At 73.1% G+C, this 57,671-nt stretch carries 47 protein-coding genes (2 of these 47 cut by a window edge); 30 read left to right on the top strand and 17 right to left on the bottom strand.

Features of this window, described 5'->3' with window-relative positions; translation table 11 throughout:
- The 15 genes from MXD59_RS10000 to cutA form a co-directional block, all read left to right on the top strand.
- Positions 1-259 carry the final stretch of a glycosyltransferase family 4 protein gene (locus tag MXD59_RS10000; RefSeq protein ID WP_248824438.1) on the top strand. The gene continues 869 nt to the left of window position 1, outside the view, so the window shows 259 of its 1,128 coding nt (coding positions 870-1,128); its start codon lies off the left edge, out of view; the stop codon is at positions 257-259.
- Positions 260-302: 43 nt separating this feature from the next.
- The gene (locus MXD59_RS09995; RefSeq protein WP_163548651.1) at positions 303-839 is read left to right on the top strand and encodes a hypothetical protein; all 537 of its coding nucleotides are present in this window, start codon (positions 303-305) and stop codon (positions 837-839) included.
- A gap of 204 nt (positions 840-1,043) precedes the next feature.
- On the top strand, positions 1,044-1,994 hold the full coding sequence (gene pdxS / locus MXD59_RS09990; protein WP_283096617.1) for a pyridoxal 5'-phosphate synthase lyase subunit PdxS: 951 nt from the start codon (positions 1,044-1,046) through the stop codon (positions 1,992-1,994).
- Positions 1,991-2,590 carry a pyridoxal 5'-phosphate synthase glutaminase subunit PdxT gene (gene pdxT, locus MXD59_RS09985; RefSeq protein WP_163548649.1) on the top strand — a complete coding sequence of 200 codons (600 nt, stop codon included), beginning with the start codon at positions 1,991-1,993 and terminating at the stop codon, positions 2,588-2,590. Before pdxS ends, pdxT begins: the two co-directional genes overlap by 4 nt.
- 22 nt (positions 2,591-2,612) lie before the next feature.
- Complete coding sequence (locus MXD59_RS09980; protein ID WP_163548648.1) at positions 2,613-3,368, top strand: YebC/PmpR family DNA-binding transcriptional regulator; 756 nt, start codon at positions 2,613-2,615, stop codon at positions 3,366-3,368.
- A gap of 196 nt (positions 3,369-3,564) precedes the next feature.
- Complete coding sequence (gene ruvC, locus MXD59_RS09975; protein ID WP_163548647.1) at positions 3,565-4,083, top strand: crossover junction endodeoxyribonuclease RuvC; 519 nt, start codon at positions 3,565-3,567, stop codon at positions 4,081-4,083.
- A complete protein-coding gene (ruvA, locus tag MXD59_RS09970) occupies positions 4,080-4,802 on the top strand; it encodes a Holliday junction branch migration protein RuvA (RefSeq protein WP_248824437.1) in 723 nt (240 codons plus the stop codon). Before ruvC ends, ruvA begins: the two co-directional genes overlap by 4 nt.
- Before the next feature lie 54 nt (positions 4,803-4,856).
- A complete protein-coding gene (ruvB, locus tag MXD59_RS09965; protein WP_248824436.1) occupies positions 4,857-5,903 on the top strand; it encodes a Holliday junction branch migration DNA helicase RuvB in 1,047 nt (348 codons plus the stop codon).
- Between the two features lie 119 nt (positions 5,904-6,022).
- The gene (yajC, locus tag MXD59_RS09960) at positions 6,023-6,613 is read left to right on the top strand and encodes a preprotein translocase subunit YajC (protein WP_308301684.1); all 591 of its coding nucleotides are present in this window, start codon (positions 6,023-6,025) and stop codon (positions 6,611-6,613) included.
- A 165-nt stretch (positions 6,614-6,778) separates the two neighbouring features.
- Positions 6,779-8,704 carry a protein translocase subunit SecD gene (gene secD, locus MXD59_RS09955; RefSeq protein WP_248824435.1) on the top strand — a complete coding sequence of 642 codons (1,926 nt, stop codon included), beginning with the start codon at positions 6,779-6,781 and terminating at the stop codon, positions 8,702-8,704.
- A 4-nt stretch (positions 8,705-8,708) separates the two neighbouring features.
- Positions 8,709-9,980, top strand: a complete 1,272-nt coding sequence (gene secF, locus MXD59_RS09950; RefSeq protein ID WP_248824434.1) for a protein translocase subunit SecF — start codon at positions 8,709-8,711, stop codon at positions 9,978-9,980.
- A 118-nt stretch (positions 9,981-10,098) separates the two neighbouring features.
- A complete protein-coding gene (locus MXD59_RS09945; RefSeq protein WP_248815206.1) occupies positions 10,099-10,668 on the top strand; it encodes an adenine phosphoribosyltransferase in 570 nt (189 codons plus the stop codon).
- Between the two features lie 83 nt (positions 10,669-10,751).
- Positions 10,752-13,382, top strand: a complete 2,631-nt coding sequence (locus tag MXD59_RS09940) for a RelA/SpoT family protein (protein WP_308301683.1) — start codon at positions 10,752-10,754, stop codon at positions 13,380-13,382.
- A 51-nt stretch (positions 13,383-13,433) separates the two neighbouring features.
- Positions 13,434-16,097 carry a RelA/SpoT family protein gene (locus MXD59_RS09935; protein ID WP_248824433.1) on the top strand — a complete coding sequence of 888 codons (2,664 nt, stop codon included), beginning with the start codon at positions 13,434-13,436 and terminating at the stop codon, positions 16,095-16,097.
- Between the two features lie 769 nt (positions 16,098-16,866).
- Complete coding sequence (gene cutA, locus MXD59_RS09930) at positions 16,867-17,193, top strand: divalent-cation tolerance protein CutA (protein WP_175084650.1); 327 nt, start codon at positions 16,867-16,869, stop codon at positions 17,191-17,193.
- Positions 17,194-17,421: 228 nt separating this feature from the next.
- Here the strand turns inward: cutA and MXD59_RS09925 are convergent, their stop codons facing one another.
- Complete coding sequence (locus tag MXD59_RS09925; RefSeq protein WP_248824432.1) at positions 17,422-18,921, bottom strand: helix-turn-helix domain-containing protein; 1,500 nt, start codon at positions 18,919-18,921, stop codon at positions 17,422-17,424.
- 284 nt (positions 18,922-19,205) lie between these two features.
- Between MXD59_RS09925 and MXD59_RS09920 the strand changes: the two genes are divergently transcribed.
- Positions 19,206-21,041, top strand: a complete 1,836-nt coding sequence (locus MXD59_RS09920) for a DEAD/DEAH box helicase (RefSeq protein ID WP_248824431.1) — start codon at positions 19,206-19,208, stop codon at positions 21,039-21,041.
- 151 nt (positions 21,042-21,192) lie between these two features.
- Here MXD59_RS09920 and MXD59_RS09915 read toward each other — a convergent pair whose 3' ends face one another.
- Positions 21,193-22,044 (bottom strand): peptidylprolyl isomerase, encoded by an 852-nt coding sequence (locus tag MXD59_RS09915; RefSeq protein ID WP_248824430.1) that lies wholly within the window; start codon positions 22,042-22,044, stop codon positions 21,193-21,195.
- Positions 22,045-22,365: 321 nt separating this feature from the next.
- Between MXD59_RS09915 and serS the strand changes: the two genes are divergently transcribed.
- The gene (gene serS / locus MXD59_RS09910) at positions 22,366-23,628 is read left to right on the top strand and encodes a serine--tRNA ligase (RefSeq protein WP_248824429.1); all 1,263 of its coding nucleotides are present in this window, start codon (positions 22,366-22,368) and stop codon (positions 23,626-23,628) included.
- Here the strand turns inward: serS and MXD59_RS09905 are convergent.
- From MXD59_RS09905 to MXD59_RS09880, 6 genes are all read right to left on the bottom strand, one after another.
- Positions 23,593-24,690, bottom strand: coding sequence for a phytoene/squalene synthase family protein (locus MXD59_RS09905; RefSeq protein ID WP_248824428.1), 1,098 nt, complete (start codon positions 24,688-24,690; stop codon positions 23,593-23,595). The two genes, serS and MXD59_RS09905, sit on opposite strands and share 36 nt — an antisense overlap.
- Positions 24,687-25,646, bottom strand: a complete 960-nt coding sequence (locus MXD59_RS09900; protein WP_248815213.1) for a VWA domain-containing protein — start codon at positions 25,644-25,646, stop codon at positions 24,687-24,689. The genes MXD59_RS09905 and MXD59_RS09900 overlap by 4 nt, the downstream gene beginning before the upstream one ends.
- The gene (locus tag MXD59_RS09895; protein WP_248824427.1) at positions 25,643-26,728 is read right to left on the bottom strand and encodes a DUF58 domain-containing protein; all 1,086 of its coding nucleotides are present in this window, start codon (positions 26,726-26,728) and stop codon (positions 25,643-25,645) included. Before MXD59_RS09895 ends, MXD59_RS09900 begins: the two co-directional genes overlap by 4 nt.
- The gene (locus tag MXD59_RS09890; protein ID WP_248824426.1) at positions 26,725-27,855 is read right to left on the bottom strand and encodes an AAA family ATPase; all 1,131 of its coding nucleotides are present in this window, start codon (positions 27,853-27,855) and stop codon (positions 26,725-26,727) included. The genes MXD59_RS09895 and MXD59_RS09890 overlap by 4 nt, the downstream gene beginning before the upstream one ends.
- Positions 27,856-27,953: 98 nt before the next feature.
- Positions 27,954-29,465, bottom strand: a complete 1,512-nt coding sequence (crtI, locus tag MXD59_RS09885; protein WP_248824425.1) for a phytoene desaturase family protein — start codon at positions 29,463-29,465, stop codon at positions 27,954-27,956.
- 170 nt (positions 29,466-29,635) lie between these two features.
- Positions 29,636-30,739 (bottom strand): polyprenyl synthetase family protein, encoded by a 1,104-nt coding sequence (locus tag MXD59_RS09880; protein WP_248824424.1) that lies wholly within the window; start codon positions 30,737-30,739, stop codon positions 29,636-29,638.
- 23 nt (positions 30,740-30,762) lie between these two features.
- Here MXD59_RS09880 and MXD59_RS09875 point away from each other — a divergent pair, with 23 nt between their 5' ends.
- A complete protein-coding gene (locus MXD59_RS09875; protein ID WP_248815218.1) occupies positions 30,763-31,455 on the top strand; it encodes a DUF4097 family beta strand repeat-containing protein in 693 nt (230 codons plus the stop codon).
- Positions 31,456-31,577: 122 nt separating this feature from the next.
- Positions 31,578-32,474: a methylenetetrahydrofolate reductase [NAD(P)H] gene (gene metF, locus MXD59_RS09870; RefSeq protein WP_248815219.1), complete on the top strand. Its 897-nt coding sequence runs from the start codon at positions 31,578-31,580 to the stop codon at positions 32,472-32,474.
- A gap of 7 nt (positions 32,475-32,481) precedes the next feature.
- On the opposite strand, the gene MXD59_RS09865 is transcribed toward metF, so the two are convergent.
- A complete protein-coding gene (locus tag MXD59_RS09865) occupies positions 32,482-32,772 on the bottom strand; it encodes a hypothetical protein (RefSeq protein WP_248824423.1) in 291 nt (96 codons plus the stop codon).
- Between the two features lie 63 nt (positions 32,773-32,835).
- Between MXD59_RS09865 and MXD59_RS09860 the strand changes: the two genes are divergently transcribed.
- A complete protein-coding gene (locus tag MXD59_RS09860) occupies positions 32,836-33,657 on the top strand; it encodes a CDP-alcohol phosphatidyltransferase family protein (protein ID WP_308301682.1) in 822 nt (273 codons plus the stop codon).
- Between the two features lie 387 nt (positions 33,658-34,044).
- Entirely contained in the window at positions 34,045-34,656 is a 612-nt protein-coding gene (locus tag MXD59_RS09855; protein ID WP_248824422.1) for a hypothetical protein, read from the top strand.
- A 35-nt stretch (positions 34,657-34,691) separates the two neighbouring features.
- Here MXD59_RS09855 and MXD59_RS09850 read toward each other — a convergent pair whose 3' ends face one another.
- From MXD59_RS09850 to MXD59_RS09820, 7 genes are all read right to left on the bottom strand, one after another.
- Entirely contained in the window at positions 34,692-36,194 is a 1,503-nt protein-coding gene (locus MXD59_RS09850) for a phytoene desaturase family protein (protein WP_248824421.1), read from the bottom strand.
- Positions 36,195-36,285: 91 nt separating this feature from the next.
- Positions 36,286-37,431, bottom strand: a complete 1,146-nt coding sequence (locus MXD59_RS09845; RefSeq protein ID WP_248824420.1) for a glycosyltransferase family 2 protein — start codon at positions 37,429-37,431, stop codon at positions 36,286-36,288.
- A 173-nt stretch (positions 37,432-37,604) separates the two neighbouring features.
- Positions 37,605-38,426: a bisanhydrobacterioruberin hydratase CruF gene (cruF, locus tag MXD59_RS09840; protein ID WP_248824419.1), complete on the bottom strand. Its 822-nt coding sequence runs from the start codon at positions 38,424-38,426 to the stop codon at positions 37,605-37,607.
- On the bottom strand, positions 38,426-39,088 hold the full coding sequence (locus tag MXD59_RS09835; protein ID WP_248824450.1) for a GNAT family N-acetyltransferase: 663 nt from the start codon (positions 39,086-39,088) through the stop codon (positions 38,426-38,428). The genes cruF and MXD59_RS09835 overlap by 1 nt, the downstream gene beginning before the upstream one ends.
- A gap of 218 nt (positions 39,089-39,306) precedes the next feature.
- Positions 39,307-41,880 carry an FAD-binding oxidoreductase gene (locus tag MXD59_RS09830; protein ID WP_248824418.1) on the bottom strand — a complete coding sequence of 858 codons (2,574 nt, stop codon included), beginning with the start codon at positions 41,878-41,880 and terminating at the stop codon, positions 39,307-39,309.
- A 193-nt stretch (positions 41,881-42,073) separates the two neighbouring features.
- Positions 42,074-42,847 carry a spheroidene monooxygenase gene (locus tag MXD59_RS09825; RefSeq protein ID WP_248824417.1) on the bottom strand — a complete coding sequence of 258 codons (774 nt, stop codon included), beginning with the start codon at positions 42,845-42,847 and terminating at the stop codon, positions 42,074-42,076.
- A 42-nt stretch (positions 42,848-42,889) separates the two neighbouring features.
- Positions 42,890-46,834, bottom strand: coding sequence for an AfsR/SARP family transcriptional regulator (locus MXD59_RS09820; protein WP_248824416.1), 3,945 nt, complete (start codon positions 46,832-46,834; stop codon positions 42,890-42,892).
- Between the two features lie 430 nt (positions 46,835-47,264).
- On the opposite strand from MXD59_RS09820, the gene MXD59_RS09815 reads away from it, so the two are divergent.
- The 9 genes from MXD59_RS09815 to MXD59_RS09775 all read left to right on the top strand — a co-directional run bounded on the left by MXD59_RS09815 (position 47,265) and on the right by MXD59_RS09775 (position 56,283).
- Entirely contained in the window at positions 47,265-47,921 is a 657-nt protein-coding gene (locus tag MXD59_RS09815; RefSeq protein WP_248824415.1) for a hypothetical protein, read from the top strand.
- A gap of 66 nt (positions 47,922-47,987) precedes the next feature.
- Positions 47,988-48,563, top strand: a complete 576-nt coding sequence (locus tag MXD59_RS09810) for an SAV_6107 family HEPN domain-containing protein (protein WP_248824414.1) — start codon at positions 47,988-47,990, stop codon at positions 48,561-48,563.
- Between the two features lie 6 nt (positions 48,564-48,569).
- The gene (gene imuA', locus MXD59_RS09805; RefSeq protein WP_248824413.1) at positions 48,570-49,268 is read left to right on the top strand and encodes a DnaE2-dependent mutagenesis accessory factor ImuA'; all 699 of its coding nucleotides are present in this window, start codon (positions 48,570-48,572) and stop codon (positions 49,266-49,268) included.
- A complete protein-coding gene (locus MXD59_RS09800) occupies positions 49,268-50,890 on the top strand; it encodes a DNA polymerase Y family protein (protein WP_248824412.1) in 1,623 nt (540 codons plus the stop codon). The genes imuA' and MXD59_RS09800 overlap by 1 nt, the downstream gene beginning before the upstream one ends.
- The gene (locus tag MXD59_RS09795) at positions 50,883-54,200 is read left to right on the top strand and encodes an error-prone DNA polymerase (RefSeq protein ID WP_248824411.1); all 3,318 of its coding nucleotides are present in this window, start codon (positions 50,883-50,885) and stop codon (positions 54,198-54,200) included. The genes MXD59_RS09800 and MXD59_RS09795 overlap by 8 nt, the downstream gene beginning before the upstream one ends.
- A gap of 91 nt (positions 54,201-54,291) precedes the next feature.
- Positions 54,292-54,453 carry a hypothetical protein gene (locus MXD59_RS09790; RefSeq protein WP_163547339.1) on the top strand — a complete coding sequence of 54 codons (162 nt, stop codon included), beginning with the start codon at positions 54,292-54,294 and terminating at the stop codon, positions 54,451-54,453.
- A gap of 69 nt (positions 54,454-54,522) precedes the next feature.
- Positions 54,523-55,311, top strand: a complete 789-nt coding sequence (locus MXD59_RS09785; RefSeq protein ID WP_248824410.1) for a methyltransferase domain-containing protein — start codon at positions 54,523-54,525, stop codon at positions 55,309-55,311.
- On the top strand, positions 55,308-55,724 hold the full coding sequence (locus MXD59_RS09780) for a DinB/UmuC family translesion DNA polymerase (protein ID WP_283096615.1): 417 nt from the start codon (positions 55,308-55,310) through the stop codon (positions 55,722-55,724). Before MXD59_RS09785 ends, MXD59_RS09780 begins: the two co-directional genes overlap by 4 nt.
- 148 nt (positions 55,725-55,872) lie before the next feature.
- Positions 55,873-56,283, top strand: a complete 411-nt coding sequence (locus MXD59_RS09775) for an SCO2097 family morphological protein (RefSeq protein WP_248824408.1) — start codon at positions 55,873-55,875, stop codon at positions 56,281-56,283.
- Positions 56,284-56,472: 189 nt separating this feature from the next.
- Here the strand turns inward: MXD59_RS09775 and MXD59_RS09770 are convergent, their stop codons facing one another.
- On the bottom strand, positions 56,473-57,671 hold the end of the coding sequence (locus MXD59_RS09770; protein WP_248824407.1) for a transglutaminase TgpA family protein. The gene runs 1,402 nt beyond the window's last position; 1,199 of the gene's 2,601 nt are visible here — the last part of the coding sequence; its start codon lies beyond the right edge, outside the window; its stop codon occupies positions 56,473-56,475.

Genomic DNA, 57,671 nt, shown 5'->3' with positions numbered 1-57,671 from the left:
GGTGGTCGCCAGCGACCTGGACGCGTTTCGCCGCGTCCTGGACGACGGGCGGGCCGGGCGGCTGTTCGAGGTGGGTGACCCGGCGCGGCTGGCCGAGGTCCTCGCCGAGGTGCTCACCGACCCGGGCGGCGTCACCGATCTGGTGCGCCACGCCCACACGGTCGCGCAGGCCTACGACTGGCGCACGATCGCCGAACGCATCGTCGGGGTCTACCGGATGGTCTCCGGTGACGGGCGGGTGTCGGTCGCTTCCAGCTGACCGGGACCCCGGTCACACCGCGGCGTTGGCTACGCTGCGCGAGATGGATGCCCTCGTGGTGGTGGTTGCTCTGGTGGTGGCGATCGCGACCTATCTGACCTGGCTGGCGTTGCGCCTTGATCGGCTGGCCGCCCGGGTCGCCGACGCCCGCGGGGGACTGGTCACCCAGCTCGTCGCCCGGGCCGACGCCGCCGACGCGCTCGCCACGCGGTGCGCGCTGCCCGAGCTCGCCGACAGCGTCCGGCGGGCGCGGGCCGCCCATCCGGCGCTGCTGGCCGGCGGCCCGCTGGACGGCGGGGTCGAACTGGCCGAGAACCTGCTGAGCCGGTCCCTGCGCTCCGGTGAGGTCGCGGCGGCCGGACAGCTCTTTCCCACCGAGCTGCACGCGGTCGACAGCGAGGCCGCCCGGGTCGCGCTCGCCCGCCAGTTCCACAACGACGCCGTGCGCGACCTGCGGGCCCTGGCCGGGCGCCGGCTGATCCGGCTGCTGCACCTGGTCGGACGTCGGCCGAGCCCCACCTACTTCGAGATCGACGACGCGCTGCCGGTCCGGGGGGATCTGCCGGGCCTCGCCTCCTGAGCGTCGGCCCTGACCGGGCTGCCCCGCCCACGGCACCGATGGCCGACCGGACCGCGCCGTACGATGGGATACCGACCCACCCACACGGGAATCACCGGGCCGGGCAGCCGACCTCTCCCGCAGTGTCCGATCGGGCGCGGCGCGGACGACGGCGGTGCCGGCCCGTGTGTGGTGCCCGACTGGAAGCGAAAGCGACGGCACATCATGTCCGAGGCCCAGAGCGCCCCCAGCAGCGGCTTGGCGGCCGACTCCCCCCGTGACGGCGACGCGGCTCGCCACGCCGGCACTGCCCGCGTCAAGCGCGGCATGGCGGAGATGCTCAAGGGCGGCGTGATCATGGACGTGGTCAACGCGGAGCAGGCGCGCATCGCCGAGGACGCCGGCGCCGTCGCCGTCATGGCCCTGGAGCGGGTGCCCGCCGACATCCGCGCCCAGGGCGGCGTCGCGCGGATGAGCGACCCGGACATGATCTCCGAGATCGTGGCCGCGGTGTCGATCCCGGTGATGGCCAAGGCGCGCATCGGGCACTTCGTCGAGGCCCAGGTGCTGCAGGCGCTCGGCGTCGACTACGTCGACGAGTCCGAGGTGCTCACCCCGGCCGACCCGCATCACCACATCGACAAGTGGAAGTTCACCGTCCCGTTCGTCTGCGGTGCGACGAACCTCGGCGAGGCGCTGCGCCGGCTCGCCGAGGGCGCGGCGATGATCCGTTCCAAGGGTGAGGCGGGCACCGGCGAGGTGTCCAACGCCGTGGTGCACATGCGCACCATCCGCGCGGAGATCGCCCGGCTCTCGGCCCTGCCGGCCGAGGAGCTGTACGCCGCGGCCAAGGAGCTGCGCGCCCCGGTCGACCTGGTCACCGAGGTGGCCCGGCTCGGGCGGCTGCCGGTCGTGCTGTTCACCGCCGGCGGCATCGCGACCCCGGCGGACGCGGCGCTGATGATGCAGCTCGGCGCCGACGGTGTGTTCGTCGGCTCCGGCATCTTCAAGTCCGGCGACCCGGCCCGTCGGGCCCGGGCGATCGTCGAGGCCACGACCATGTACAACGACCCGGATGTCCTGGTGAAGGTCTCCCGCGGCCTCGGCGAGGCGATGGTCGGCATCAACGTCTCCGAGCTGCCGCCGGCCGCCCGCTATGCCGATCGTGGCTGGTGAGCGGCCCGCGGATCGGCGTCCTCGCGCTGCAGGGAGATGTCCGCGAGCACGCGCGCGCGCTCGCGGCGGCCGGGGCCCGGCCGGTGGAGGTCCGCCGGGTCGCGGAGCTCGACGAGGTCGACGGCCTGGTGCTGCCCGGTGGGGAGTCCACCACCATCGGGCGGCTGCTGCGGGTGTTCGCGTTGCTGGAACCGCTGCGGGAGAGGGTGCTGGCGGGCCTGCCCGTGTTCGGCTCGTGTGCTGGCATGATCCTGCTTGCACGGGACGTCGTGGACGGCCGACCCGACCAGCCTCTGGTCGGCGGGCTGGACATGGTGGTCCGGCGCAACGCGTTCGGCCGGCAGGTCGACTCGTTCGAGGCGGACCTCGACGTCGTCGGTGTGCCGGGACCGCCGGTGCATGCGGTCTTCATCCGGGCACCATGGGTGGAAAAGGCAGGCGACACGGTCGAGGTACTGGCCCGCGTCGCCGAGGCGCCGGTGGCGGTCCGTCAGGGGTCGCTGCTGGCAACGGCGTTCCATCCCGAGCTCACCGGTGACTTCCGGGTACACCGGCTTTTCGTCGACATCGTGCGATCATCCGGATCAGGTCGGTGATTGCCAGTAAGAGGGGCAGGACATGAGCGGTCACTCCAAGTGGGCGACCACGAAGCACAAGAAGGCGGTCATCGACGCCCGGCGCGGCAAGCTGTTCGCCAAGCTGATCAAGACGGTCGAGGTCGCGGCCAAGACCGGCGGGGGAGACCCGGCCGGCAATCCGACGCTCGCGGACGCCATCGCCAAGGCGAAGTCCCAGTCGGTGCCGAACGACAACATCGACCGGGCGGTCAAGCGCGGCTCCGGTGAACTCGGCGGCGGCGTGAACTACGAGAGCATCACCTACGAGGCCTACGGGCCGGCCGGGGTGGCGGTGCTCGTCGAGTGCCTGACCGACAACCGCAACCGGGCCGCGTCCGACGTGCGGGTGGCGATCACCCGCAACGGTGGGACGGTGGCCGACCCGGGTTCGGTGTCGTACCTGTTCAACCGCAAGGGCGTCGTGCTGCTGGCCAAGCGGGACGGGCTGACCGAGGATGACGTGCTGCTGGCCGTCCTCGACGCCGGCGCGGAGGAGGTCAACGACCTCGGCGACGACTTCGAGGTCATCTCCGAGGCGACCGATCTGCACGCGGTGCGGGTCGCGGCGACCGACGCCGGGCTCGAGGTCAGCTCGGCTGACATCTCCTGGCTGCCGAGCGTGAGCGTGCAGCTGGACGCCGAGCCCGCCGCCAAGGTGCTCAAGCTGGTCGAGGCGGTCGAGGACCTGGACGACGTGCAGAACGTCTGGTTCAACGGTGACATCTCCGACGATGTCATGGAGCTGGTCACCAGCTGAGTGCGCCCGAACGCCGGGGCACACTGCCGGGGGCGTCCGATGGCCGCGGTCGGCGTGTCGTGGATGTCGTGGTTGCGCCGCACGCCGTAGTATCGAACGAGTGTTCTCGCCGCGGTGCGCGTCCTCCTGCGGCGGGTTCCCTGCGGCGGGTTCTTCAGCGGTGGGTTCCCAGCGGCGTGTGTACTCGGGAGGATGGATGCGGGTGCTCGGAGTCGATCCGGGGCTGACCCGGTGTGGCGTGGGAGTGGTCGACGGTGGCGTCGGCACCCGGGCCACCCTGGTCGAGGTCGGGGTGCTGCGCACCTCGGCCGGGGCGGATGTGGCCGATCGGCTGCGCGCCATCGCCGACGGGATCGACGCCTGGCTGGACCGCACCAGGCCGCAGGCCGTGGCAGTGGAGCGGGTGTTCAGCCAGGCCAACGTGCGCACGGTGATGGGCACCGCCCAGGCCGGCGCGGTGGCCATCATGCTGGCGGCCCGGCGGGATCTGCCGGTGGTGCTGTACACGCCCAGTGAGGTCAAGGCGGCCGTCACCGGCAGCGGCCGGGCCGACAAGGCACAGGTCGGTTTTATGATCACCAAGCTGCTCGGGTTGGCCGAGGTGCCGCGGCCCGCCGACTCCGCCGACGCGCTGGCACTGGCGCTGTGCCACCTGTGGCGCGGCCCGGCCCTGGCTCGGATGCGGGCGGCCGCCGGCCCCGGGGGCACGCGGTGATCGCCTCGGTGTCGGGCACGGTCACCGCGCTGGGGCCGCTGTCCGCCGTCGTCGAGGTCGGCGGGGTGGGGCTGCTGGTCCAGTGCACCCCGGCGACGCTTGCGTCCCTGCGGGTGGGGGAGCCGGCCTCGTTGGCCACCACCCTGGTCGTGCGCGAGACGGAACTGACCCTGTACGGCTTCGCCATGCCCGACGAGCGGGACGTCTTCGAGGTCCTGCAGTCCGCGGCCGGCGTCGGCCCGAAACTGGCCCAGGCCGTCCTGGGCGTGCACGATCCCGACACGGTCCGGCGCGCCGTCGCCGAGGAGGACCTCAACGCCCTCACCCGGGTACCCGGCATCGGCCGCAAGGGAGCCCAGCGCATCGTGCTGGACCTGCGCGACCGCCTCGGCCCCCCGCGCGGTCCCGCGGCTGTGCCCGGCCCGCGGGCGGGTGCGCAGGCCCGGGCGGGCAGCCCCGGCGAGCATGGTCCCGGTGGCACGGTCGCGGCCTCGGTGCGGGAGGCCCTTGGCGGGCTCGGCTACTCCGCCCGCGAAGCCGAGGACGCCGTCGCCCGGGCGCTGGCCGCGCTCGCCGACCCTCCGCTCGCCGATCCCGCGGGCGACACCCCCGCGGGCGACACCCCCGCGGGCGACGCAGTCTCCGAGGCCGCCATCCCCGTCGCCGAGCCTGACGCGGCGACGCTGCTGCGTGGGTCCCTCGCCGTGCTGCGCCGATGACGGCCCGCCGCGGGCCGTGCCGACAGTGGCCAAGCGCCTGCCCCGGCGGCGCGGATGGGTGAGCAGGGCCTGGTCTCGGCGGTCGCCAACGCCGAGGAACGGGCGTTCGAGGCGGGTCTGCGGCCGCACACCCTGAGCGAGTTCGTCGGCCAGGGCAAGGTCCGCGAACAGTTGACCATCATGCTCGAGGGCGCCCAGGCCCGCGGCACACCGCCGGATCACGTGCTGCTGTCCGGTCCGCCCGGCCTGGGCAAGACCAGCCTCGCCATGATCATGGCCGAGGAGCTCGGGGTTCCCCTGCGGATGACCAGCGGCCCGGCGATCGAGCGCGCCGGTGATCTCGTCGCGATCCTGACCGCGCTCTCCCCGGGCGAGGTGCTGTTCCTCGACGAGATCCACCGCATCGCCCGGCCGGCCGAGGAGCTGCTCTACTCGGCGATGGAGGACTTCCGGGTCGACGTGATCCTCGGCAAGGGCCCCGGGGCGACGGCGATCCCGCTGGCGCTCGCCCCGTTCACGCTGGTGGGCGCGACGACCCGCTCCGGGCTGCTCACCGGACCGCTGCGCGACCGGTTCGGCTTCACCGCCCACCTGGACTTCTACCATCCCGACGAGCTCACCCAGGTGCTCACCCGCTCCGCCGGGCTGCTCGGCGTGCGGCTCACCCCCGAGGGCGCCGACGAGGTCTCCGGTCGCTCGCGGGGCACCCCACGGATCGCGAACCGGCTGCTGCGCCGGGTCCGCGACTACGCCGAGGTGCGTGCCGACGGCACGGTCACCCGTGAGGTCGCCGCCGCCGCGCTGCGGGTCTACGACGTCGACGGGCTCGGGCTTGACCGGCTCGACCGGGCCGTCCTGGAAGCCCTGGTCACCCGGTTCGGTGGCGGTCCGGTCGGCCTTTCGACGCTCGCGGTGTCGGTCGGCGAGGAGACCGAGACCGTCGAGGACGTGGCCGAGCCGTTCCTGCTGCGGGCCGGCCTGCTGATCCGCACCGCCCGCGGCCGGGTGGCCACGCCGGCCGCCTTCGAGCATCTGGGTGTCGAACCGGTCAGTGACCCGCTTGGGCGCAGTCAGGCGGCGCTGTTCCCCGACGCTGGCTGACCTGCCGCGGCAGCCTGGCGACGACGCGCGCAGCGGTACAAACCGGACTCCCGGGCCCTGCCCACCGAACGCACCCGTTCGATACGTACGATCGCCGCAACAGTTCAGGAGGACGGGATGTGGGCGCGTACATGACGACGGCGGCGGGCAACAGCGAAGGTGGATCGATCGGCGGGTTTCTGCTCCCGCTGCTCCTCGTCCTCGTCGTGGTCTACATCTTCTCGATGCAGCGCCGCCGGGCCAAGGCCCAGCAGCAGGAGGCGTCGCGGATCGAACCGGGCACCCTGGTGGTGACCACCGCCGGTCTCTATGCCACCGTCGTCGAGCTGGACGAGGGCGACATCCTGCTCGAGATCGCCCCGGACGTCGTCTGCCGCTTCAGTCGTAGCGCGGTCGCCCGCGTGCTGAGTTCCCCGGGCGACCAGGACGACCACGACCACGGCGATCACGACCACGACCACGGCGATCACGACCACGACCACGGCGATCACGATCACCATGATCACGGTGATGGTGTCGGCGCACACGGTGCCGGCTCGACCGGCGAGGGCGTCGGCGACACACCTGCCGCCGACACACCTGCCGCCGACGGAGCGGCGTCCGGCGAGACGCCAGCTGGTGGTACGTCAGCTGGTGGTACGTCGGCCGGTGGCGAGACGACCGGTAACGGCGACGCGGGGACGCCCGACCGGCTACGCAAGGAGCTGTGACCGCGGGTCATCGTAGAACCGGGCGACGCACAGTCGCCGCGTCACCGCCGGGGGCTCGGAACGTACCCTCGGTGACATTCGTTCGGGTACGTTGAGCAACGCCGCTCCGGGCACGGCGAGGCGAACCAGCGCCGGTCAGCCGGTGCATGAGGAAGGGGCTCGCACGTGGCACGCCGCTCGGCACGGGTTTCCGCGGGAACCTCCGCATGGACCCGGCTGGGGATCCTCGGAGGGCTGTTCGCCCTGCTCTACGGCCTTATGGCCGTCACCGGCACCTGGACCCCCCGGCTCGGTCTCGATCTCCAAGGTGGCACGAGTGTCATCCTGACCCCTCGGGCCACGGGTGGCCAGTCGGTGAACTCCGGCGCCATCAACCAGGCTGTCGACATCATCCGCCAACGCGTCGACGGGCTCGGGGTCGCCGAGTCCGAGGTCCACCGCACGGGCAACCAGATCGAGATCTCGGTGCCCGGCCGTGGCCGCAGCGATGTCGTCGACCTCGTCGGTCAGACCGCCGAACTGCGCTTCCGTCAGGTCTACCAGGCCGATACGGCCGCCGCGGCGGCGCCGACACCGGCGACGCCGGCCCCCGGCGCGACCCCCGCCCCCGCGGGCAGCGCGACCCCCGCTCCGTCGGTGGCACCGACACCCAGCGTGGCGCCGGGTGCGGCCACCCAGCCGAGCCCGGCCGCGACCCAGCGGCCCGCGGCCCTCGGTCTGCCGGGGGAGGGTTCGGGCCTCGCGGTGCAGGCGGTGTCCTTCTCCGCACGGTCCGGTTCGACCGTGCTCGCCGCGCCCGCCGCCACCACCGCGCCCGCCGCCACCATCGCCCCCGCCGCCAGCACCGCCCCCGCCGCCAGCACCGCCCCGTCGGCGGCGCCCGCGGCCTCGGCCTCCCCCGCTCCGTCGACGACGGCCTCCCCGGCGCCCACGCAGGCCACCGATCCAGCCGCCGCCGCGGCCGCGCCGCCGGCCAGTGTCGTGGCCCAGTACACCGCGTTGACCTGCGCGCCCAGCGACGTGCGCCGCTCGGCGGCGAGCACCGACAAGGCGCAGGACTGGATCGCGGCCTGTGACCGCGACGGCACCACCAAGTACCTGCTGATGCCGGCGTCGGTCGTCGGCACGGACGTGAAGACCGCGTCCGCCGGTCTGCAGGGCGGTGGCGGCACCACGTCCATCAACACCGGACAGTGGGTGGTGAACGTCGAGTTCACCGGTTCCGGTCAGGGCAAGTTCACCCGCCTCACCGAGCAGACGATCGGCAAGCAGGTCGCGATCGTGCTTGACGGCGTCGTCCAGTCGGCGCCGCAGACCAACGAGCGCATCGCCGGCACGGCCCAGATCTCCGGCTCCTTCAACCAGTCCGACGCCGATGATCTGTCCAACGTGCTGCGCTACGGTGCGCTGCCGCTGGCGTTCGAGCGGTCCCAGGCGGAGTCGATCTCGCCGACCCTGGGTCGCGACTCCCTGCACGGTGGCCTGCTCGCCGGCGGGATCGGTCTGCTGCTCGTCATCGCCTACTCGTTCCTGTACTACCGGGCGATGGGCATCGTCGTGGTGGCCTCTCTGGTGGTCAGCGGCGGGATCATCTACGCGTCGGTGGTACTGCTGGGCAGCGCGATCGGCTTCACGCTGACCCTCGCCGGCATCGCCGGTCTGATCGTGTCGATCGGTGTCACCGCCGACTCGTTCGTCGTCTACTTCGAACGAATAAAGGACGAGGTGCAGGCCGGTCGGACGGTGCGGGTCGCCGCCGACCGGGCCTGGCCCGCCGCGCGGCGCACAATGCTTGCCGCCGACACCGTGTCGTTCCTCGCCGCCGCGGTGCTCTACATCCTGTCGATCGGCTCGGTGCGCGGGTTCGCCTTCACACTGGGTCTGTCCACCCTGAGCGACGTACTGATCATGTTCATCTTCACCCGGCCGCTGGTAGCGCTGCTGGTGCGGCGCAGGCTGTTCTCCGTCAGTCGTTTCTCGGGACTGAGCCCGAAGATGATCGGCGGACGGGCCGCCGCAGTCCCGGTGGCCACCACCAGGGCGCGTCTGGCCAAGCGGCCGACGCCGGCCGGGCAGAAGCGGGAGAGCTGAGACGATGGCACTGCTCGCGCGGATCTACCGCAGCGATTTCCACGCGGACTTCGTCGGCCGCCGCCGGGCCTGGTACACGGTGTCCGGTGTCGTCGTCGCGATCTGCATCATCAGCATGATCGTGCGGGGTTTCAGTCTCGGCATCGAGTTCTCCGGCGGCGCGGTGTTCCAGTTGCCGAGCAACGGCGGCACCGTGGAGCAGGTGGAGGACACGCTGGCGAACGCGGGGATCGACCCGTCCGACAGCGTGATCCAGCAGCTCGAGACGTCCCACCAGTTCCGGGTGCAGACCCGCACGCTCACCGATCAGCAGACCGAGCAGGTCACCAACACGTTGGCGAAGCAGTTCTCGATCTCCGATCCGGACCGCAACATCGCCGTGTCGACGGTGGGCTCCTCCTGGGGTTCGACGATCACCAAGAAGGCGATCCAGGGTCTGATCGTCTTTCTCATCCTGGTCGTCATCTACCTGTCGGTGCGTTTCGAGTGGAAGATGGCGATGGCCGCGATGGCCGCGCTGGTGCACGACCTGATTGTCACGATGGGTGTGTACTCGCTGGTCGGGTTCGAGGTGAGCCCGTCCACGGTGATCGCAGTCCTGACCATTCTCGGTTTCTCGTTGTACGACACGGTGGTGGTGTTCGACCGGGTGCGGGAGAACACCGCGGGAATCGCGACGTCCACCCGGCGCACCTACGCCGAGTCGACGAACGACGCCCTCAACGAGACGTTGGTCCGTTCGCTGAACACCTCGCTGATCGCGCTGATCCCGGTCGCGTCGCTGCTGTTCGTCGGCGCCGGGCTGCTGGGCGCCGGCACGCTGAAGGACCTGGCGCTCGCCCAGTTCGTCGGTATCGCGTCGGGTACCTACTCGTCGTTGTTCTTCGCGACGCCGCTGCTGGTCGACCTCAAGCGCTCCGATCCCGCGGTGGTGGCCCTCGACGCGCGGGTCGCCCGTGATCGGGCCCGCCGGGCCCGCTCCGGCGAGGGCCTCGCCGCGGACACCTCCGGTGCCCAGGCGGCGCGGGTGGTCGGCCGTGGCCCGCGGGGCCTCGGCGACGGTGACGACGGTTCGGACCACCTGGACGGGCCCGGTGGTTCGGGGGCCGCGGGCCCGGGGGAGGGCCGAGACGGCGGGGCGTGGGGGGAGCCGGTGACCGCGGGCGTAAACATCGGCGGTGCGGCCCGTCGGCCGCAGCCAGGTGCCGCTCCGCGACGCGCCGGGCAGCGCAAGCCCGGGCGTCGAGGGCGTCCAAGCGGTAAGAAGCGACGGTAGGAAACGTCTGCCGGACGTGACACGAACAAGCCGGGCGGGTCCCGCGTACGGCGCCGGCTGTGCCGGACCGTATGGAACACAGGCAGCGGACTAACCCGAAAGTGGGCGGAACGAAACGATGACAGGCATCGGCGAGGTAGTACCCCAGCGGTCCGCCACGAACGACGCGGCCGCCGACGTGCTGCGTAGCCACGTCCGGGACATCCCGGACTGGCCGCAGCCCGGCGTCGTGTTCAAGGACATCACCCCGCTGCTGTCGTCACCCACCGCGTTCGGAGTGGTGATCGGCGCCATCGCGGACATCGCGCGGGAGCGGGGTGCCACCACTATCGCGGGCATCGAGGCGCGCGGCTTTCTGCTGGCCGCACCGGTGGCCGACCGGATCGGTGCCGCCCTGGTGCCGATCCGCAAGAAGGGCAAACTGCCCGGACCGATCCGCAGCGCCACCTACGACCTGGAGTACGGCAGCGCCACCATCGAGATCCACGCGGACGCGGTACCCGCGGGTGAGAGGGTGCTGCTGGTGGACGACGTGCTCGCCACCGGGGGCACCGCCGCGGCCGCACACGGCCTGCTCGTGGAGTGCGGCGCCGAGGTGGTCGCACTGACGGTGCTCATGGAACTGTCGTTCCTGCCCGGCCGCTCGCGGCTTGGAACACTGGATATTGTCCCACTTCTGGCGATTTGACCTAAATCGGCACTGGTCTGCGGAAGGCGGGGGCCGGTCCCGGGGTTACGCTCGTCAGAGCAGTCCCCAGTCTGGAGCGGCCCGTGCCTGAGGCAGCGCCGGTGACCACCGGAGCGTCGTCGTCCGCCTCGGCCCCCACCAGGGAGCCGAGGTCGGCGGCGACGCCCGCGCGCCCGGCGTCCGGCCGCGAGCCGGCGGCTCGTGAGCTCACGGGCCGTCAGCCGGCGGCCGTCGAGCCGGCGGCTCGCCCGTCGCTGGGCCCGGAGTCGGTGGGCCCGGAGTCGGGTGGCCTGCATCCGGTGCCCGAGCGGGCACCGGATGGTCCGTCCGAGGCGGCGACGCCCGGCAGTGGCCTCTCGGCCGGTGGCGCGCCTGGCGGTGGCGCGTCCGGAGGGTCGCAGAGCGCTCCGGTCATCCCGCGGCTTGGGCACGAGTCGCCGCCGTTGCCGCGCCGGGTACGTGGTCGGCTCTCGCGGCTGTCCACCCACCGGGCCACGCCGTCGTCCACGCTGGACCCGGTGCTGCGGGGGTTGCTCGCCAGCCATCCGCGGGCCGACATCGACCAGGTGCTGCGGGCCTTCGAGGTCGCTGACGCGGCGCACGCCGGTCAGGTGCGCTTCTCCGGCCATCCCTACATCAGTCATCCCATCGCGGTCGCGGGCATCCTCGCCGATCTCGGGATGGACACTCCGACGCTGTCCGCGGCCCTGCTGCACGACACGCTGGAAGAGACATCACTGACCGTCGACGTGATTCGGGAGACCTTCGGGGACCAGATCGCACTGATCGTGGACGCGGTCAGCAAACTCAACCGCGTGAAGGTCGGGGAGGCGGCGCAGGCGGAGACGATCCGCCGGATGGTCGTGGCCATGGCCCGCGACCCCCGGGCGCTGGTGGTCAAGCTCGCCGACCGGCTGCACAACATGCGTACCCTGCGGTTCCTGCCCGAACACAAGCAGGAGCGCAAGGCCCGCGAGACGCTCGAGGTCTATGCCCCGCTGGCCCATCGCCTCGGCATGAACTCGCTGAAGTGGGAGCTGGAGGACCTCTCCTTCGCCGCGCTGTACCCGAAGCGGTACGACGAGATCGTCCGGCTGGTCGCCGACCGCGCGCCGAGCCGCGACGTCTACCTCGCCGACGTGATCGGCCAGGTGCAGACCGGTCTGCGCGACTCGCGGATCAAGGCGGTCGTGTCCGGCCGGCCGAAGCACTACTACTCGATCTACCAGAAGATGGTGGTGCGCGGCCGGTCGTTCGACGACATATACGACCTGGTCGGTATCCGCGTCCTGGTGGACTCCGTCCGCGACTGCTACGCCACGCTCGGCAACGTCCACGCGAACTGGAAGCCGATCCCGGGCCGGTTCAAGGACTACATCGCGATGCCGAAGTTCAACATGTACCAGTCGCTGCACACGACGGTGATCGGCCCGGAGGGCAAACCCGTCGAGTTGCAGATCCGCACCCATGCCATGCACAACCGGGCCGAGTACGGTATCGCCGCGCACTGGAAGTACAAGGAGGACGGGGTCGCCGTGCGTACCTCGGTCACCCCACGTCCCGGGCGGCGCCGCGGCGGCGCGGAGCCGGACCTGATGAGCTGGCTGCGCCAGGTGCTGGACTGGCAGCGCGAGAGCGCGGACCCCGGCGAGTTCCTCGACAGCCTGCGGTTCGCGGCGGAGACCGACGAGGTGTTCGTGTTCACCCCGAAGGGTGACGTCATCCCGCTTCCGGTCGGGTCGACCTCGGTCGACTTCGCCTACGCGGTGCACACCGATGTCGGCCACCACTGCGTCGGCGCGCGCATCAACGGCCGGATCGCCACGCTGGACACCCAGCTCGACAACGGCGACACGGTCGAGGTCTTCACCTCGCGAGCCCCGTCCGCGGGTCCCAGCGAGGACTGGCTGATGTTCGTCCGCTCGTCCCGGGCCAGGTCGAAGATCCGCCAGTGGCATGCCCGGGAGCGCCGCGAGGACGCGATCGTCGCCGGCCGTGACGCGATCGGTCGGGCGATGCGCCGCCATGGTCTGCCGCTGTCCCGGCTGATGAGCGGCGACGCCCTGCTGGGCCTGGCCAAGGACATGCGCTACCAGGATGTCGCCGCGCTGTACGCGGCGGTGGGGGAGAACCACCTGAGCGCGGCGTCCGTGGTCAGCCGGCTGCTGACGGCCCTGGGCGGCCCGGAGGGCGCCGAGGAGGACGTCGGCGAGACCGAACTGCCGATCCGCACGCTGCGCCGTTCCGCCGCGGAACCCAGCGTGCTGGTCACCGGCGCGCCCGACGTGTGGACGAAACTCGCCCGCTGCTGCGCGCCGATGCCCGGCGACGACATCGCCGGCTTCGTCACCCGCGGTAAGGGGGTGTCGGTGCACCGCAGCGACTGCGTCAACCTCACCGGGCTGCGCGGCGGCCCACACGACCGGTTGGTCGAGGTCGCGTGGGCGGCCTCGTCCGGCTCGGTGTTCCTCGCCGTGATCCAGGTCGAGGCGCAGGACCGCACCAAACTGCTCTCCGACGTGACCCGGGTGCTGTCCAACCGGCACGTCAACATACTGTCCGCATCGGTCACCACGACCCGTGATCGTGTGGCGGTCAGTCGCTTCACCTTCGAGATGGGCGACGCGAAGCACCTCGGGAACATCCTGAGCGCGGTCCGATCCCTGGATGGGGTCTACGACTGTTTCCGCGTCACCTCGGGCGTACAGGCCTAGCCGAGAACCAGGCCTGGCAGTCCCGGGCCTGGCCAGACCCAAGGGGGCGCCGTGGATGCAGAGACGGTAGGTGCGGGCTTTCCGGCCGGCGGCGGGCTGTCCCCCGCGCTGGCCAGATCGGACGCGGCCGACGACGCCTCCCGGGCGATGTCGGCCGCCCGCCAGGCAAGCGTGCGGCTTGCGTACCTGGCCCGGCGGATGGCCGCGCCGCGGATGTCGCAGGTGCCCCCCGAGCTGCGCGACATCGTCGAGGCCCATCGGGATTACCATCCCCGCGCCGACATCGCGGCCCTCGTGCACGCCTTCGGCGTCGCCGAGCAGCTGCACGCCGGACAGATGCGCCGCAGCGGCGACCCCTACATCAGCCATCCGCTGGCCGTCACCGCCGAACTCGCCGAACTCGGCGTCGACACGACCACCCTCATCGCGGCCCTGCTGCACGACACCGTCGAGGACACCGGCTACACCCTCGCCTCGGTGACCGCCGAGTTCGGGCCGGAGGTCGCCAACCTCGTCGATGGCGTCACCAAACTGGACAAGATGCGTTTCGGGGAGGCCGCAGAGGCCGAGACGCTGCGCAAGCTCATCGTCGCGCTGGCCCGGGACTACCGGGTGCTGGTCATCAAGATCGCCGACCGGCTGCACAACATGCGCACGCTCAACTTCATGTCCCCGGCCAAACAGCAGAAGATCTCCCGGGTGACGCTGGAGATCCTGGCGCCGCTGGCCCACCGGCTCGGCGTGAGCGTGATCAAACGCGAGCTCGAGGACCGGGCGTTCGCCGTGCTGCATCCCGCCGAACACGCCAGCATCGCCGCCGTCGTCGACGAGTTCACCGCCGCCGAGCAGAACAGCGGCGCCGTGCGGGACATGGTGTCGCGACTGCAGTCCGGTCTCGCCAGCGCCCGGATCGACGGCGAGGTGGCCATCCGGGCCAGTCACCTGTTCTCCATCTACAAGCGGGCCCAGGAACGGGCGCGGGCACCGCGGGACTACACCGACATCGTCCGGGTGCTCGTTCTCGTCGACGAGATCACCGACTGCTATGCCGCGCTCGGCGTGATCCACGCCCTGTGGCGCCCGGTGCCGGGCCGGCTGCGTGACTTCGTCGCGACCCCGAAGTTCAACATGTACCAGTCGCTGCACACCACCGTCGTCGACGATGACGGCCGCAGCATCGACATCCAGATCCGCACCGCCTCCATGCACCAGCTGGCCGAGACCGGCATCATCGCCCGTCCCGTCGGGGCCGGGGCCGACGGCGCCCGGCTGGAGGGCCTGTCCTGGCTGCACAGCCTGCTGGACTGGCAGGAGGACACCGTCGACTCGGACGAGTTCCTCGAGTCGCTGTCGTCGGACCTGGAATCCGACGAGGTGCTCGCCTTCACCCCGAAGGGCCGCATGATCGCGCTGCCGGCCCGGTCCTCCCCGGTGGACGTCGCCTACGCGGTGCACACCGACATCGGCCACCGGGCGATCGGCGCCCGGGTCAACGGCCGGCTCGTCCCGTTGCACACCCGGCTGCGTAACGGTGACGTGGTCGAGATCCTCACCTCCAACCTCCCCGGCGCCGGCCCCTCGGAGGACTGGCTCCGCTTCGTACGGACCTCCCGGGCTCGCGTCCGCATCCGTCGCCACCTGGCCCGGGCCCGGCGCACCTCCCCGTCCGGGTCCTCGTCGTCGTTCTCGTCCCCGACGGCTGGTGTGACCTCGTCCACCGGTGTCGGTACGTCCGGTGGTGTCGGTACGCCCAGGGTCGGTTCCTCCGTGGGTAGGGCTTCGTCCTCGCCTTCGGCCGGGACGAGCCCGACGGCACGACCGCTCGGGTCCGGCGGGGCGATGTGGCCGGCGATCGGCGCCGGGAAGCCACCGACAGCCGGGACCGCTCCCCGTGCCCTCGACGGCGGCGAGACCGATGGGACCGTGGCGACCGGTGCGACGGTGCCGACCAGGGCGAGCGTGGTGGCTGGTGCGACGGTGGCGGCTGGTGCGACGGTGGCGGCTGGTGCGACGGTGGTGGCTGGCGAGCTCGGGGCGGCCGTCACCGGGCCGGGACGTCGTGGGAGCGCTGGCAGCCAGTCCGCCGTCGCCGACGACGGGACCGGCGTGCGGACGCCGATCCGGCTGGCGCGATGTTGCCTTCCGCTGCCTGGCGACGCCGTCGTCGGCCTCACCACCCATGGGAACGCCGCAGCCCTGCATCGACAGGAATGCGCGAACGTGACCGATGTATCGGCGGAGCGTGAGCGGGTGCCGGTGGCGAGCTGGTCCATGCCGCAGGTCACGATCTTCCCGGCGGAGATCGCCGTCGAGGCGTTCGACCGCTACGGGCTCCTGGCCGACATCACCGAGATTCTCTCCGAGACCTCGGTCTCGGTACGGGCGGCCTCCACCACCACGTCGGACGACCGGGTCGCCCACGCCCGTTTCACCATCGAGGTCACCGGCCTGGAGCAGCTCGGCCGTATCCTCGCCGCGGTCCGTCACGTCGGCGGCGTGTACGACTGCTATCGCGCCTGCCAGACCCAGCCCCCGCCGCGCACCCCCCGGCCAGGCACGACCAGCCCGGTCGGCCCCGGCGATCCCACCACCACCACCAGCGGCTCCGCGTCGGCGTCCTCCCGTTCCTCCCGCCCGCCCCGAACCTCCCGGTCGCTGCCCGGATCGGTGCCGATGGCCACCGCCCCGCGGGAACCCGAATCGACGGTGGGCTAGCCGCCTCGCCCGGCCCTCGCCGCCGACGGCCCGCTCCGCGGACGGATGCCGAGGGTTGTGCGGTCGCATGCCGAGGGTTGTTCGGTGTGGGGAGGCCGAATCCTTGAACAACCCTCGGCATGTCGCGATGTCTGTCGTGATCCAGAGGCGCTGGAGCACCTGACCCCACCGCTTGGACCCGGCGAACGCACACCCCGCTTCCCGGGCGGGACGGCCGGCGGCGAAACCATGATCCGATCTCGGGCGTGAACCTCGGGGGTGGTGGGATGGTGATGGTGGGGCGAGCCGGGCAGGACGGTGGGCGGCGGTCTGGGCTCGGCGGGACAACTCCATTCGGGGGAGAAGATCACCCGAATGGAGGGGTTCGGATGGGCTGGTCCATTACGTACGGTGATGTTTCTGCTGAGGTCGAACGGGGTGGATGACCGTCCGCCCGGACCGGAGTCCGTGAGGCGTATCGCGGCCGCGCCGAGGCCGGAAGGGCGTCGGGGCGGGCTGCGGGAAGAGGTCCGGGAAGGAGTCTGGCGAAGGGGGTCCACGGAGTGAGCCGTGGCGGGCCCGGGAAGCCGGGTGATTCCAGTGCGGAAGGTGCCTTCCGTATGGACCGGATGTAACCGGCACGTATCCAATGTCATCCACGCCGGCAGATTGCGGGCGAATGACGGTGAGTGGAATGCGGTAGCCCACTCGGGGCGCCGAAAATTCAACGGCCGTGGCGGCCCATCGATGTAGAGTATCCTGCGTATCCCCGTTTCCAGAGGGAGTGCGCATGAGTCATCTGCAGGTCGTCGTCAGTATCGACTCCCTGGACGGCGCCGAGCGTATCGGCCGGGCGCTGGTGGAGGCCCGACTGGTCGCCTGTTTCCAGGTCCTCGGCCCGATGCGCAGCATCTATCGGTGGAAGGGCGAGATCGAGCAGGCGGACGAATGGCTCTGCCTGGCGAAAACGACCACCGCGCGATTCGACGAGATGCGCGAGCGACTCGTCGTCCTGCATCCGTACGACAATCCCGAGATCATTGCGACGCCGATAGTCGCTGGGCACGGCGACTATCTGGACTGGATCAGCGAGCAGACCAGACCGCTCGCACAGTGATCCGGAGCCTGCCGGCGCCCCGGCTGCCCACCTCAGTGCCCCCTGCCCACCTCAGTGCCCCCTGACGGGCTCAGTGCCCCCTGACGGGCTCAGTGCCCCCTGACGGGCTCCAGCCCCCGCCCGCTGGCGGCTCCCAGCGCGCACTGACAGGCTCCAGCGCCCGTCCGCGGTGATCCCGAGTCTGCCGGTTGTGCCAGGGACCGGCCGCGGTGACCGCCGCGGGAGGAATCAGACCAGGGCCCGCAACTGGTCGTCGAGATCCCGCACGACCTGGGTGTGCTGCCAGGGGCGCAGGTGTTCGCGGGCGCGGCGGACGCGGGCGAGTCCCAGCGAGAAGTCGGTTTGCGCGACGATTGCGAGGGATTCGGCGGCGAAGTGGCAGGCCGCGTCGATCTCACGGCGCTGGATATGCACCTCGGCGATGTCGCTGAGAAGCAGGGAGCGCTTCTTGGTGGCCCCCGGTCCGGCCACTCGCAGTGCTTCGGTCGCCGCGGCGTAGGCGGCCGCGGGACGACGCAGCCTGGTGTATGTGGTGACTTTCAGGCCGTCGAGCCGGCCCCGGTCAAAGAAATGCGTCCAGACCCGGCTGCCATCGCTCTCGCCGCGGTCGAAGGCATCCTGGGCGCGGTCGAGGGCGGTCAGTGCGGCCCGGCCCTCACCGCGGGCGGCCTGCTCCTCGGCCTCGCGTGCGGCCAGCCAGGCACGGGTCATCGCGGTGCTGCCGGCCGCGGCCCGTCGCTGCGCCTCACCGAGCAGCGCGCAGGCCTGGTCGTGGCGGCCCTGGCTGGCGGTCTGGTAGCTCTCGTAGCCCAGCACGCAGGCCCAGAGCCCGTGGTCCTCGGCGTCCCGGGCGGCCTCGATGGCGACCCGGTAGTAGGCCGTTGCCGCCGGCAGGTCGTTGCTGTCGAAGGCCAGCCAGCCCGCCAGCGCCGCGGTCTCGCCGGCCGTCGAGGTCAGCGAGCGGCGCAGGGGGGAACGGCCGGTGGACTCCAGCAGCTGGATGAGGCGCCCCAGATGCTCGGTGACGCGTGGCATCAGCGTCCGGGCGGGAACACGCTCCTCCAGGCCGTACAGGCCCGCGGTGCGCTGGCCCAGCTCCTCGACGAGCTCGGGGGTGACGCTGGCGCGTCGCCGCAGCGCCGCGGACAGCCGCTCCCAGGGGGGGCCGTCGGCGCCGGCGCCCAGCGGGACGACCGCCACACCGCCCGCGGCGGCCAGCAGACGCAGCACGTCGCGGCGCTCCACCGGCGGGCCGTTGGGGTCGATCACACTGCCGGTGCCGTGCAGGGCCGCCACCGGACCCGCGGTGACGGTCGCCCCGCCGACCGTCACGCCCGCGACATCCGCTGGTCGGCCGGGTTCCGGTCGACCAGCGCCGCCTATGGGCGCGAGTGCCTCGTCGTCGACGAATCCGAGTTCCACCGATGACCGACCGAACAGCGCGCGCAGCAACCGCTGATAGCGGAGACTGGGCTTTTTATCGCCCTTCTCCCACTTGCAGATCATGTTTCCGGTGACGCCGGCCTCGCGGCCGTCGTGCACCATGGAGAAACGGCGGATCTCGGTCGCGAGCCGTTCCTGCGACCAGCCCCGCTCCTCCCGGCTCAGCCGCAGCCGGGAGTTCGGTGTGCGTGGCGCCGGGCCGTGTCCGGATGGCGCGCCATCGTCGACGGAAGCACCGGTGGGGGATGTCCGGGACGCCCCCGAGGGAGCGGTCGTGAGCTGCATCGGGGCCTCCGAAGTCAATCGGTTGACTCCTGGAGCTTAACCCTCAGTGAGATATGCCGGGCATGCCGTCCGTGGTCCTTCCGGGACCAGAAGCGGAAAAGGTGTGGTCCCTGTGGTCTTTGTCATTCGTGGACGGTGTGATTCGTGGACAGTCGGTGTGCCGCTGCGGAGGGTGGCGCACCCTGGGGCGCGGATGGTGGCGCAGCCGGTGGCCGTCCGTCGCGGACCGTTGGGCCCCGGGCGTCGCCTTCGCCCGCCCGGGTCCGGCCTTCTACAGTGTGGGGGTGAGAGCCGGACCCCTCGACCGCCGACCTCGACCGACCGGATCCGGCGCCCCTGCCCGTCCACTGCGGGCGTGGCAGCAGGCGGCTCTGGAGATCTACCGTGCGCGTTCGGCGTCGGGCGCGCGGGACTTCCTCGCGGTCGCGACGCCGGGCGCGGGCAAGACGACCTTCGCCCTGCAGATCGCCGCCGACCTGCTCGCCGCCGGCGAGATCAGCCGGATCACCGTGGTCGCACCCACCGAGCACCTCAAGCGGCAGTGGGCGGCAGCCGCATCCGAGGTCGGCATCGACCTGGACCCGGACTTCCGCAACGCGGCCGGCGCCACGTCCTCGGACTACACCGGCGTCGCCGTGACCTACGCGCAGGTCGCGGCCCATCCGGCCCTGCACCGGGTCCGCACCGGGGCGCGGCGCACCCTGGTCATCCTGGACGAGATCCATCACGCGGGCGACGCGTTGTCGTGGGGAGAGGCGGTGCGGGAGGCGTTCGCCCCGGCGACCCGCCGGCTCGCCCTGACCGGAACGCCCTTTCGCTCCGACGTCAACCCCATCCCGTTCGTCACCTACCTGCCCGGGACGGACGGCGTGCTGCGCAGCATCGCCGACTCCTCCTACGGTTACGCCGACGCGCTGCGCGACGGGGTCGTCCGTCCGGTGCTGTTCCTGGCGTACTCGGGGGAGATGTCCTGGCGCACGAGCGCGGGGGCGGAGCTGTCGGCGCGCCTGGGCGAACCGTTGACCAGCGACCAGACCGCCGCCGCCTGGCGCACCGCGCTCGACCCCCGCGGCGACTGGATGCCGGCTGTGCTCGCCGCCGCCGACACCCGGCTCTCGCAGGTCCGGGCCGGTGGCATGCCGGACGCGGGTGGCCTGGTCATCGCCACCGATCATGCGACCGCCCGGGCCTACGCCGGGATGCTCGCCCGGCTCACCGGCTCGTCGCCGTCGGTCATCCTCTCCGACGACCCCACCGCGTCCTCGAAGATCGAGAACTTCCGGCGTTCCACCGACCGGTGGATGGTCGCCGTGCGGATGGTCAGCGAGGGCGTGGACGTGCCACGGCTGGCCGTCGGGGTCTACGCCACCTCGGCGTCCACCCCGCTGTTCTTCGCCCAGGCGGTCGGGCGGTTCGTGCGTGGACGCGGCCGGGGCGAGACCGCTTCGGTGTTCCTGCCCAGCGTGCCGTCCCTGCTGGGGCTCGCCGGCGAGATGGAGGTCCAGCGCGACCACGCGCTGGAGAAGTCCCCGCGCGACCCCGACGCCTTCGACGACGACGCGCTGCGCGAGGCCAACCGCCGCCGCGACGCCCCCGACCAGCCCGACACCCTGTTCACCGCGCTCGGCTCGTCCGCCCACCTGGACCGGGTCATCTTCGACGGCGGCGAGTTCGGCACCCCGGCCGCGAGCGGCTCGGTCGAGGAGGAGGACTTCCTCGGCCTGCCCGGCCTGCTCGAACCCGACCAGGTCGCCACGCTGCTGCGGCAGCGGCAGGCCGCCCAGCAGGCCGCGGCGCGCAGGGAGGCGGCGAAGTCTCCCGGGCAGCCGCAGCCGGTGGTACCCACCGCCCGCACCGGCACCGGCGCCGCCGGAGTCGCCGGTGCCGGTGCCAGCGCGGGTATGGACGAGGACGGCGCCACCCGGCCCAAACACGAGATCATCGCCGAGCTGCGCCGCGAGCTCAACCGCCTCGTCGGCATGCACTTCCACCGCACCGGCAAACCGCACGGGATGATCCACGCGGAGCTGCGCCGCAGCTGCGGCGGGCCGCCGAGCGGCCAGGCCACGGCCGCCCAGTTGCAGGCCCGTATCGACACCGTCCGGCGCTGGGCGAGCTGACCCGACCGACACCGACCCACGTCATCAGCTGACCGCCGACCACTGACCGCCACCGCCGACCACTGACCGCCACCGCTGACCGGTGGATCGGATGCTGACCGCCGGTCTGCGGGGCGGGGTGGGGCACGGCGGGGCTGGCGACGCGGCGGGGTCAGCCGCCCTGGGAGACGGTGATCGAGGTGATCTTGGCCTTGCTGGCTGGCGCGCCGTCCGAGCCGCCACCCTCGACCCCGGGCTTGGTGAGCTTGTCCAGCACGTCCAGACCCTGGGTGATCCTGCCGAAGACGGTGTAGCCACCGGCGAGCGCGGCCGCGCCCTGCGTCGTCGGGTTGGCGTAGTTGATGAAGAACTGGCTGCCGTTACTGTCAGGCTGCGAGCTGTGGGCCATCGCGAGGACACCGCGGTCGTAGGTGACACCCTCGGTGTTCTCGTTGGCGTAGCCGTAGCCGGGGCTGCCGGCACCGGTGCCGGTCGGATCCCCGCACTGCAGGACGAAGATGCCGGCCTCGGTGCCGGCCGTCTCACGGTGGCAGGCGGTGTCGTCGAAGTACTTCGTGTCGGCGAGGGTGAGCAGCGCGTGCACGGTGCAGGGGGCCTTGTCGGCGTCCAGGGTCGCGGTCATCGTCCCGGCACTGGTGTTGATCACCATGGTGGCGGGGGAGGTGTCGACCTTGGCGGCGGCCTTGGGCAGCGTCGCGTTGCGGGCCGGGGTCTCGCCGTTGGACGTGTAGACGCAGTCCCCGACCTTGCTGGTCGGCGCGGCGGCCGCGGCGGAGGGGGTCGTCGCCGGGTTCGCCGTGGCGGTGGCGTTGTCGTCGTGGTCCTTGCCGGTGAGCAGGATGGCGGCGATCGACGACGCGGCGACGACGACCACGATGAAGCCGGCCACGATGGCCAGCCGCTGCTGGCGGCGGCGCTGGGTTTGGCGGCGGCGCTCGGCCTGCCGGGTGGCCCGGGCCTCGGCGAGCTCGCGTTGGCGTCGATCCCTCGAACTGGTGGCCACCGTCGCCGGCCCTCCTCATGTATCGACTGACGGTTGTGGACGCCCTACGCCTGCCGGAGTCGGTCCGCACCAGGGGCGGTACGCACCGATGGGCACCGGGACGTGGGCACCGTCACCGTAACCGTTCCACACGGTAACTGTTGTTCCAGGTCGACCGTGGGGGGCGCTCCGACCCACGATGCCGCTTCCAGGATGCCCGGGCTGCCTGTGCGGGGGCTGTCCGTGGCCGGGGAAGGGACGCAGGGGTGGCTGGTAGCGTGGCCGTGGGGGTGCGATGCGGCACCACCACGAGGCGTGATCATTCAGGGGTTGACGCGACGCATGCTCGACAAGCGATTCATCCGGGACAACCCGCAGGCCGTCCGGGACGCGGTCGCCGCCAAGGGCATCGACCTGGATGTCGACGAACTGCTCCAGCTTGACCAGGAGAACCGCAAGCTGCAGTTCGAGGTCGACGAGGCGCAGGCGCAGCGACGCAGCCGCTCGAAGCAGTTCGCGAAGGCCGACGAGGCCCGCCGCGCCGAGCTGCGCGCCGAGCAGGAGGCGTTCGACCGACAGCTCAGGGACAACCGCGAACGCCTCGCCCGCACCGGTGCGCGGCTGGCCGAACTGATGCTCGCCACACCGAACATCCCCTGGTCCGGCGCGCCGGTCGGGCCGGACGAGTCGGCCAACGTCGTGCTGCGCACCGTCGGCGCCCCGCCGAGCTTCGACTTCGACCCGCTCGATCACGTCGAGCTCGCCGAACGCAGGGGCTGGGCCGAGTTCGCCCGGGCCCGGCGGGTGGCCGGCGAGCGGGCCTACGCCCTCGTCGGCGATCTGGTGCTGCTTGAACGCGCGATCCACTCCTACGCGCTGGACCTGCTGCGGGGCAGGGAGTTCACCCCGATCTCGGTGCCGGCGCTGGTCCGTGAGGAGCCGCTGGTCGGCACCGGGATGCTGCCCAAGGGGCGCGAGGAGATCTACGAGATACCCGCCGACGACCTGTTCCTGGCCGGCACCGCCGAGGTCGCTCTCGTCGGGCTGCACGCCGGGGAGATCCTCGAGGCGGCCGCGCTGCCCGTGCGCTACGCCGGTATCTCCGCGTCCTTCCGCCGGGAGATCGGCAGCGCCAGCCGGGATGTGCGCGGCCTGCTGCGGGTGCACCAGTTCGAGAAGGTCGAACAGTTCGTGCTGTGCGCCGCGGACGAGGCCGAGTCGGCCCGCTGGCACGCGGAGCTGCTGGCCACCGCCGAGCGCATCCTCACCGACCTGGGGCTCAGCTACGAGGTGGTCGAGTGCGCCACCGGTGACATGGGCGTCGGCAAGTTCCGGATGAACGACATCAACACCTGGTTTCCCTCGCTTGGCCGCTACCGGGAGACGCACAGCTGCTCGACGCTGCACGACTGGCAGGCCCGGCGGGCGAACCTGCGCTACCGCGACGCCGACGGCACCATCCATTTCGCGCACACGCTGAACAACACCGCGGTCGCCACCCCGCGGCTGCTCGCGGCGCTGCTGGAGAACCACCAGACCGCCGACGCCGGCATCCGGGTGCCCGAGGTGCTACGCCCCTACCTGGGCGGACGCGAGCTGCTCTGAACCCGCGGGGCTGTGGCGGCGGGCCCGGTGGGCGCGGACGAGGGCGGGGCCGGCGACGGCGAGCCGGCGGCGCATCGCCACCGAGACCCGCTGGTCCAACACCTGGTAGTCGGCGCGTTCCACCTCGTCCAGGATGGCGCGGTAGAGCACGAACGCGGTGCGCATGCAGTCGCGTGAGGTGGGGTGCAGCAGGCGGATGCCGGGCTCGGCGCAGCGGAACAGCTCCCGGGCCCGGCTGATCTCGAAGGCGAGCAGCCGGCGCACCGGACCGTCCACCACGCCGGTGGCCAGACGCTCCCGGGTGACGCCGAACAGCGCCAGTGACTCCGCTGGCAGGTAGACGCGACCGCGGCGCAGGTCCTCACCGACATCGCGGATGAAGTTCGCCAGCTGGAAGGCGAGCCCCAGGTCGCGCGCGTAGGGCAGGGCGCTGTCGTCGGACGGTTCGAGCAGGGGCACCATCTGCAGGCCGATGACCGCCGCCGAGCCGTACATGTAGCCGACGAGGTCGTCCCAGGTCGCGTACTCGGTGACGGTGAGATCCATCGCCATGGACGACAGGAACGCCGCGAAGTGGCCCGGGTCGAGGGCGAACCGGCGGATCGTGTCGATCGTCGCCGGCAGCACCGACACCTCGGCCCCCGGGCCACGGCCCGGCCGAGTCTGGCGCCAGCCCGGGCCGTCCGGGCCGCCCGGAACATCCCGGGAGCTCGGGTCATCCGGGTCGTCGGGGGCGTGGCGGTCGTCGGGGTCGCGGCCGAGGGCGGCGTCGACGTGCTGGGGGGTCACACCGGTACGCAGGGCGGTCAGGAACCGTTCGCCCCAGGCGCGTAGCGCGACGGCCCGTTCGGCGTTGCCGAGCTGGGCGTCGAGGTCGTCGACGAGGTCGTCGGCGTGCCGGGCGAAGCCGTACAGGGCGTGGACGTGCGGGCGTTTCCACGCCGGCAGCAGCAGCGTCGCCAGGTAGTAGGTGCGTCCGTGCGCGGCGTGCAGCGCCCGGGCCCGGGCGTAGGACGCCCGCAGCCGCGGATCGGTGATGCCGGCGGCGGCTACGGCGTTCACGGCAGCCGGGAGGTGAAGGCGAGCGAGGTGGCCGCGGCGGCGAAACCGAGAGCCACCGACAGGCCGAGGAACCAGGTGGTGATCTCCCGGTACTCGGTGCGGTAACCGATGGAGCTGCCCAGGTTGCGGTAGACCGAGCGCAGCTCGTCGCCGGTGGCGGCGCGATGGTAGGAACCCTCGGTCTCGTTGGCGATGTCGTGCAGGGCCTGCTCGTTGACGGGGACGGGAACCTCCTGGCCCCCGACGTCCAGGGTGCCGCCGGGGGTGCCGTAGGCGATGGTGTCGACGGGGACGTGGGCCGCCCGGGCGGCCTCGATGGCCTGGGAGTTCGGCCGGCCCCGGGTGGTCTCACCGTCGGAGAGCAGCACGATCGCGGCGGGCGGTGGGTTCTGGCCGCCGGCGGACAGGCGCTGGCTCGCGGTGGTGATGCCCTGCAGGGACGCGAACACGCCTTCGCCGATCGCGGTGGCCGGGCCGAGCTGCAGCCCTCGGATGCCGGCGCGTACCGACTCGCGGTCGGTGGAGGCCGGCACCAGCACGGTGGCGCTGCCGGCGAAGGACACCAGGCCCAGGTTGATCCGCGGGGGCAGCTGGTCGACGAACGCCACGGCGCCCTGCTTGGCCGCCTCCAGCCGGGTGGGGGCGATGTCGGTGGCGGCCATCGAGTTCGACACGTCGATCGCCAGCATGATCGTCGCGCGTTCACGTGGGACGCGTTCGGCGCGGGCCGGGCGGGCCAGCGCGAACACCAGCCCGGCCAGGGTGAGCAGGAGCAGCGCGGCGGGTACGTGCCGGCGCCACCAGGCCGGTCGGCGGGGCAGCACCGAGGCGAGCACGGTGGTCGAGGACAGCCGGGCGGCGTAGACGCGCCGGCGCAGCGACAGCACGACGTAGGCCGCCAGCAGCGCCGCGACCAGCAGGTTGAGCCACAGCCAGTGGCCGGCGAGGAAGTTCACCAGCGCCCCACCGCGGCGGACCGGGCGGGCGTGGGGGTGACCGGGGCCGAGGCCGTGGCCGGGGCGAACAGGGCCCGCCCGGTCGTGCCCGCCCGCCCGACCCGCCCACCGGCCGGCGCGGCCGCGACGGTCGCGGCCAGCGGTGGCCGGCGACCGGCGCCGCGCCCGCGCCGGTTGGCCGCGGCGAACCGGGCGATGTCGACCAGCCAGTCGGAGTCGGTGCGCAGCACCAGATGGTCGGCGCCGGCCCGGCGCAGGGCGAGCGCCACCTCACGCCGGTGCGCCGCGGCCGCCTGGGCGTACCGGGCGCGCAGCCGCCGCGACGAGGTCGGTACCTCCAGCAGGGCGCCGGTCTCGGCGTCGACGACGGGCAGCAGACCGACGGCGGGCAGTTCCAGCTCGAGCGGGTCGAGCACCTCGATGGCGAGCACCTGGTGGCGGGCGGCCAACGCCCGCAGCGGACGTTCCCAGCTCAGGTCGGTGGACTGGAAGTCGGTGATGACCACCGCCAGACCCCGCCGCCGCGGCGGGCGCATCAGGCCGGCGATGGCGACGGACAGGTCGGTGGCCGCGGCCGGCTCGGGGCGGTGCAGCGGCCGGTCGTGGGCGGTGCGGGGGGTGGTGAGCAGGTTGCGCAGCAGCGCTCGCAGACCGGCACGGCCAGGGCGGGCCGGGTAGGCCCTCGTCCCGCCGCCGGTGAGGGCGACGGCGCCCATCCGGTTACCGGTGCGGGCGGTGAGGAAACCGACGGCGGCGGTCGCGGCGATCGTCAGGTCACGCTTGTCCAGCTCGCCGCTGCCGAACTCGGAGCTGGCGGTCAGGTCGACCAGCGCCCAGGTCTCGAGCTCGCGGTCGGCGATGAGATCGTGCACATGCGGGACGGTGGTGCGGGCGGTGACCGCCCAGTCCATCCGGCGCACGTCGTCACCGACGGTGTACTCGCGGCTTTCCGCCTTCTCGCTGCCGTGGCCGGGCAGCAGGCCGAGATGGTCGCCGAGCAGCATGCCGTCGAGGCGGCGCAGCACGGTGAGTTCGAGGCGGCGCAGCGTCCGCTCGATGACCGGATCGGTGCCGGCCGTCATCCGCGCGGGCCCTGCTCGAGGTATTCGGGGAAACCCGACCGTGGGTTGGCGCCCCAGCCGCCGGTGTGCGGGCCGGTGTACGGGCCGCCGGGCCCGCCGGTGACATAGGGGGCCTGCTGACGCGGCGCGACCTGCGGCGGGACGATCGAGGAGACGATGCGCGCGGCGATCGCGTCGGCGGAGAGCCCCTCGGCAAGCGCCTCGTAGGACAGCACCAGCCGGTGCGGCAGCACATCCAGGGCGACGGCGATGACATCGTCGGGGACCACGTAGTCGCGGCCGCGCAGCAGGCCGAGGGCCCGCGCGGCGGCGATCAGGCCCAGCGACGCCCGCGGCGAGGCGCCGTAGGCGAGCTGGCCGCGCAGCTCCGGCAGACCCGCCTGCTCCGGCGCGCGGGTGGCGAGCACGAGGTTCACCGCGAACTCGACGATCGCGTGGTGGACGAACACGTTGTCCGCCCGTTCCTGCAGACGCAGCAGCTTCGCCGGGTCGAGCACCGGCTCGGGCACGGGGGGACGCACCCCCATCCGCCGCACGATCTCCAGCTCCTCGGCCGGGCTCGGGTAGGGCACGGTGACCTTCATCAGGAACCGGTCGCGCTGGGCCTCGGGCAGCGGGTAGACGCCCTCGGACTCGATCGGGTTCTGGGTGGCCAGCACCAGGAACGGCCGCGGCAGCGGATGGGTGACTCCGCCCAGGGAGACCTGCTTCTCCGACATGATCTCCAGCAGGGCCGACTGTACCTTCGCCGGCGCCCGGTTGATCTCGTCGGCCAGCACGAAGTTCGCGAACACCGGCCCGAGTTCCACGTCGAACGACTCGCTCGTGGACTTGTAGATGCGTGCGCCGACGATGTCGGACGGAACCAGGTCGTTGGTGAACTGGATGCGGACGAACGAACCGCCCACCACCGTCGCCAGGGTCTGCACGGCCAGGGTCTTGGCGACCCCCGGCACCCCCTCGAGCAGGCAGTGCCCCCGCGCGAGCAGCGCGACGAGCATCCGCTCGACCATCCGGTCCTGCCCGACGATGACCTTCTTGATCTCGAACAGGGCGCGTTCGAGCAACGCCGCGTCCGTCGTGGTGTCCGGTGCCGCGAGGCTGGCCGGGCTGCGCCCTTGGTCCATGCCGGTATTCTCCCAGCCGCCGGGCGAAATGGGGGACCAACCGAGTCGGCACGGCGAGGTTCCAAGGGACTTCTAACCCCCTGTTCAGGAACTATCGCTCAGCGCAGGGCCCGGGAGCGGTAGTCGCGGCGCGGTCCGAGAACGCGCTCGGCGGCGAGCCGTCCGGAGACGAGCACCATCGGCACGCCGACGCCCGGGCGGGTGCCGCTGCCGGTGAACACCACGTTCGCCAGCCCCGACGCCAGGTTGCCCGGGCGGAACGGGCCGGTCTGCCCCAGCGTGTGGGCGGCGGCGAACGGCGCGCCCGCCGCCATCCCACGGGCCCGCCAGTCCGCCGGCGTCGTCGTGGCCGCCACCTCGATGGCCGCGCCGAAACCCGGATAGCCGCGCCGTTCGCAGGTGGCGATGACCTCGTCGCGGTAGCGCGGGCCGAGCACCGACCAGTCCAGACCGGCGGTGAGGTTCGGGGTGGGAAACAGCACGTAGTAGGCGTGCCCGCCGCCCGGGGCCAGTGTCGGATCGCTGCGCGAGGGCGTGCTGACCAGGAAGGACGGGTCGCTCATCAGCTCGCCGCGGTCGATGATCTCCGCGAAGGTGCGTCGCCAGGCCTGGCCGAAGTGGATGGTGTGATGGGCGGTGTGCGGGTAGTCCACCCGGGCCCCGGCGTGCAGCAGAAAGCAGGACGGGGAGTAGCGCAGCCGCCGCAGCCGCCGTGGCGCCGCCCCCGGGGGCAGCAGGTCGGCGTAGGCGATCGGCAGGTCGGGGTTGAGCACGACCACGTCGGCGGGCACCCGTTCACCCGCCGCGGTGTGCACGGCCACCGCCCGTCCGCCGTGGACCTCCACCCGGGTCACGGTCGTGTCATAACGCAGGGTCACGCCGTGTTTGGCGGCCGCGCCGGCCAGTGCCTCGGGCACGGCGTGCATCCCGCCGGTCGGGTGGTACACCCCGGCGACACAGTCCATGTACGAGATGACCGCGTAGAGCGCCAGCGCGTCGTGCGGGGCGAGACCCGCGTACATCGCCTGGAAGGAGAACAGCCGCCGGGTCCGCTCGTCGCGCAGATGACGGTCGACGACCGGGGCGAGCCGGCGGAACCCGCCGAGCGCGGCGAGCCGGGCCAGCGCCGGACGCATCAGCGTCAGCGGCGAGTCCACCTGAGCGTCGATGAAGTGCGCGAACTGGACCCGGAACATGTCCGTCACCAGCGTGACGAACCGTTCGAAGCCCGCGGCCTCCGCCGGCCCGCACAGCGCGCGGATCTGCGCGGCGGTGTCGGCCGGGTCGGCCCGCACGTCCAGCGACGAACCATCGGCGAAGAACGCCCGGTACATCGGGTCGAGCCGGGTGAGGGTCAGCCAGTCCTCGAGGTTCTCACCGACGCAGTCCAGCGCGTCCGCGAGCAGCTCCGGCATCGTCAGCACGGTCGGCCCGGTGTCGAACTGGTAGTCACCCAGGGCGAGCCGGCCCGCGCGCCCACCGGGGCCCGCCTCCCGTTCGAGCACGGTGACCCGCCGTCCGGCCCCGGCCAGCCGCAGCGCCGCCGACAGCCCGCCCAGGCCCGCACCCACGATGACGATGTGATCTGTTGGCCCCTGTACCGTGCGCATCAAGCCCCGCCTCCCGCCTGCCTGCCCGGTTGCCCGCCCGTGCGTCCCTGCGTCCGTCTGCGTGCGTCTGTGTGCGTCTGTGTGCGTGCGTGCGTCTGTGTGCGTGCGTCTGTGGGCGCCTCTGTCAGCTGCCCGCGCGGCGGGGAGATGCGGCGGCCGTGGTGTCGTCCCTACTGTGTCCGGACGGTGGCCGCGACCGCGAGACGTGACAGCGCGTCGAAGGTCGTGGCGTCCAGAGGGGCGGGGGAGGCCGTGGCCGCGGTCAGGGCGGCGAGGGCCTCTGCGGCGCAGGCCGCGATCCGCTGTTCGGCCAGCTCCAGCGCACCACAGCTGACGACGAACGCCCGTGCCTGGTCGAGTGCCGCGGGAAGATCGGGCCGATCCACCAGGGCCCGCAGCCCGGTCGCGTCCGGCTGACGGGCGGCGAGCGCCAGCAACGCGTTCGGCCGGCCGTTGCGCAGGTCCTCGCCTGCGGGTTTGCCGGTCACCGCCGGATCGCCGAACAGATCCAGGATGTCGTCGCGTAGCTGGAACGCCTCGCCGAGCGGCGCGCCGAAGGCGGCGTACGTCGCCAGCAACTCCGGCGGCGCCCCGGCCAGCAGCGCGCCGAGCTGCAACGGGCGGATCACGGTGTACCCGGCCGTCTTGTACCGGGCGATCCGTCCGATCCGCACCGACGGTCGGCCATCCGGAGCCGACGACTCGTCGTCCTGGCGCGCGGGCGGGTCACTGCCAAGGTCCAGGGGATGGCCGCTGAGGTCGAGGTACTGGCCGGCGACGAGCTCGGTGCGCATCCGGGAGTAGATCGGCCAGGCGCGCAGCAGCGCCGCCGGTTCCAGGCCGCTGGCCATCAGCAGATCGTCCGCCCAGCTCAGAAACAGATCGCCGAGCAGGATGGCGGCCGACTGCCCGAACCGGTCGCTGTCACCGGGCAGCCCGCGGGCGCGATGGCGCAGCGCCAGGTCACGGTGCGCGCTCGCCCGGCCGCGGCGCAGCTCGGAGGCGTCCATAAGATCGTCATGCACCAGCGCGCAGGCATGTAGCACTTCCAGGGACGCGGCGGCCATCACGATTTCGGGACCGTCCGCCGCGCCGACGCCCCGCCACCCCCAGTAGCAGAACGCCGGACGCAGCCGCTTGCCGCCGCCGAGCAGCACCTGTTCGGCCACCTCGAGGAACGGAGCGAGCTCGGGGTCGATCTCGAGCAGCGTGACCCCACGGTCGGCGAGGAACTGACGCAGTACCGCGGACACCCGAACGCGGATGTCCGTCATCGACGGCCGGGGTACGGTGCGGTGTGCCCGTGTTCGACACGCTCGTTGTGGTGATCGCCGTGGTCCTGTTGGCCGCCGCGATCGGCGGTCTTTCCCTGCTGAAACTGCCACCTGCCGAACTCGTCCACACCGTTGACGGTATAGACGCCGTCGAGCTGATGATGGCGGCGGGCCGCGTCGAGGTGGCGGATCGGGCCCGGGACAGCGTCCGGGCCGAGCTCACCGTCCGCCGTCGGCCCGGCCGGGCGGCACCCACCGTGACGACCGTCGGGTCGGTGCTGCGTATCGACGGTCGTCGCAGTGAGGTACGGGTCCGGTTGCAGGTGCCCGCCGGTACCCGGGTGCGGGCCGAACTGCTCACCGGCGAGATCACCCTGTGGGGCGTCGGCGGCGAGCTGTCGCTGGTCACCCGGGACGGCACGATCGCCGGCCGGGAGCTCGGCGCCGGCCCCGTCGCCGCCCGCAGCCGTGAGGGCGACGTGAACCTGCACTTCAGCAGCCCGCCGCGGGACGTCCACGCGCAGAGTGACACCGGCCTGGTGACGGTGATGCTCCCGGACGAGCGTTACGACGTCGCCGTGGAGTCCGGCGACCCGCGTGGCGTCGACCTGAACCTCACCGCGGTGCCCGGCGCCGCCCACCGCGTGGTGGCCCGCACCATCTCCGGTCGGGTGCAGGTCGGCACCACCGCACCGCTGGGCCCGCTGCCCATCTGACGGCCATCCCGACCGCCCGTGGTCCGTCGGTGGTCGTCCCTGACCGGCCTGCTGGCCGCCGGCCGGCCGCTGCCGGCGGGGGCTGTTCCCAGGCGTGGTCTCCGGCGGGCTACGCTCGGAGGATGACGGCGGTTCGTAGTGTGAGCGCGCGACCGACAACGATGGCCGAGTTCCTCGCCGCGGGGCTACCGTCGTTCTCCTTTGAGTTCTTCCCGCCGAAGACGTCGGAGGGAGAACGGCAGCTGTGGACGGCGCTGCGCCAGATCGAGGCGCTGCGCCCGTCCTTCGTCTCGGTCACCTACGGTGCCGGCGGCTCCACGCGGGACGGCACGATCCGCGTGACCGAGCGGATCGCCACCGAGACCACGCTCACCCCCATCGCGCACCTCACCGCGGTCAACCACTCCGTCGCCGAGCTGCGTCAGGTGATCGGCAACTACGCCGGTGCCGGGGTGCGCAACGTGCTGGTGCTGCGCGGCGACCCGCCGGGTGACCCGCAGGGGACGTGGACCGCCCATCCGCAGGGCCTCGAGTACGCGAGCGAACTGGTCAGCCTGGTCCGCGCGGCCGGGGACTTCTGCGTCGGGGTGGCGGCCTTCCCCGACAAGCATCCCCGCTCGCCGGATCTCGACACCGACGCCCGTCATCTGGTCGCCAAGTTCGACGCCGGCGCCGACTACGCCATCACCCAGTTCTTCTTCGGCGCGGACGACTACTTCCGCCTGGTCGAGCGGGTCCGGGCGCTCGGCTGCGACAAGCCGATCATCCCCGGGATCATGCCGGTGACGAACGTGTCGCAGATCGTGCGAATGGCGCAGCTGTCCGGTGCCGCCCTGCCGAGCGACCTGGTGGACCGTCTGCAGGCGGTCGCCGACGATCCGGCCGCTGTGCGCGCCGTCGGCGTCGACGTGGCGACCGAACTCTCCCGTCGCCTGCTCGACGGTGGGGCGCCCGGCCTGCACTTCATCACCCTGAACCGCTCCAGCGCCACCCGGGAGATCTTCCAGGCCGTCCGCTAGCGCGCTGTCAGGTGGGGCTGGACGTGGGTGTGGGGGGCGTCGCGGGCCGGGCGAACACCGCCGCGTACGAGTCGAACACGCACAGCAGCCAGTCCTCGCGGAACGACTGTGTGCGGGCCAGGGAGAATCCCGCCTGGTTGGCGGCGTCGATGACCTGGGTGATCAGCCCCAGGTCGAGGGTGCTGAACACCGAGGGGACGCGCACGGCGAGCATCACCTGATCCCGGTGGGGCGTGAACACGGCTGGCACGTCGAGATCCTCGATGTGCTCCACCACTCCGGTCGCCTGCTCGGTCACGGCACCCCCTGCCCGTGACCCTACGTCCCGGCCACCGTCCTGTCCTCGCTGTTTCATGGATGTGTGCCGAAGCCCGCCCCCGATCCCGCTCGCCGCCCCGATTCGGCCGGTCCCGACCCTGCCGGCCATCCCGATTCGGCCGGTGGTCTCGATCTTGACGGTTATCTCGCTCGCTGGTCGCAGCTGCACGGTGGGTACGACGTCCGCTCGGGGCTGTGGCTCGTCCGGACGTTCCTGACGTTCGTCCACCGGATCGCGCGCCCGCTGGCGGTCCGGCGGGTGGCGCCGTCCGCGGTGACCGCTGGTGGGGTTGTGCTGACCGCGCTGGTGGTGCCCGCGTCGGTCGTGGGTGGGCGGTGGCCGCTGCTCGGCCTGGTCGCGCTGATCCTCGGCGGCGTGGCGGACAGCGTGGATGGCGCGGTGGCGGTGCTGACCGGACGGTCCACCGCGTGGGGTTATGTCCTGGACTCGGTCGCCGACCGCTGTGGTGACGTGCTGTGCCTGGTCGGACTGTGGTGCCTCGGGGCGCCCGGGGGGCTGCTGGTCGCCGCCGGCTGTCTGCTCGGGCTGTTGGAGTACACCCGGGCGCGGGCCGGGAACGCCGGTTTCGGTGAGATCGGTGTAGTGACGGTGGGTGAGCGCCCGACCAGAATGATCGTGACCGGTGCCGGCCTGGTGGGCGCCGGCCTCGTGCCCGGCCTTGCGGACGTCGCCGCCGTCGTCGCGGCCACCGCGACGGTCGTGGTCTGCGCCATCGGGCTGCTCCAGCTCACCGTCACGCTTCGAACCGCCCTCATCGGCGCACCGCCCCCCGCCGGCCCAGCGCCATCGCCACCACCGCCACCATCGCCGGCCCCACCGACGCCGGACGTGTCGCCGTCCTAGGCATCGACGTCGGACGTGGTCGCCGTACGGACGTGTCGCCTGTGCGCAGGTGTCGCCCTACAGGCTTGGTCGCCGCCGGCGTACGGAGGTGTCGCCATGCGGGCGAGGCGTGCGGGGATGGCCAGCCGGTGCGTGGTCGTGGGACGAGTGTTGGTGGCTGATTGCTGGCTATCCGCGGCGATCTTGATTTGTGTACTGAGTGTTTGCGGAGGCTAACTGGGGCGGCGGATTGCGGAACCGAATTCGCGGTAGATGTCTCCTTTTCCTGCCGAATTTGCGGACGTATTGCTACGATCCGGCCGTATGCTCGTTTCGCCGATCACGATGGTCCTGGCCGCGGGGTTCGGCGTCGAGCCGCCCACCCCGCGATAAAGGATTCGGGAAAAGATGCTGTCGCAGATCGCCCGCAGATCGTCCCCACTTCGTCTGGTCGCCGCGGTTTTCGCGCTTGCCACCGCGGTGACCCTCAGCCTGCTGCCCAGCTGGGGCGCGCAGGCCGCCACCCCGCCCCCGGCCGCCCCGGCGGCCTCGGACGCGGCCCCGCTGGCGAAGGCCGTACCGTCCGCTCCCGGCCGGGTGCTGCTGCTCGGGCGGATCGCGCATCCGCTGGTGCTCAGCGTCAACGACCTTGCCACCAGGTACCCGCAGCACACCCAGACCGTCACCTTCCAGAGCGGCGCCGGCCCGCAGACCCACACCTACACCGGGCCGCTGCTCTACGACGTGCTGCAGGCGGCCAAGCCGTCCTTCCGGGCCGACGTGAAGAACGACTCGCTGCGCTACGCGGTGGTCGTCCACGCCAGCGACAACTACGAGTCGGTCGTGTCCTTCCCCGAGATCGACCCCGGCTTCGGTAACACCGCGAGCCTGCTGGCCGTGACCGAGGACGGCACGTCGCTGGCCACCGCCGGTCCGCGGCTGACCGCGCCCAAGGACACCAAGGGCGGTCGCTACGTGAGCAACGTCGTCGCCGTCGCCCTGGTGCGGGCCGGTCTGTAGCACCGCACCGGGTCTCGTCGGCCCCGCCGGATGTTCTAGGCGGGGCCGACGAGGTCGGCGACGATCGCCGCCGACAGCACCACCAGCGGCAGGCCGCCACCGGGATGCGCCGAGCCGCCGACGTGGAACAGGCCCCTGACGGCGGTCGCGTTCGGCGGGCGCAGGAACGCCGAACGCGCACCGTGCGAGGCCGTCCCGTAGATCGCCCCGCCGGGTGCCCCCGTGCGCCGCTCGAGATCGGCCGGGGTGATCGTCTCGTACCAGCGCAGCCGGTCCCGCACGTCGAACCCGCGGGCCGCCAGCAGGTCCAGCACATGGCGCGCGTAGCCGTCGGCGAGCCCCGGCCGATCCCAGTCCAGCCCGGCCTCACCCGCCGAGGGCAGGTGCGGCGCGGCGTTGACCAGGACGAACCAGGCCTCGCCGTCCGGTGGGGCGCAGGCCGGGTCGTCCGGGGTGTGCAGGTAGATCGCCGGGTCGGTGGGTAGCTGTCCGGTGAACACCGCGTCGAACTCGGCGTCGTAGTCCGCCGGGAACGTCACCGTGTGGTGCGCGAGCGGGCGGGTGGAGCCGGGTGGCCGCCTGGTGAGGGCGAGCAGCAGCACGAACCCCGACATCGACCGGTTCGCCCGCCGCACCTGACGGCGCCCGGCCCGGCCGAGCCCCGACGGCAGCATCCCGCCGTACAGCGCCGCCGCGTCGACGTTCGCGACGACGACGTCCGCGGGCAGCCGGATGCCGTCGGCGAGGCGGACACCGTCGACCCGCCCGCCCGGCGTGCACGTCACCGCACGCACCCGGGTGCCGGTCAGGACCCGGGCCCCGCAGCGGCGCGCCCGCGCGTCGATCGCCGCACCGAGCCGGCGCAGCCCACCCGGCACATACCAACCGCCGAACCGGCGTTCGGCGTGCAGGACCGACACCAGCGCCGCGGGTGCCCGCCGTGGGTCGGACCCGGAGTAGGTGGCGTAACGGTCCAGCATCAGACGCAGCCGCGGGTCCCGCACCATCGACTGGCCGAGCCCGCGCAGGCTGCGCCAGGGCGCGACCGCCGGGATGTCCCCGGGTGCCGCCCAGGCCAGCCGGCCAAGCCCGGCCGCCCGCACCGGACTGGCCAGGAACGGCCGTTCGGCCGCGTCGAAGACACGCGCGGCCCGCGCGGCCAGGCGCCGCCAGTCCGCGCCGGCCGGTGCGCCGAGCCGGGCGTCGAGTTCGGCGAGGAACGCCTCCTCGTCGGCGTGTGCGGCCAGGACGGTGCCGTCGGCGAACCGGTAGGCGGCGATCGGATCGAGCCGACGCAACTCGAGTTCGTCCTGGCCGGGGGGGCCGCCGGTCGCGGCGAACAGATCCTCGAACACGTGCGGCATGGTCAGCAGGGACGGGCCGGTGTCGAAGCCGTAGCCGTCGCGCTCGTACCACCCGAGCTTGCCGCCCACCGCCGGATTCTGCTCGCAGACGGTGACCTCATGCCCGGCCGCCGCCAGCCTGGCCGCCGCCGCCAGCCCGCCCACACCGGCACCGATCACCACCACCTGGGCCACGGAGCCGACTCTACGACCCGGCTCCGACCCGCACGGCCCGGGCTGGACGACCCGCGATGCGGACGGTCCCGCGGGATCGCGGATTCCCACCTCACCCGGGCGGCTGCTCCGGGTGCTCCATCGGGTGGACCCCGCCCATCCACCGATCGGTGGACGCGGTGACCGGGCGGCCCTTCCAGGTGGCCTGGCCGCGGCGGCGACGCCACCAGGACACCGTGGTGAGGTAGCCGAGCAGGCCGATCGAGACCGGGTGGGCGAGCGGATCGGGCCAGACCCGGCCGCCGGTGCGGCGGGCGGCGATCGTCCGGCTGGTGACGCCGGCGAGGTAGCCGAGGACACCGGCGGGGCGTCCGCGCAGGGCGGCGAGCGCCGGCAACACGTACAGCCAGCCCAGCAGGCCGACCTGGGCGGCGCTGGCCGCCGGGCTGCCACCGGCGGCGGCCAGCGACTTGGCGTAGCCGTCGCGCAGGGACAGCCAGTCGGTGTACATCCGGTTGTCGGCCAGCGGCGTGCCGTCGGTGACGACGCCCCGTCCGCCGGCCCGCTTGACGGCGCGCAGCAGGGCGACGTCCTCGATGATCTGGTCGCGCACGGCGGCGTGCCCGCCGGCCCGCCGGTAGGCGGCCGCGTCGACGCACAGGAACTGTCCGCCGGCCGCGGACAACGACGGGCGCGGGCTTCGCTCGGCGATCCGCAGCGGCAGCAGCGCGAGCCACAGCCAGGACAGCAACGGCTGGACGAGCCGTTCGGCGATCCCACCGGCCGCCTGACGCGGATACGGCGAGATCAGGTCGAGTCCGGTGGCGCGCAGCAGCAGGACGGCCCGGGCCAGCCCGTCCGGCGCCAGCGTCACGTCGGCGTCCACGAAGACGAGCGCGCTGCCACGGGCGAGCGCGGCGGCCCGCGCGCAGGCATGCGGTTTGCCGAGCCAGCCGGCCGGCGGCGCGCCGCCACGCAGGGCGACGACGCGTGGGTCGCGGTCCGCCCAGGCGGCGAGCAGCCGGTCGGTGCCGTCGGTGGACTCGTCGTCGTAGACGAGGATCTCCAGCCGGGGCAGGTGGGTGGCGGCGAGCAGGGCCGCGAGACAGTCGTCGAGGCGGCCGGCCTCGTCGCGGACCGGCAGGATCACCGAAACACCCTCGGGGACGGTCGTGGCTGGTGGGGCGACCCGCAGCAGCCGCGCGTTGCAGGCCGTGTGCACCGCGACGCACACCGAGGCGACCGCCGCCGACCGCACGACCGCCGACCAGGCGGCTGCCGACCACGTGGTCGCCGACCGTGTGGCCGCGAACCGTGTGGCCGCGAACCGTGTGGCCGCGAACCGTGTGGCCGCGAACCGTGTGGCCGCGAACCGAGGGGCCGCCGACCGGCTGTCCGGCGGCGACGGTGTCGCCGGGGAGCGCGGGCGCTTCACCGGCGCGCTCGCGGACCGGCCGGGTCGCGGGCCGGGACATCGCTGCGCCAGCGGCGCAGCGCGAGCACAAGGGTCGCGCCCATGGCGATCCCGCCGATCGCCGCGACTCCCGGACGGCCGAAGAACGTGAGGTTCGCCAGCACCGAGGACAGATACGTCCAGCAGAGCATCACCAGTGGAACACCCTCGGACGCGGATGCGCGCGCGGACGTGGGCTCGGGCTCAGGTGTGCGGTCGGGCAGGGCGAGCAGGGCGCCGATCATGACCGTGCCGGCCAGCAGCCAGCCGAGGAAGTTCGAGATCGGGATGCCGTTGAGGGCCGGTCCCCCTGCGGCCGCCCAGGTCCAGTGGCCGGCCTCGACCATCTGCGGGTCGAGGAAGAGATCCCAGGTGGCGAGGACCAGGCCGCCCAGCAGGGCGGCCCGGTCGGGGGTCCGCCGGTGACGTCGGACCAGGACGTAGGTGGGGTAGGCCATCATCGCCCAGGCCAGCGGTATCACCGCGGTGACACCGAACACCCGCGGGCCCAGTGACGTCCCGTAGGTGTAGTGGCCGAAGGGGATGCCGGTGTGGACTCCGAGCAGCTCCACCCCCAGCCCGCCGCCGACGGCGATGACCACGTAGCCGGCGGTCCAGGCCAGCCCGCGGGTGACGGCCGCGTGGGTGGTGCTGGTGAGGAAGAAGAGCACCACCACGATGATCGTGAGGGCGTCCAGCGCGTGGTCCGGCATCAGCGGGTAGGCGATCTGCGCCAGGATCGTGGCCGCGGCCAGCAGGTGGGGCGCCCGGGGTGTCAGGGACACCGGGCGGGCGGACATCAGCGGACGGGCGCCGGTCTGCCGGTGCCCGGCGCATGCCCGTCGCCGGCAGCGCCCCGCGCGGTCGCGCTCTGGCTGACGCTGCCCTGCGTGACGCTGCTGTGCGTGACGGTGCTGTGCGGGGCGGGTTCCGGGACGGGGCCGGCCAGTTCCTTGCCGAGCACGGCGTAGGGGGTGACGGTGCCGGGGAACTGGAAGTCGCTGAGCAGCGGGACGAAGCCCTCGCTGTCGTAGAGCCGGCGGGCGCGGCTGCCGTGCGGTTCGAGGGCGGACAGCGCCGCGGTGCGCTGCGGCGCGTCGCGCAGCAGTTCGCGCAGCAGCTGACGGCCCAGGGTGTGGCCCTGGTAGGCGGGCAGCACGTGCAGTTCGACGACCTCGAGGACGTCGTCCAACCAGTGCCGGGCCGAACCCGGGGAGATGGCGGTGAGCGCGTCGACGACGACGTCGTGCCACCACTGGCCGGGCAGGCCGGGCAACGCGTAGGTGATGCCGACGAGGGTGTCATCGGAGGTGACGGCGGCGACGGCGCGCAGGTCAGGACGGTCGAAGTGGCGGCGCGCGTGGTGGGCGCGGTCGCGGGCGGCCCGGACGGGGTCGGGTTCGTGCAGGTCGAGGAAAGCCGCCTTGTACACCCCGATGACGTCGTCCAGTCGGGCCCGCATACGACTCGACGACCACCGGACCACGCTGATGTCCACGTCGGTCACCGGCGTCGCCTCCTGTCCGCCCCCTGCGGCCTGCTCGCACAGCCCGGCACCGAACAGGCCCGCAGGGCGGTACCGGCGGGCCAGCGGGCCAGGGCGCATCCTCACATCGCCTGACGATAACGCGGCCATCGCCGAGGGCGCCGGCCGACGGGAGCGCCTGCTACGTAACGTCGTCACTCTGCCGCGCAGGGCGCTTTCTCCCGGATGGAGGGCAGGCCGATCCGGTCGCCCGCCATGGCCAGTCCCGCGCAGCGTGCGGTGCCCTGGAGCAGGTCAGCGGCCAACATCGCGATGGCTGGTGCCTGCACGGCGCCGCCGGCGTTGGTGCCCGCGGCGATCACCACCCGACCGTCATGGCCAGGAAGGGCGGTGACCAGGGGTAGCCCGTCCGGGGTAGCGGGACGGGTGCAGATCCGGATGTCGCGGACGTCGTCGCGGTGCAGGTCGGGGAACAGACCGCCCACCGCCGCGAGGGTGCTCTCCTGGAGTTCGGCGAGGCCGTCGGCCGCCGCGGCGGCGTCGCGGGCGGTCAGCCCCAGGTAGCCGAAGCCGGCGCTGACGTGGATGAGCGTCCCGTCGGGGCAGAGCGTCACGTTCATCACACCGAGCGGATCACCGGCGTGGATCTTCACGGGTCGGTGCAGCCCCGGGTTCGGCAGGGTCAGCGACACCCCCAGCATCTGGCTGACGGCGCCGGCGCCCGGCCAGTCCGATCCGCACAGGCGGACCAGCTCACGGCCACCCACGGTGACGACGACCTGGCCCGCCCGCACCAGCCGGCCCGCCGCCAGCCGCAGCAGCACCGCGTTCCCGGTCGCCTCGAGGCTGTCCACCTGGCTGTCCGCCCGCACCTCGACACCAAGACCGACGAGGTGTCGGAGCAGCCGTCCGGCAAGATCATGAATGTTGACGGCGTAGCCGTCCACCTCGACCGCCCCCGCGACGGTGCGCGGCCCACCGGGCAACGGGATCGTGCGGCCCAGCCCCGGCCAGTCCCGCCGGAGCACCTCGTCGGACAGCCGCGTGACATCGCCGCCGGCCCGTCGTTGCAGCTGCTCGCCGGCGTCGAGGTCGGCGCCGCCCAGGTAGACCCGGGTGAGCCGGCTGTCCTGGCGCAGTCCCGTCAGCCAGGTCGCCTCGACCCCGGTGAACAGATGCGACCAGCCGCGCAGACCGAGGCGGTTCAGGGCGATCACCAGGTCCTCGGTGGCGGCGTGCAGACCGGGCTGGTCGGCGCGGTCGGCGAACGCCCGCGCCCAGGCCGCCTCGACCGGATCCAGGGTGGCGGGGTCCCGCAGCGCCCAGCCACCCGCGGCGGGGGAGCGGGTGAGCACGTCGATGCGGCCGAGGTCCGCCTGCGGCAGGGATTCGGTCGCGGACAGGTGGCGGGCGTTCGCCCCACCGAACGTCGTGCCCTGCTCGGCGTGGTCGGCGCGGTCCGCGGGGGCGGCGTCCAGCAGCAGAATCCGTCGATGTCCCTGGGCGTGCAGCAGCAGGGCGGTGGTCAGGCCGACGATCCCCCCGCCGAGCACCACCACCTGCGGCCCGTCCACCGCACCGGCGCCGGCGCCGATGTCAGGGCTGCCGCCCTCAACGTTGACGCGGTCAACGCCGGTGGCGGCAACGCTGGTGGCGCCGCGGGCGGTGAGGATGGCATCGGTGGCGGCCGGGGGTGGGAACAGCTCGGTCCCGGTGAGATCGTCCAGATCCGCTCGGCCGAGGGCGGTGAGGACGGCCTGGTCCAGATCGGCCTCGCAGGCCGGGGCGCGCATCGCCGCGGAGCACAGGGTGAACCCGGGGCGTGTCACCCCGCCGTCCGCCTGGATCCGGCTCGCGAGCAGGGTGCGCACGCCGACGAGCAGGCGGGGGGCGTTGTCCAGCACGACGGTGAGATCGCGCCGGTCGTAGGCATCGAGCAGGGCCTGCGCCGTCCAGATCTCGGGTTCGCTGACGCAGACCAGCCGGTCGCCGCCGAACGTCCGAAGGCGGGCCGCGTCCAGCAGGTCGACGCTCGCCCACCGGCCGGAACTGGTCAGTGGCACCGCGACACTGACGGCGTTCGCCGCCTCGAGCACCTCCTCGGCGCGGGCCGCCACCTGGATTCGGTCCAGGGGCAACCGGTGCCGGCCGGCCCAGACGGCGGCGGCCGACCGGTCCGCCACCAGCGACGGCGCGCACACCACCAGCCGGTGGCCCCGGGCGACGGCCGCTCTGGCCACCCGTCCGTTGATGTTGCCGGCGCCGACGAGCCCCAGGATCGGACGCGCACCGTCCGCCGCCGCGCTGCCCGCCTCGGCCGTCCCGGATGCGCCGGTGGGGGCGTGGGCGGTGGGGGGCGCCGGGAACAGCCGGTCGATGACGAACTGGGCGACGTGACGGGCGTTCACCTCGGGGGTGTTACGCACGGTGATACCGAGTTCGGTGGCGACGCCGAGATCGATGGCGGCCAGTGAGGTGCCGCGGCGCACCAGCAGCAGCGACCGGCGGTCGTGGGTGCGCCGGACGGCCATGGCCCAGCGGGTCAGCACGGTGGCATCGACCGCGTTCGCGCCGACCACGAGGGTGTGTGGGCGCAGCGTGACCAGTGCCTCGACGAGCTCCGCCGGGCTGCCGGCGAGGTCGGGGCGCAACGTCACGGCCGCGGTGTCGGCAAGCCGGCCGGCCGCCCGGGGGCCGAGCGCCGTGGAGATCAGGGTCCGTCGGCGGTCGGATGCGGCTGGGGGTGCCTGATCGCGAGACGTCAACATGCGATGTACTTCATCCCGGTTCGTCGGGGGCGCGTGCGTCGGCTCCGCGGGGTGCCGCGTCGGCACGCGGGGGGCGCAGACCCGGTGGCCCGTCGGATGCGTCCACCGTGCCGAACCGGCGTCAACGAGATGTCAACGACGCCCGCAGACCGGCCGGTCCGACGCAGCCGCGGCGCCGATCTTCAACGGAGCGTCAACCCGGGGTCGGCGCCAGGTGCAGCAGCGGATCACGTCCGCCGAGGGTGCCGCGGGAGGCGAGCACGGCGAAACGGGCGAACATCTGCTCGCTGTACCAGCCGACCTCCGGGGTGCGCCGCACGACCTCGGCGTGCGCCGGCCGGCCGTAGGCGAACCGGCGCAACGAGGCGGTGTCGTGCCACAGGCTGAACGTCCCGGTCAGACCGACCGGCGCCTCCCCGATCCCGGCGCAGAACAGCAGCCCCTCGGCCTGGGCGAGGTCGGCGACCACCGCCGGCACGGCCCGGCGGAAGGTCAGGGTGTGCCGGGCTGCGAGCCGGGCCCGGGTGATCACCGCGATCCGGGCGTCCTCGGCCGCGGCGGGCCAGTGCGCGGTGCTCGGGTCACCGAACGGTTCCCGCCGCGACCACTGGCCCCGCGCCGACAGAGGATGCAGATCGATACGCCAGCGTTCCTCGGCCAGGGCAGCCCAGGCCCGGATCGGCGCCGAGCGTTCGAACGACCGCGCCGCCGACCGGGTCTCCCAGACCGACAGCATCGCCCACTGCCGCGGGTCGGCCCCACGCATGCCCAGGCTGTTCGCCGAGCCCGTCCCCAGCAGTTTGGCGAACCGTAGCCCGCTGATGTGGCGCAGCGCCGCCCGGTCGGTGGCCACCCGGGCCACGGCATGCCCCACCCGGCGGCGGGGGACCCGCCAGAAGTCGACGGTCACCAGCGGTGCGCCGGCTCCCGTGGGACCCGACGGATTCGACGAGCTCGTCCCAGTCATCCGCGCATCTCCTCTGATCCGCGTACCGACGCACAGTGATGTTCACCTGCGCATCGAGGTCAGGCACAGCAGGGCTTCGTGGGGGGTGCCGTACTTGCGGGTGAAGGCGGCGGCCACCGTGTCGGCACCGTCGTTGTCCCGCAGGGGCACCACCCGCCAGTGCCCCTCGGCGCCCAGCGGATGGGTGCCGACCGTGGGCAGCGTGGCCACCAGATCGTCGGGGCCGCCGCCGTGCAGCAGCTCGTGCAGCTCGGGACAGTGCAGGTAGACGGCGTCGTCCACGCGGACGTAGGCGCAGCGCACCTCGAGCGGGTCGGCGTCGGTCGAGGACACCCGCAGCGTCACCCGCAGGTAGTCGTCCAACGAGACGCTGCCCGTCGGACCCCACATCCGGTCGAAGTACTGCTCGACGAACTGGACGAGGGTGGAGGAGATCGTCGCCTCGTGCTGGGTCGCCGCGGACGAGGAGACCCCGACCGGGAAGCTCGACACCAGCGCGCCGGTGTCCCACCGGTGGTAGCTCGCCAGCGGCTGCTCGGCGTAGAGCCGCACGCCCAGGCGGGCCTGCCCGACCGGGTCGAGCCGGGCCCGCAGCTCGGCCAGCGCCAGCAGGTTCGCCCGGATCAGCGCCGAGACGTCGACGCGGTGCCCGAGGTCGGCGGCGCGGGCGCTGGCGGCCCGAGAGTCGGGGTCGAGCAGCAGGATCTGCACGATCGCGCCGGCCGCGACGGCGGCCCGCAGAGCGCCGGTGAAGATCTCCCGGTGCGGTGCGATGACCAGGTCCGTCCAGGTGTTCAGCAGTCGGACGCTGCGCCGGGAGCCCGCCACCCGGGCGGTGAAACCGGCCGGGTCGAAGGTATCGAGCAGCCGTCCGCCGGTGAACTGGGCGGGTTCGGTGGCCATCGGCGCGGACAGTCGACGTTCGGCCGCGGCCAGCTCGGTGGATCCGCGTTCGCGCAGCAGGGTGACGGCCTGCTGCCAGGACCGGCGGGCCGCGGGCTGATCGCCGAGTTCGGCCAGGATGTCGCCGCGGCGCACCAGCACCCGCGGTTCCCAGACCGGGTCGGGTAGCTCCGCGAGCATCGGCAGGCACTCGTTGTAGGCGGTCAGCGCCTGCTCGGGCCGGTGCTGGTAGCGGTAGAGATCACCGAGTCGGCGCTGGGCCTGGGCCTGGAGCGGACGGTTGCCCAGGTCCCGCGCGATCGTCAGGCTCATCGTCAGGCAGGTGATGGCGTCGGTGAGTTCGCCCCGATCGCCGTACGTCATGGCCAGGCTGACCAGGGTCTCCGCCTCGGCGCGGCGGGCACGGGTGCGCCGCATCGTGTCAAGCGCCGCCTCGAAGTGCTCGAACGCGCTGGTCTGCTCGCCCCGGCCGCGACAGGTGCTACCCAGACCGCGTACCGCCCGTGCCTCACCGAGGTCCGCTCCGAGCCCGGCCAGGATCTCCCGGGCCCGGGAGAACCGTGCGGTGGCCAACGCCAGATGGTCGGCCGCCCGCCGGTCGACGGCCACCGCCGGCTGTCCACCCGGGTCGCGTCCGACGGCGTCCAGCCGCCAGAACGCCTCCTCGAAGGCCAGTGTCATCTCCCGCTCACCGAGGTTGGTCAGCAGCTCCGCCTCGGCCTGCCGGTCGCCACCGCGGCGCGCCGCGGCCAGGCCCAGCTCGTGCGAACGGTCCCAGTCCGACCAGTGCGCCCCGAACAGGTAGAAGTCGGCGGCCTCGGCGGCGAGCAGCCAGGTCGGCTGGTCCAGACCGGCCGCGGCGGCCTGTTCCAGCAGCGCGAGCAGGTTCGACCGCTCGGCGGCGAACCAGACCAGCGGACGGTGCGTCAGCTCGAGGAACGCGGGGCCGCCGACCTGTCCCGGGTCGCGGTCGGCGATCCGGGTCGGGATCGCCGCGGTCGGCCGCAACGCCGGCATCCCGCCGGGGCTGAAGGTGGCGACCGCCGTACGCAGCATCACCAGATAGGCGTACAGCAAGCGCTCGAGTGTCGCGGCGTGTTCGGCTGGCAAAGGTACCGGTATCGCGGTCAGGGGACCCGCGACCACGCCCCCGGTGGGGGCGGCGTCGACGGCGAGTTGCCGGTCGACCCCACCTTCGGGCTGGTGCGGGCGCCGTCCGTCCGCCTCGGGAGGGTCCGCGTCGGGATCGTCCGCCGGCCGCGCGCCGGCCGCGTGCTCGGCCAGCAGTTCGCGGGCGAACACCCGCAGCAGGTCGTGGAAGCCGTACCGTTCGATGCCGCTGGGGTCCGGACCGCGCCGTTCCAGCAGCTGTGCGTCCACGAGCTGGTCCACGAGGTCCTCGGCCTCGCGGACCTCGCCGGCGAGGACCGCGGCCGCGGCCCAGGTGGTGAAGTCGCTGACTCCCGGCAGGGAGAGCAGCCGGAAGGCGCGCTGTTCGTCCGACGGTCGGCCGTCGTAGCTGAGCTGGAAGCTCGCCCGGATCTCCAGGTCACCGAGCTCCAACCAGGTCAGTCGATCGCGTTCCGTCGACAGGCGGGTCACGATCCGCGACAGTCGCCAGTGGGGATGCGCGAAGAGCTTGCGGCCGGCGATCTGGATCGCCAGGGGCAGATAGCCGCACAGCCCGACGATGTCACGGGCGGCCTTCTCCTCCATGGCCACCCGCTCGGCCCCGACGACCCGCTCCAGCAGCTGCACCGCGTCGTCCGGGATCAGCACGTCGAGCACCCGACACGGCATGGTCAGCCCGGACAGCCGTGGTCGGCTGGTGACGATCACCGCGCATCCCGGGCCGGACGGGATCAGCTGCCGCAGCTGCGCCTCGTTCGCCGCGTTGTCCAGCAGGATCAGCGCCTGGCGGGTGGACAACAGCTGCAGGTACATCTCGACCAGATCGTCGGGGTCGGTCGGCACCGCCGCCCGGCTGACCCCGAGCGCCTGGACGAACCTGGTCAGCACCCGCACGGGCTCCAGCGGCCGGCTGGTGCCGCGCAGGTCCACGTACAGCACGTCGGTGAAGTGCGCGCGGATCCGATGCGCGATGTGGACGGCCAGGGCCGTCTTGCCGGTCCCGGCCTTGCCGGCGTAGGCGATGGCCACCGTGCCCTGGGTGAGCGCCGCAGGCTCCGTGAGCAGCGCCAGCGCGTCGGCCTGGAGGGTGTCACGCCCGGTGTACTCCTTGACGTCCGGTGGCAGTGAACTGCCACCGCGGGCGGGTGCCGTGACGACGACGGGGCGGTTCAGCGACCGCGGTGGTGTCCAGGCCAGCGACGGTGCTCCGCGTAGCACGTCCTCCTGCATCCGGCGCAGCAACGGGGATTCCAGCCCCAGCTCGTGCCGGGCGGCGAGTCCCGCCTGGCAGGCCCGGGCGGCGTCGTCGACCCGGCCGTCGCGGTAGAGGGCCAGCGCCAGCTCCCGGCGTAGCCCGTCGTCGGTGGGATGCAGGTCGACCTGCAGTTTCAGCTCGCCGAGCAGCTCCCGGTGGCGGCCCAGCGCCAGGTCCGCGTCGATCCTGGTCTTGGTCACGTCCAGCTGCAGTTCGGTGAGCGCGTTGACGTAACTGTGCGCGAACGGATGGTCGGCCACATCCGCGAGTGACGGCCCACGCCACAGCGACTGGGCCTCCTGCAGCGGGGCGATCGCGCTGACCGGGTCGCCGTCCTCCATCGCCCGCCGACCCTGCGCCAGCAGCCGGCGGGCCCGGTTCGCATCGATCTGCTCCGGGCGGACGTCGAGCACGTACCCCTCGCCTCGACGCTGCAGGACCTGGGGAGCGGGGCCGGCCTCGATGCGCCGCCGCAGCTCGCTGACATGGGTGCGCAGCGTGCCCTGCGCCCGCTCCGGCGCGGCTTCCCGCCAGATCGCGTCCAGCAGCCGGTGCGTCGGCACGACCCGGCCGACCTCGAGCAGCAGCACGGTCAACAGCACCTTGCGCTGGGTGCCGCCGATCGCCAGCGGAACGCCGGCCACGGTGAGCTCCAGCGGACCAAGGATCGCGAACCGCAGACTGTCGCGTTCGGGCATCGGGTCCTCTCGTCCAGTCCGCTCCTGGCGTCGACCGGAGATCACCTGCGACGCCGAGCGATGAGTGTCCACCGCAGCGTGCGCCGTGAGGGGGCGAGCCGGCAACCACCGATTCGACCTGACCGGTGTCACCTGCGCGTCACCGCCGTCGCGCGAGCGTGCCCTGGGTGGTCACGAGCGTGCGATCGAGGAGCGTGCGCGGTGCTCTGACCACGGATTATCCGGTCTCCGCTTGCGGGTTCGCGAGCATCCGCCGGTCGCTGCACCGCTGTCGTCGCCGTCTTCGATCAACAGAGTGTCAACCCTTGTGGTTGAGGTGGGGGGAACGGTCTGTTGATCCCCCGGAGGTGCACTGAGTCGGACGACATCGACGAACGACGGGCGACGGGTGACCGGGAGGCCGGTCCTGCCGCGGAGGTGAGACGCACAGATGACCACGACAAGGAGCACGACGCCGAGGGCGACGACGGGAGCCCCGGAGCATGATCCGGTGGGCGTGCTGCCCCGGCGGGCCGGTGGCCTGCCGCACGAGCTGGTGCTGCGCAACGTCCCAGGCGGGAACCGGGCGGTCCGGCAGGTGTGGTTCGAGGCGGACGAGGCCGGCGTGCTCGCCGACTGGGACGAGCGCGACCGGGTCGAACTGATGGCCGCGGGACGTCCCTTCGTGCTCGAGCGTGACCTGGACGGACGGGGGGTGCGGTTGGTCGAGCCGATGGGGCGTGACCCGGTGGCCGCCTTCACCCCGGCGCGGGTCGGCGGACGGGTGCTGCTGGCCGACGGGACGACGCTGCGCTGGCTCCAGCCGACCCGCGGCGTCTTCGAGAGCGGCCTGGTGGGCTACCGGGACGCCAGCATCGTCCGGTTCGCCATGGACGGCACGGCACTCGTCTTCGCCGCGCTCGAGCTGGCCGGGTCGGCGCGGGTGGGTTCGGGGGATACCGGTCGGGGGGATCTCCCGGACCCACGGCGGGGCTGGCTGCCCGACCTGGTAGCGCTCCTGGTGCTCAGCTGGTTCGTGCGGTTGCTGGAAGTGTGGCCTACCCCGTCCGTCGACATTCGCTCAGGCGTTCGCCACCTGGGTGTTTGACGGGCCGGTCGGCGGAGGCTACCTTTTCCCGTATTCGAACCCATGTTCGACTTCGGGGAGGGCGTCATGTCGACACCACACGGCGATCCACGTGGAAATCCGGGCGGGGTGTCAGGTCGGTCCTTCGGGGCCGGCCCCGGCGGCGAGGGCGTCCGGGCGCAGGCTGTGCGCGCCGCGGCGTCCCCAGCCGGCGGGGCGCCCGAGCGTGCCCTGCTGCCTGCCGCCGGGCTTCCGCACCGCTCTCGGGACGAGCTGCTCGCCGCGGCCCGCCACGGCCTCGACGAGGCCGAGTACGCCACCTGTATCCCGCAGCGGTACGCCCAGGCCCACCTGGCCGCCCTGCGGGCGGCCGCGGCGGTGCTGGCCGATCGGGCGCGGCCCCGGCCGGGGCGGCGTGGCCGGCCGCTGAGCGCCTGGTGCCTCCTCGTGCGGGTGGCTCCCGAGCTGGCCGAATGGGCTGACTTCTTCGCGGCGGGCGCCAGGCGCCGGGCCGCGGCCGAGGCCGGGTTGAACGTGGTGGGTCGCCGGGAGGCCGACGACCTGATCCGTCAGGTCCACCTGTTTCTCGGCGCGGTGGAGCAGGAGCTGGGGCTGCCCTCCCAACCGGTGCTGGCCGGTAGCGGGCCGGCGGCGCGGGCGTAGCCGGCCGTGGTTGCCCCGGCGGCGCGGGCCGCCCCGCAGAATCTCACCGTCCTGCGGGAGATCACCCGGATTCCGGCGCGACGGGCCGGGCCGGCCGGTGAGCGGCTGGTGCCGACGGTGCCCGCTCTGGCCGCTCTGCTCCCCGAGGAGGGGTTGCGTCGAGGGACGACGGTCACGGTCACCGGCTCCGCGTCTCTGGTGCTGACGTTGCTGCGCGGCCCCTCCCAGGCGGGTGGGTGGTGCGCGGTGGTGGGCTTCGCCGAACTCGGTCTGCTCGCAGCGGCCGAGTCGGGGATCGCGCTGGAGCGGCTCGCCCTCGTACCGGCGCCAGGGCCGCGTTGGCCGGTGGTCGTGGCCGCGCTGCTCGACGCGATGGATGTCGTGGTGGTCCGCCCGCCGGCCGCGCCCGGGGCGGCCGGCGGGCGGTTGATGGCCCGGGCCCGCGAACGTGGGGCGGTCCTGGTCGCTGTCGGGGCCTGGGAAGGGGCTGACCTGCGCCTGGTCGTGCTCGAGCGACGGTGGGAGGGCGTCGGCGCCGGGCACGGCCACCTGCGGATGGGCCACCTGCTGGTGGAGGTATCCGGGCGCGGCGCGGCCCGTCGTCCCTGCCGCGGCTGGCTGGCGGGCACCGGCCTGGCCGAGGCCGGGCCCCCCGGTGTGGAGCGCGCCGCGGCGGTGCCGCTGCGCCCGGCGGGGGTGGCCTGATGCCGGTGCGGATGCTGGCCGTGCACTATCCGCACTGGCCGGTCGTGGCCGCTGGATTCGCGGCGGGGGTGCCCGCCGCGGTGCTGGCCAGCGGGCGGATCGTGGCGGCGACGCCGGCCGCCCGGCGGCTGGGCGTCCGGCCGGGGCAGCGGCGCCGGGAGGCCCAGGCCCGCTGCCCGGAGATCACCATTGTGGCGCAGGACCCGGGTCGCGCCGCTCGTGTCTTCGAACCCGTGGTGGGCGTCGTCGAAACGGTGATCCCCGGTGTGGAGGTGCGTGCGGCCGGTACCTGTGTCGTCCCGGCTCGTGGCGCCGCCCGGTACTTCGGGGGAGACCGGGCCGCGGTCGAGCAGGTCCGCCGGGCCCTGGCCGCGGCCTGGCCGGCCGTCGTCAGCCGGGCCGCCGGGCCCGGGCCGGGCACACCGACGGAGGCCGGGGCCGAGATCGGCGTCGGAGCCGAGGTCGGGATCGGCGTGGCTGACGGGCCGTTCGCGGCGGAGATCGCCGCGCGTACCGATGCCATCGTCGTGCCCGGTGGCACCCCGGCCCTGCTCGCCCCGCTGCCCGTGGAGCTGCTGGGCGACGCTGATCTCGTCGATCTTCTGCGCCGACTTGGTCTGGAGACGCTGGGCAGCTTCGCGGCGCTGCCCGCCGCCGACGTCGCTGAGCGGTTCGGTCCGGCCGGCTCGTGGGCGCACACCCTCGCCCGCGGCGCCGATCCCCGGGCCGTCACACCCCGGGAGCAGCCCGTCGACCTCGGGGTCGCCATCGCCTTCGACCCTCCGGAGGGCCAGGTCGAGCAGGCCGCCTTCGCCGCCCGCCGCCTCGCCGAGGAGGTCCACGAACTACTGCGCGCCGCCGGGCTCGCCTGCACCGGCATCCAGATCGAGGCGGAGACCGACCGCGGCGGACGGCACACGCGGATCTGGCGCCACGACGGCCCACTGTCCGCCGTGGCCACCACCGACCGGGTCCGCTGGCAGCTCGACGGCTGGCTGACCAGCACGGCCCTGTCCGCGCCACCTGGATCGGTGTCTGAGGGTCAGGTGGCGATCCAGGCGGGGCTGGTGCGGCTGCGGATCGAACCGGTGGGGCTGGTGCCAGCCGAGGGTCGCCAACTCGGTCTGTGGGGGGAGCCGGGCGCGGCCGCGGCCCGCGTCGCGCGCGCCCTCACCCGGGTGCAGGGGCTGCTCGGCCCGCAGGCGGTGCTCACCGCGGTCGTCGAGGGCGGGCGTGACCCCGCCGACCGGATTCGGCTGGTCCCCTGGGGGGAGCCCCGGGCGGCCGCTGGCCTGGATCGGCCGTGGCCCGGGACGCTTCCGGCGCCCGCCCCGACCCTGGTGCACCGCCCCGCGCTCGCGGCCGACGTGCTGGACGAGGCCGGCGAGCGGGTGCGGGTCAGCGGCCGCTGCACGGTGACGGCACCTCCCGCGCGGCTGACGATCGGGGCGGAACAACCCCGGGCGGTCACCGGCTGGGCCGGGCCCTGGCCGGTCGACGAACGGTGGTGGGAGTCGGGGGCGCGGCGCCGGGCCCGCTTCCAGCTGCGCGTGGCGGACGGCGGTGGATACCTGCTCGCCCTGGTGGGCGGCCGATGGTGGGTGGAGGCCTCCTATGACTGATCCCAGCGCACCGGGCCTTCGCGAGCCGAGCCGTGGGGCGCCCGGTGGCCCGCCGGCGACAGGCTCTCGGCTGGTCGAGCCGGACGGCGGGGACGCCCCGGCCTGGTCGCGTCGACGCACGCCCTGTCAGCCGCCGAGCACGGGACTGCCCGGCCCGGCTGGTCCCCAGGTGGCCTACGCGGAGCTGCACTGTCACTCCGCGTTCAGCTTCCTCGACGGGGCGAGTCAGCCCGAGGATCTGGTGGAGGAGGCGGTGCGGCTCGGGCTCACCGCGTTGGCGCTGACCGACCACGACGGGCTCTACGGGGTCGTCCGGTTCGCCGAGGCGGCCCGGGCGGTGGGGCTGCCCACCGTGTTCGGCGCGGAGATCTCCCTCGACGCGAGTGGCGCCCGTGCCGGGCAGGCCGACCCGGGTGGGGATCATCTGCTCGTCCTCGCACGTGATCCCGAGGGCTACCGGCGGCTGTCCGGTCTGCTCTCCGACGCCCACCTGGCCGGCGGGGAGAAAGGCCGGCTGGTGGCCCGGCCCGAGCGGTGCGCGCAGGCGGCCGGTGGCCACTGGCAGGTGCTCACCGGCTGCCGCAAGGGCACGGTCGCCCGGGCGCTCACCCGTGGCGGGCCACCGGCGGCCGGCATCGCCCTGGCCGAACTGGTGGCCCTGTTCGGCCGGGAGAACGTGGCTGTGGAGATCACCGACCACGGCCATCCACACGAGTCGGATCGCAACGACGCCCTCGCCGAGCTCGCCCAGGCCGCGGGGTTGCCTCTGGTGGCCACCGGCAACGTCCACTACGCGGTGCCCGGCGCGGCCCGGCTCGCCGCGACGATGGCCGCGGTGCGGGCCCGGCGCAGTCTCGAGGAGATGGACGGCTGGCTGCCGGCGGCCGGCACCGCGCATCTGCGTTCGGGCGCGGAGATGGCAGCCCGGTTCGCCCGGTACCCCGGCGCGGTGGAACAGGCCGCGCGCCTCGGTGCGGCCTGCGCCTTCGACCTGCACCTGGTCGCACCGAAACTGCCCGACTTCCCCGTCCCGCCAGGACACACCGAGGCCAGCTGGCTACGGCTGCTGACCATGCAGGGCGCGGCGCGCCGTTACGGTCCACCCGGTCGGGAACGGGTCGCCGGCGCCTACGAGCAGCTCGCCCACGAACTGACCCTGATCGAGCGGCTCGGTTTCCCCGGCTACTTCCTGGTCGTCCACGACATCGTGGAGTTCTGCCGACGGCACCGCATCCTCTGCCAGGGGCGGGGGTCGGCGGCCAACTCCGCGGTCTGCTTCGCGCTCGGTGTCACCGGGGTCGACGCGGTCTCCTACGGCCTGCTCTTCGAGCGGTTCCTCGCCCCGGAACGGGACGGCCCGCCCGACATCGACCTGGACATCGAGTCCGGGCGGCGGGAGGAGGTGATCCAGTACGTCTACCGGCGCTACGGGCGTTCCCGGGCCGCGCAGGTCGCCAACGTGATCACCTATCGGCCGCGGTCGGCGGTCCGGGAGGTGGCCCGGGCCCTGGGGTTCTCCGCCGGCCAGCAGGACGCCTGGTCCCGTCAGCTGGACCGGTGGTCCCTGCCCACCCAGGGCGGCGCCGAGCGGGAACACGACATCCCCTCCGCCGTGACCGGGCTGTCCGAGCAGCTCCAGGGGTTCCCCCGACATCTGGGCATCCACTCCGGCGGCATGGTGATCTGTGACCGGCCGGTCGGCGAGGTGGTGCCGGTCGAGTGGGCCCGGATGCCCGGGCGCACCGTCATCCAGTGGGACAAGGACGACTGCGCGGCCGCCGGCCTGGTCAAGTTCGACCTGCTCGGGCTCGGCATGCTCGCGATGCTGCACGGGGCGTTCGACCTCATCCGCGATCATCACGGGCGGGACCTGGACCTGTCGTCCATTCCACCGGAGGACCCCGCCGTCTACGACATGCTCTGCGCGGCCGACTCCCTCGGGGTGTTCCAGGTGGAGAGCCGCGCGCAGATGGCGACGCTGCCCCGGCTGCGGCCCCGCCGGTTCTACGACCTGGTGATCGAGGTCGCGCTGATTCGCCCCGGCCCGATCCAGGGCGGCTCGGTGCACCCCTACCTTCGCCGGCGAGACGGCACCGAGGAGGTGGCCTACCCGCATCCGCTGCTGCGGCGCAGCCTGGCCAGGACCCTCGGCGTCCCGCTGTTCCAGGAACAGCTCATGCAGATGGCGATCGACATCGCCGGATTCTCCCCGGCCGAGGCGGACGAGCTGCGGCGGGCGATGAGTGCCAGACGGTCCGCGCGGCGCATCGAAGGGCTACGGGGTCGGCTCTACGCCGGAATGGCGGCCAGCGGCATCACCGGTGCACTCGCGGACGATCTTTACGCCAAGCTGTCCGCCTTCGCGAACTTCGGGTTTCCCGAGAGTCACTCGGTGAGTTTCGCGCTGCTCGTGTACGCCAGCTCCTGGGTGAAGCTCTACTACCCCGCGGTGTTCTGCGCCGCGCTGCTCAACGCGCAACCGATGGGTTTCTACTCGCCGCAGAGCCTCGTCGCCGACGCCCGCCGGCACGGGGTCGAAGTGCTGCGACCCGACCTCAACGCCTCGGCGGCGCGGGCGAGCCTGGCCGGGGAGCCACCGCGGGTCCGGCTGGGGCTCGCCGGGGTCCGGCGGGTCGGGGAGGCGCTCGCACGGCGCATCGTCGAACGTCGCGCGGTCGACGGTCCCTACGCGGACATGGCCGATCTGGTCCGTCGGGTCGGGGTGCCCGTCGACCAGCTGGAGGCACTGGCCACCGCCGGCGCGTTCGGCTGCTTCGGGCTGACCCGCCGCGAGGCGCTGTGGGCGGCGGGCGCGGTGGCACAGGCCCGGCCGGACCGGCTCGACGGCATGGTCTTCGGCGCCGACGTCGGCGCGGTCGCGCCCTACCTGCCGGGGATGACCGAGGTCGAGGAGTCGGTGGCCGACCTGTGGGCGACCGGGATCACCACCGACGGCTACCCGACCCGGTTCCTGCGGGAACGCCTCGCCGCCCGGGGAGTGACCACCGCCGTCGACCTGCGGGCCGTGCTCGCCGACCGGCGGGTGCTCGTCGCCGGCGTCGTCACCCACCGGCAGCGTCCCGCGACCGCCGCCGGGACCACCTTCGTCAGCCTGGAGGACGAGACCGGCCTGGTGAACGTGATCTGCTCGCCGGGCCTGTGGACCCGCCACCGCACGGTGGCACGGACCGCGACCGCCCTTGTCGTGCGAGGACGCGTCGAACGGGCGCAGGGCGTGGTCAACGTGATCGCCGAGCGGATGTGGCCGCTGTCGGTCTCCGTTCCCCCCCAGTCCCGGGACTTCCGGTGATCCAGATGTCGGCGGCCAGCGCACTGTGTCACTATCGCTCACTATCAGTCAGCCATCCGGGTGCTGTCGGTGACGAGGCGGGAGTGCGTCGATGCGGGATGTACGGGTGCTGCGCGAGGTACGCATCCTCCGGGACACGCGGATCTCCCAGAACGCACGGGTGCTGCGCCACGCCTGGGGGCTCTCGGTCCTGGGCCTGTCGATCGGCGGGCTCGCGGTGGGCGTCGCGATCGGCCTCACCGTCGGCCGCTGATCCTGCCGTCCCGAGCAAGCCTGCCGTCCCGCGCAGGCCCGTCGCCGTACCGCGAGCAGGAGTCGACACATGATCGAGGAGCTCGTGGCGGCATCCGATGTCAGCCTCGGTGAGAGCGGAGCCGACCTGCGACAGGCGGCGATCTGGCCGGGAGTCTGGGCCCTGCTGTCCACCTGCGGGGTGCCGAGGCCACTGATCGTGGACGCCGGCGGTGGCAGCGGGGGATTCGCCGTACCGATCGCGGCGGCCGGATATCCGGTGATCGTTGTCGACCCGTCCCCGGACGCGCTCGCCGCGCTGCGGCTGCGAGCGGCCGAACGCGGCCTCGACCACCAGATCACCGCGGTGCAGGGCGACCTCGGCGACCTGGGCGACCTCGTCGGGGTGGGCCGGGCTGACGTGCTGCTGTGCCACTCGGTTCTCGACGTCGTGGACGATCCGGCGACCGCGCTCGCCCAGGCGCTGCGGGTGCTGCGGCCAGGCGGAACGCTCAGCCTGCTGGTCGCGGGGCAGGGCGCCGCGGTGCTGCGCCGGGTGCTCGCCGGGCGGATCGACGAGGCGTTCGCGGTGTTCACCGGGGAGCTGGGACGGGCTCCCCGGCCATCCCGGCGCTTCAGCGTGGCCGACGCCGTCGCGCTGGTGCGCAGGGCCGGTGGGGAGGTGACGGATGTGCACGGAGCGCGGATCTTCACCGATCTGGTGCCCGGGGAGCGGCTGAGTGACCCGCGGGTGGTCGAGAGCCTGCGCCGCCTGGAACTCGCCGCAGCCCGGCACGAGTCGTACCGGGATCTCGCCGCCCACCTGCACGTCCTCGCCCGCCGCCCGGCTCGACAGCCCCACATCGATGATCATGAATGAGGGGTGCGTGGGGGCGGGTGGCGCCGCGCCGGAGAGCACCATTGCGGACCGTGACCCGCTCCCGGACCCTGCACGAGCCCACCGACGTCACCCGAACGGTGCACGCCACCGCCGTCGACCTCGACCAGGGGCCGTCTGGTGACGGATATCGCACCGGGTGGGTGCTCCCCGCGGTGCGGTTACTCGGTGTGCGCGCCGGCAACCTCGTGGCGGCCGGGACGTCCAGGCGCCAGCTCCGCCTCGGTAAGCGTCCCGCAGGCTGGGCGGAGCTGTACCAGGTCACCGACCGGGCCCGGGCGCGCTTCGGTGCGGCCGCCCTCGGACCCGCCTCGCTGCTCAACAGGCCAGGGCTGGCTGGCGGGCCCGCGGCGCCACGCCGGTCGGGCGAGTCCGGCCGGCGCGAGCAAGCATGAACGGCGCGGCTGCGGGCACCGCAGGAAGGGAAGGGAATCGCGCGGTTCCGGCCGGCATGACGGGTTGCCTACCGCCGCCGCCCCGGCATGCCTATTCTTGGTTGTGCGGACCCGTCACTGCGGGTCTGAGGTCGTGGGAGGAGCGTCGATGCCGCTCTCGGAGAACGAGCAGCGCCTGCTGGAGCAGATCGAGCGCGCTCTCGTCGAGGATGATCCGAAGTTCGCCAGTGCAGTCAGGTCGACGGAGCCCCGCACCTACCTGTTGCGCCGGGTGCGCCGCAGTGCGTTCGTCTTCCTGCTCGGGCTTGTGGTTCTGGTCGTCGGCGTGGTGCTCAACCAGGTGCCGCTCACGGTGATTCTGGGCATCCTCGGGTTCACGATGATGCTCCTCGCCGCCCTGCGCGGAGCCGCTGATCTACGGCGGATCAGCGGTCGGGAGACCGGCGGGCGTCGTCCAGCGGCCCGTGGGCGCGGCGGGAAGTCGCGGCCCCGCACCAGGGCGCCGTTCATGGAGCGCATCGAGGAGCGTTGGCGTCGCCGCTGGGAGGACCGCCCCTGAGCATCCGCTCCGTGGTATGTCGGACATCGGCGGTACAGCCGTCGGCGTCCGGGTGGTTCGGCGATGGCTGGCGCGTGGTCATTGGCCGCTCGGGTGCGTGGATGTGCGGGTGTGCGGGTGTGCGGGTGCGCGCACGGGTCATCGTGGCGGGTTCGGCTCCGCGCTGGCCCCGGTGGCGACCCGTGTGGGTCAGCGGCGGGAGCTGATGGCTGGTTCTGGGCGGCCGGTGTCCGACTCGTCCGGATGGTGCGGGTCGATCGGCGCGGGAGGCTCCTCGGTCGGGATGCCAGAGTCCGGGGTGGGCGGGGCGGCGGGTCGCGGCGCGCGGTACAGCACGGACGCCGGTGCCAGGCGGGCCATGATGCGGCGTCCGCGGGGGGCGATCGACCACAGCGTGTCCGATGCGATCAGCACGTCCCTGGTGATCTCGGCCGGCGGGGGCGGGCTGGCGAGTTCCGGCGGAGCGTAGCGGGCGCGTTCCTCGGCGGCCGCGAGTCGTTCGAGTGCCTCGCGGGCCTGGGCGTATCGGAGAGACGGTGCGGCGTCCGGGGTCAGGTCGTCGTCCGGGCCGGGCTCGTCAGGGGCGGGGGAACCGCTGATGGCAGGGGAGTCGTGGGCGCGCACGGGTCCGCCGCCGGGGGTGGGTTCGGCGTCGAGGTAGCTGCTCAGACGGGCGACGCCGGTTCGGGGGGAGTCGCTCGGGCGGATCGTCACGCCCAGATCCGCGGCGACGTCGAGCAGTTCCGACCAGGCGTCATGTACCTGGTCGACCGAGCCAGGCGCACCGGCGCCGGAAGCGGCGCCGGCACCGCCGGCATGGCGGCCGGGACGCAGCCGGGTGCGGCGGCGGCGTAGCCGGATCAACCCGGGCACCGCCAGCGCGAGCAGCACCGGGCCGGCGGCGACGAGCAGCACGATCGCCCACCAGGGGAAGCCGCCGCCGGTCGCGCCGTGGGGAGCGTCGGCGGCGGTGTCGGACGCGCCACCTGTGGCGGTGGCGGTGGGAGTCGCGCTCGGGTCCTGCCCGCTACCGGTGCTGGGATCCGGTTCGGGGGCGACCTGGGTCTGCGGGCCGGGCGCCAGCGCCGCGTCCGGGTCCTCGACGCCGGCGGGGGCGTAGGACGGGGCGGTGGTCGCACCATCAGCGCGGCGGGTCGGTTCGAAGCCGAGCCAGCCCACCGACGGGAACCAGACCTCGGGCCAGGCGTGCGCCTGCCGATTGGTGACCAGGTAGGTGCCGTCCGGTTGCTGTTCACCTGGTACGAAGCCGATCGCGACCCGCGCGGGTATCCCCAGCATCCGCACGAGCACGGTCATCGCCGAGGCGAACTGTTCGCAGTAGCCGCGGTGGGTGTCGAACAGGAACGCGGCGAGCGCGCCGTCCTGGG

The organism is Frankia umida, assembly GCF_023242945.1.
In the GTDB taxonomy this organism is placed as follows: Bacteria; Actinomycetota; Actinomycetes; order Frankiales; family Frankiaceae; genus Frankia; species Frankia umida.
Note: the sequence above shows the minus strand (reverse complement) of the source record. Positions and strands in the feature narration are given on the sequence as shown.

Excerpts from the sequence above, each read along its gene's own strand:
- ruvB (WP_248824436.1), top strand. The coding sequence starts at position 4,857 with ATGGGTGAGCAGGGCCTGGTCTCGGCGGTCGCCAACGCCGAGGAACGG.
- pdxS (WP_283096617.1), top strand. The coding sequence starts at position 1,044 with ATGTCCGAGGCCCAGAGCGCCCCCAGCAGCGGCTTGGCGGCCGACTCC.
- MXD59_RS09945 (WP_248815206.1), top strand. The coding sequence starts at position 10,099 with ATGACAGGCATCGGCGAGGTAGTACCCCAGCGGTCCGCCACGAACGAC.
- MXD59_RS09880 (WP_248824424.1), bottom strand. The coding sequence starts at position 30,739 with ATGACGGACATCCGCGTTCGGGTGTCCGCGGTACTGCGTCAGTTCCTC.
- MXD59_RS09785 (WP_248824410.1), top strand. The coding sequence starts at position 54,523 with ATGATCGAGGAGCTCGTGGCGGCATCCGATGTCAGCCTCGGTGAGAGC.
- MXD59_RS09780 (WP_283096615.1), top strand. The coding sequence starts at position 55,308 with ATGAGGGGTGCGTGGGGGCGGGTGGCGCCGCGCCGGAGAGCACCATTG.
- cruF (WP_248824419.1), bottom strand. The coding sequence starts at position 38,426 with ATGTCCGCCCGCCCGGTGTCCCTGACACCCCGGGCGCCCCACCTGCTG.
- MXD59_RS09815 (WP_248824415.1), top strand. The coding sequence starts at position 47,265 with ATGACCACGACAAGGAGCACGACGCCGAGGGCGACGACGGGAGCCCCG.
- MXD59_RS09890 (WP_248824426.1), bottom strand. The coding sequence starts at position 27,855 with ATGGACCAAGGGCGCAGCCCGGCCAGCCTCGCGGCACCGGACACCACG.
- MXD59_RS09855 (WP_248824422.1), top strand. The coding sequence starts at position 34,045 with ATGCTGTCGCAGATCGCCCGCAGATCGTCCCCACTTCGTCTGGTCGCC.
- MXD59_RS09835 (WP_248824450.1), bottom strand. The coding sequence starts at position 39,088 with ATGCGGGCCCGACTGGACGACGTCATCGGGGTGTACAAGGCGGCTTTC.
- MXD59_RS09925 (WP_248824432.1), bottom strand. The coding sequence starts at position 18,921 with ATGCAGCTCACGACCGCTCCCTCGGGGGCGTCCCGGACATCCCCCACC.
- MXD59_RS09775 (WP_248824408.1), top strand. The coding sequence starts at position 55,873 with ATGCCGCTCTCGGAGAACGAGCAGCGCCTGCTGGAGCAGATCGAGCGC.
- MXD59_RS09795 (WP_248824411.1), top strand. The coding sequence starts at position 50,883 with ATGACTGATCCCAGCGCACCGGGCCTTCGCGAGCCGAGCCGTGGGGCG.
- ruvC (WP_163548647.1), top strand. The coding sequence starts at position 3,565 with ATGCGGGTGCTCGGAGTCGATCCGGGGCTGACCCGGTGTGGCGTGGGA.
- MXD59_RS09800 (WP_248824412.1), top strand. The coding sequence starts at position 49,268 with ATGCCGGTGCGGATGCTGGCCGTGCACTATCCGCACTGGCCGGTCGTG.
- MXD59_RS09790 (WP_163547339.1), top strand. The coding sequence starts at position 54,292 with ATGCGGGATGTACGGGTGCTGCGCGAGGTACGCATCCTCCGGGACACG.
- cutA (WP_175084650.1), top strand. The coding sequence starts at position 16,867 with ATGAGTCATCTGCAGGTCGTCGTCAGTATCGACTCCCTGGACGGCGCC.
- MXD59_RS09895 (WP_248824427.1), bottom strand. The coding sequence starts at position 26,728 with ATGACGGCCGGCACCGATCCGGTCATCGAGCGGACGCTGCGCCGCCTC.
- MXD59_RS09820 (WP_248824416.1), bottom strand. The coding sequence starts at position 46,834 with ATGCCCGAACGCGACAGTCTGCGGTTCGCGATCCTTGGTCCGCTGGAG.
- crtI (WP_248824425.1), bottom strand. The coding sequence starts at position 29,465 with ATGCGCACGGTACAGGGGCCAACAGATCACATCGTCATCGTGGGTGCG.
- MXD59_RS09980 (WP_163548648.1), top strand. The coding sequence starts at position 2,613 with ATGAGCGGTCACTCCAAGTGGGCGACCACGAAGCACAAGAAGGCGGTC.
- MXD59_RS09830 (WP_248824418.1), bottom strand. The coding sequence starts at position 41,880 with ATGTTGACGTCTCGCGATCAGGCACCCCCAGCCGCATCCGACCGCCGA.
- MXD59_RS09995 (WP_163548651.1), top strand. The coding sequence starts at position 303 with ATGGATGCCCTCGTGGTGGTGGTTGCTCTGGTGGTGGCGATCGCGACC.
- metF (WP_248815219.1), top strand. The coding sequence starts at position 31,578 with ATGACGGCGGTTCGTAGTGTGAGCGCGCGACCGACAACGATGGCCGAG.
- MXD59_RS09825 (WP_248824417.1), bottom strand. The coding sequence starts at position 42,847 with ATGACTGGGACGAGCTCGTCGAATCCGTCGGGTCCCACGGGAGCCGGC.
- MXD59_RS09810 (WP_248824414.1), top strand. The coding sequence starts at position 47,988 with ATGTCGACACCACACGGCGATCCACGTGGAAATCCGGGCGGGGTGTCA.
- secF (WP_248824434.1), top strand. The coding sequence starts at position 8,709 with ATGGCACTGCTCGCGCGGATCTACCGCAGCGATTTCCACGCGGACTTC.
- serS (WP_248824429.1), top strand. The coding sequence starts at position 22,366 with ATGCTCGACAAGCGATTCATCCGGGACAACCCGCAGGCCGTCCGGGAC.